This is a genomic window from Methanoregula sp., from assembly GCF_028712425.1.
Taxonomy (GTDB): Archaea; Halobacteriota; Methanomicrobia; order Methanomicrobiales; family Methanospirillaceae; genus Methanoregula.
On record NZ_JAQTQD010000020.1, the window covers coordinates 1 to 46,219 of the forward strand.

A 46,219-nucleotide genomic window follows, 5' to 3' on the forward strand; every position below is an offset into this window, starting at 1 on the left:
CCCTCATCCTCTTTCTTGTTATCAGCGGGATGCTCCTTGGCCTCCTCTTCTACTCTCCGCTCTCCACGCTTCTTTCGAGCCTTGCAAGCCCCGAGATCCAGTTTGCGATCCTGCTCAGTCTTGTAACGAGCGTGGCATCGACCATCATCTGCATAGCCATCGCCGTCCCGGTTGCCTATGCGCTTGCCCGGTATACGTTCCCGGGAAAGCGGATCGCAAGCCTTGTCCTGACACTCCCCCTGACGCTCCCCCCGCTGGTTGCCGGCATTGCGCTCCTCCTCTTTTTCGGTACAACCCCGTGGGGAAAGGCGCTCGACAGTGCCGGCTTTGCGGTTATCTTCACACCGCTGGGGATCATCGTTGCGGAAGTCTTCGTCAATCTCCCCTACATGGTCCGCATCATGCGCTCGACATTTGCATCCATCAATCCGCGGTTCGAGCACGTGGCAAAGACGCTCGGGTGCACGGAGACCGGTGCATTCTTCCGGGTCTCGCTTCCCATGGCACGGCACGGACTGATAGCCGGTACCGTGATCACGTGGTCCAAGGCAATGGGGGAGTTCGGCGCCGTGCTGATGCTTGCCGGCGCAACAACCATGCGGACCGAGACGCTGCCCATCGCCCTCTACCTCAATATCTCGACAGGAGACGTGGACCTTGCCATCGCGGCCGCTACCATCCTGATCCTGATCTCGCTTATCGCGCTCTGCACGGTCGAATACCTTGACAAGAACGTGAACGTCTTTTAGGAGGACCAGTCCATGCTTCGCATCGAATCCCTCTCCATCACGCTGGGTGAATTCTCCGTTCATGACGTTTCGCTTGAGATTCGTTCCGATGAGTACTTCATCGTCCTGGGCCCGACCGGCGCAGGAAAGACCGTTCTCCTGGAGACCATTGCCGGGATCCATACTCCCAAGACCGGAAGGATCATTCTCGATACGGTTGACATTACGGACCGCGAGCCCCGCGAGCGGAACATCGGCATGGTGTACCAGGACTACATGCTCTTCCCCCATCTCACGGTCGAAGAGAACATCGCGTTCGGGCTGCGCCAGAAAAAAGTCCCTGTACATGAACAGCGGGATCGCGTGCTGGAAATGTACGACCTGATGGAGATCGGGCATCTGAAAAAACGCTACCCCGGCACGCTCTCCGGGGGAGAACAACAGCGGGTAGCCCTTGCCCGGGCCCTCGTGCTCCGGCCTGAGGTCCTGCTTCTCGATGAGCCGATGAGCGCACTCGACAGCCGGAGCCGGGAGCGGATGCGCCGGGAACTCTCCCGGATCCGGAGCGTCACCGGGACAACCATCGTCCAGATCACCCACCATTTCGACGATGTCTTTGCCCTTGCCGACCGGATCGCCATCATGCGGGAGGGGCGGATTGTTCAGGTAGGGGAAACCTCAGAAGTATTTCTCCACCCCTCCGACACCTTCGTTGCCGAGTTCCTGGGGATCGGCAACATCATCCGGGGGAGATCGGATCGCGAGGGCAATATCACCCGCATCACACCCGCCCGCGGCCCGACCTTTACTGCGGCCTCACCAGTCACGGGAGACGTGGTCGCCACCCTGCATGCCGAGGACGTTATCCTCTCAAAAGCCCCGTTCGAGTCCAGTGCCCGAAACTGCCTGCCGGGGACCGTTACCGGGATCGTTTCTTCGGGAAGCACAGTGCGGGTGAGCCTGGATGCGGGGTTCCCGCTTACGGCACTCCTCACCCGCGAGAGCTGCCGTGACCTTGATCTGAAAGAGGGGAGCGGAGTATTTGCAACGTTCAAGGCAACAGCGGTGCATGTGATCCCCATGAATGGGAATGGACGCCCGGAGTGAGAGCCCGCGGGGTAATACTTTCACCATTCCCTGCCACGCTTTTATCGTGCTCCTTAAGAAACAATACCGACAACCATGATACCTGATTGCAGGCTTACGGCATTTGTTCTCTTTGTCAGCAACATTGAACAATCGAAACGGTTTTACCAGGATCTCCTTGGCCTTGAGATCGAGATGGACATCGGGGTGAATGTGGGATTTAAAAACGGCCTTGCACTCTGGCAGAAGGATTATGCCCTGAATGTGATCCACGGAAAGCAGACACCGCCTGTCAGGGGAAACGATATCGAGATCTATTTCGAGACCGGGTCCATCGAAGGTGCCTGGGAAACCGTTTGTTCGCAGGGTGTCGAAATCGTCCACGAGCCCCGCGAGCAGCCATGGGGCCAGAGAGTGTTCCGGGTCTATGATCCGGACCGGTTTATTGTCGAATTCGGGGAACCGATGCAGGCAGTCATCCTTCGGATGCATCGCGAGGGGATGACAGAAGAGGAGATCGCAAAGAAAACAACAATGCCAGAGGAGATCGTGCACCAGATAATGACAGGGTGAAGGCCGGGGATTCACGGGATACCAAGACGATAATAGCAGGACATCCCTGCGATAATTGCAGGACATCCCTTCAGGAGCTGGAAATCTCCCTGTTTATAGTGGGAAAAAACGCCCGGGTGATTCCAATGAGGTGAAGCGGTCAGCTGGCTCTGCCACTAAAAAACACCGGTCGCCTCTAAAACACCAGCACGCGCTGGTGCTCGGCCTGCACGTTCCCGGGCGGGTAAAAAAGGATCTTGCCAAATCCGGGATACCCGATGTCGAGGACAGCATTCAGGTCCTTGATCTTCGCAAGGCCCCGCTTCTGCAGGGAGGGCACGAGAACGAAGAAGTGGAGGTTCTCGCTGCCGGCGACAGTGTTGATGACCTCCTGGATATTGAACGGCACGGAGTCCGGGGGTACCCGGTGGCCACCGGCAACCGTGTGGACTCCGTCCTCAATAAAGACCACCCGGGTCAGGATGCCCTGGTGGGCGCAGGCAACGGCAAACGAGAGGGCGCCAAATGCGTGCTCCGTGCTGTACGGGTTGCTTGTGACAAGGACAGTGACCGGAGGAGCCGTGCTGCTCTTCTCGGCCCGGTCGAATGAGACTGCAGCTCCTTTCTTCGGGAACTGGATCGAACCGGAATTCGCGGAAAGGATAATGTGGGATCGCTCGAACCGGTCAATGATTGCGTTCATGTCCCGTATATGAAAAGGCTTAATGGTACAGGTTGAGATTACCGACCCGTTCCCGTCGTCCCAGGTGCTGTAGCCCCGGGCTGTTGCGCACCGGTTGCAGGCAAGGAACGTGCTGGGGAGACCCTGCCGCACCGCACGGTCGTGTATTTCCATGAGGCCCGTGCCGATATTCTCGGCCTCCGTTGGTTTCTGGCCGTTGTGGGCAATGTGGATCCCGTCAAGATTGGCATAGAGTTCGGGAGAGAGCCGGGCCGCAAGGCCGGCTGAGAGGCAGTTGACGCCATACCATGCTGACAGGTGCATGTAGGGGGACTCGTTCTGGAGCCAGCCGACAGCGTCCGGGAGCGGCGGCCGGTTCTGCCGGACGAGCCCGATCACGTCATTCCAGAACGAGGGGCGGTTGTCAGCAGAAAGGCTGTTGTTGTCGATCACCTGGTCGGGGTATTTCATCTTCAGGCGCTGGACCGTGATCCCGCGGAGCTCCAGTTCCTGCCGGTCGCAGACAAGACGGACCGAGGCAAGGGAGAGGATCACTTCCCAGGCCTGCCGGGTCTCGGTGTCTTCAAGGCTGTACAGCGCATCGCCGGTGAGGAGGAGCACCACCCCCGGGCTCCCGGCCGGGGCCCGGTGCATCAGGGTCTCCGGGTAGAGCTGGACAAAGAAGAACTTGAGGCACTCCTCGAGCCAGGAGAGCCGTTCCAGGGACACGTGCCCGGACAGGAGGAAAAAATGCGTTGTCATGGTCGGATGGCAATGGGGAACAATATCTTATTTTCTTGCAAGCCGGATCTCCCAGTGCCCGTCCGGTGATCTCACGGTTTCCATCGAGAGTCCCTCCTCCCGTGCGATCCGCGGAATAGAGGTCGTAACGGCGGGGAAATTATCGCAGGTAATGAATAATTCCCCGGACGGGGATAAAGCCTTTGCTTCCTTCTCAACCACCGAAAGGCAGTACGGGCTCGTCTTACCGGAGATATCGAGTTTCTTTGCTGCCATAAGAACCCTTGTCCGGGGGACCTCATTGAGTATTCTCCCTTCCGCGAAGATAATCCCTTGGCCGGGGATGCAATGAAAACAGGTAAACCCAATGAAGAAGTACACCAAAGGTGATCAACCATGAGTGACGCGAAGATCAAAAAAGCACTGCAGGAAGCGGGAATAACAGAGAAGATCACCTGTGCCCAGGCATTTGATATAGCACAGAAAGTAAAAGTCTCCCGGATGGCAGTCGGGGAGTACTGCACGAAGAACCGGATCAAGATCCGGGAGTGCCAGCTGGGCTGCTTCAAATGAGCAGGTTCTTCTCTGTCATCTCAGTGACCGATGCAGTGAAGGTTGCAGAGAAGATCGCCCCGTTACCCGGGAAGGAGACCGTCCCGGTCGAAATCTCCGCAGGGCGCGTACTGGCCTCCGACATTTCTGCTGACACGGACGTCCCGGGCTTCGACCGGTCCGTGGTGGACGGGTACGCCGTGCGGTCGGCCGATACGGCGGGCGCGGGGAACTCTGCCCCTGCCCTCATCCGGTGTGCAGGAAGAGTAGCGATGGGAAAGCACGATGCGACCCTCGCGGTTGGAAACGCCGGGTGTGCCTATATCCCGACCGGGGGCATCCTCCCGCCGGGAGCCGACGCTGCGGTCATGATTGAGTACACGGAGGTTGCCGGGGACACGGTCCTTTTGAAGAAGGCTGCATCCTATGGCGAGAACATCATCCGGAAAGACGAGGACTTCCAGGCCGGCGAGACAGTCTTTTTGGCCGGAAGACGGCTCAGCCCGCAGGACACAGGGGTGCTTGCGGCCTGCGGGTGTATGGACGTCCCCGTTGCAAAGAAGCCGGTGGTCGCTATCATCTCGACAGGCAACGAGCTCGTGCCGGGAGGGGTCGTGCCCGGGCCAGGGCAGGTACGGGACGCCAATGGCCCGATGCTCTCTTCGTGGCTCCGCGAGTACGGGTGCGAACCCCGCCTCTATGGGATCGTCAAGGACGAGCGCGAAGCGTTCGAGGCAGTGATCGCCAGGGCAGTATCAGAATGTGACGTGGTGCTCCTCTCCGGGGGAAGCTCCAAGGATGACCGGGACATGACCGCACGGGTTATTGCAGACAAGGGAACGGTGCTTGTCCACGGGATCGCCCTTGCGCCGGGCAAGCCGACCATTATCGGAACGATCGATAGTAAACCGGTCTTCGGGCTCCCCGGCCACCCGGCCTCGGCCTTTGTTGTCCTGATCGCGATCGTCCGCCCGCTGCTCGACCGGATGCTTGGGCAGACTGATCCTCTCATCAATACCGTGCAGGCAACCCTTTCTGAGAACATCCCCTCGCAGCGGGGGAGGGAGGAGTATGTCCGCGTGAAGCTCAGGGACGGGGTCGCGACCCCGCTCTTTGGCAAGTCCGGACTCCTCAACACGCTTGTCCGGAGCCACGGATTGATCCGGATCCCGGCAGGGTTCGAGGGATTGGAGAAGGGGAGCACCGTTGATGTAATCCTGTGGTGACCCGGACCTTCGATGAGGCCACCCTGCTCCAGATGGAGCCGATTCTTTTTTTACAGCCGCTCACGCAGTATCCTTCTTCTGGACGGCAATACCGAACAGTGCCCGCACAACCGGAATTCTCCTGACGATCTCGTAACAGGCAAACGTCACAAAGAGACTGATGAGAACGATCAGCGTGAATTGAACCACCGGCGGGACAGGAACGGCGATAAGGTAGTACGCAGCAGCCACCAGGACGGCATGGTGGATGATGTATACCGGGTACGATGCCCCTGCAAGATATTCTGTGATGGTGTTGGAGAAGTTCAGCAGGTGCCTGCCGGTTCCCAGGAGGGCGAGGACACCGGCCCAGCCGGTGAGGACATAGAGCGGGGAAGAACCCCAGAAGAATCCCCAGTTGCCGAGCATGATGCCGCCAATCCACATGACGCCGGCAGTGAGCGCAATCCATAGTGCAACGAGAAGAGCCCAATTCTTGTCCAGAGACACCTGTGCCTCATCGGACGCAACCAGGGCATACCCGATGAGGAAGAACAACAAGTACGAGGGCAACGAATACCCGCCCACGTTCGGGCCGGCAGCGTTCAGGAGCCAGGCCGGAATAAAAAGGAGGAGGAGAACCGGAAGGGGCATGACGATGGAGGTAAACCGGGACCCGATCAGCCGCCGCGAGAGCTGGATAAGGCAGAGTGCTGCAAGGGAGACGAGAAAGAGGAACAGGAGGAACCAGAGGTGGTCTACGCTGAATTCACCGGTCATCCCGTTGGTGTACGGGAAGGCGGAAAAAGAGCTGAAGAAGTGCACGACCGCGCCGGCATAACTCCCGTCATAGCCGGTGTGGAATTTCAGGGCAAAATAGGCAATAACAGGGCAGACAATAACCACCCCGGCAAAGAAGGGGACGAGGAGCCGCCCTGCACGTTCCTTCAGGTACGCGAGGGGCGTGCGTTTCTGCAACGCGAACGTTGTGCTGATACCGGCAATGCAGAAAAGGAGCGGCATGATCCAGGGCTCGATGGCAACCGTGAGACAATGCGCTGCCACGGAGGGGTACGGGGACATGACATAGTAGCTGTACCACCCGGCACAGAAGACGAAAGCGGCGTGGGTCGGGAAGAGCAAAAGAATAGCTATCCACCGCAGGTTGTCGATGAAATGCAGCCGGACCATGAGATGATCTGATATTCGATACCGGGAAAGAAGACGGTTACGCTATGAACTGCCCCCGCCCAACTGTTTCAGCTCGCCAATGCTGCTCTCTTCGCGTGCCATGCCAGCAGGTACGCAAGGGCCATCCCCGCGATGAAGGCAAGCGTGATCGAGCTGACGAGTGCAAGGAACCCGATGACCACAGTCACGGTAAGCGAATCGGTTTTCAGGCTGTGGCGCCCCATCTCGATCCCGACAAAGACAAGCAACGCGCCGAGCACGCCCACCGCAATGAGGGAGAGGACCTGCGGGGAGGTGAAGAACAGGGCAAGCACAATGAAGATCAGGCCGGCATAGATGTTTGCCCCGCCGGTACGGGCGCCGTACCGGTACTGCCCCGCAAGCCCACCGGCGCCATGGCACATCGGGAAGCCGCCGAACGGGACTGATGTCAGGTTCATCAGGCCGATGGTGGTGGAGAATTTCTTTGGCGGGACATCCCGTCCAAACAGGTCCTTTGTCAGGAGCGAGGTGGCAAGGATGGCATTTGCGATGGTGAGGACAAGTTGCGGGAGAACGAGTTCTGTGAGCGCAGGGACGATATCCGTGGGCAGGGGGATCACCAGCCGGGGTGCAGGGATCAGGCTGATCGGGGGCAGGCCAAAGAGCACGATACCCCCGAGAAGGCCCACGGCAATGACGCAGATCGAAGAGATGTCAGGGATCCCCCGGAACCGGACCAGGAGGAGGAAGCCGACAATGACCGCGATCCCGATCCCGAAGAAGAGGGGATCTTCGATGATGAACCCGGCTGACGAGCGGAAGAGGAGGAGGGCAAGACCGAGCTGGATGCCCCGGACAACGCACTGGGGCACGTACTGTTCAATGATCTCGAAGAAACGGCCATAGCCAAGGATGAGGAAGATGATACCGAGGACCAGGCCGGCAACAGCGATCTCCCCGGCCGAGATCCCACCGGTTGCACCCGCGGCAATGACCACGACTGCGATAGCCTTCATCGGCTCCAGCGGGATGGGCAGACGGTAATACAGGCCGGTGAGGATGAACCAGATCCCAAAAAAGAGGAGGATGTAGCGGGGGTCCACATCAGAGACGAGCGCAACGGCAAGGATGAGCGGGATGATCGTCCCGAAGTCCCCGAGCGATCCTGCAAGCTCCGTGAGAGAGAACGAGAACGGGATCGGGGAGGATATTTCTGTCGCCTGGGTCACGGGATAGTATCCTTTTGCGTTTACTACAATAAAGGGGATGAACGGGATTAACCTTTCCAGCCGCCCCGCCACCTGCCGTCGGGCACGTATTCAATAAATTTATCTGCTTGTTTACTGTAACAGTCACTAAGGTATGCTATGGCGGATATGTTCACGGACCTTTTAATCTATATCGGTATAGGGGTCATCACGTTTGCCATCGGGATGGTACTCGGTTACCAGCTGCTGGTCATGCACTACACGAAACGGTTCCTCGTGGTTGCAAAGGAGTGTTCGGATGCTGATTCGGTAGTCCCGCTCGTGGACGAACTTGCGAGGGAGTCGTAACGGAGGAACCATGGTAGACCTACTGAGTTATTCCCTGGTCATAATCACCTGCTTCTGTTTTGGCCTGATTGTCAGTTTCCAGATTGCACATATCCACTATGTGAGAAAACTTACGGCGCTGGTACGCCGCTCCGTATCCACGAAGACCATCGCGCCGGTGCTTGCCGAATACGAGACGCTCAAGCCCCGGAAATAATCCTCTTTTCTTCTTTGTTTCACCCGTCCCTGTTCCCTTCGCGGGCGCTTGTTCCGCGAGCGGTCCCGGCCTGCCGCAAATCAAATCTCTAATACAAAGAAGGCCAATATTAGGGTAATGCGTTGTACTGTGCTTGCCAGCGGGAGCAAGGGCAACTGTGCCATCATCGAAGGCTCATCCGCCACCCTTTTGATCGACGCGGGCCTCAGTGCGAAGGAGTTGTTCCGTCGCATGGCCGCGGCCGGTCTCGACCCGGAAGCGATCAGCGCGATCCTCGTCACCCACGAGCACGGCGACCATATCCGCGGGCTTGACGTGACCGCCCGGAAACTCGATGTTCCGGTCTACGCAACCGAGGGAACGCTCAGCGATTTCCTCGGGTATCGGAAACTCTCGAAGAAGCCGCTCGTCCACCATACCTGCCAGTATCATGAACGGTTCACGGTCGGGGACATATCCGTGGAGCCATTCGCTACCTCCCATGACGCGGCAGAGCCCTGCGGCTTCATCATGACCGAAGGCGACTGCCGGATCGGGTACTGTACCGACACCGGGATCATGACTCCCCGAATGCTCTCCCTCCTCCGGCCCTGCGACGGGATCGTGCTTGAAAGCAACCACTGCCCGGAGATGCTGGCAAACGGGCCGTATCCCGAATCGCTCAAGCGGCGGATCCGGTCAAAACACGGCCACCTCTCAAACCAGGCCGCAGCCGAATGCCTCCACGGCTTTGGAAAGGACGTGCCCCACATCATCCTCGCCCACTTGAGCGAGATCAACAACACGCCTGAGAGGGCGCGGAGCACGGCCCGCGACGGCCTCGGCCTCTTTTTCATGGAGGAGCACGTTGTCGTGGCAACGCAATGCGGGAGCTGCCCCGCATCGCCGCAGGAGATCCGGCTCTGACCGGGCCCACCCGGGTAAGAAATGATTATGTTCATCCCCCAACCCATGTAAGATCAGCAGGGAACACCGCCATGCGCTTCCAGGATTTTGCACAGACCTGCGGGCAGCTGGAGAAGACATCCGGCCGACTCGATATGATCGCGATCATCAGCCAGATGCTCCCCGGCCTGAGCGAAGAGGAACTGCCGGTCTTTGTCCGGTTCGTGATGGGCCGGATCTTCCCTGACTGGAGCAGCAGGAAACTCGGCATCGGGCCAAACCTCCTGTACGAGGCGGCCGGGTACGTTGCCGGGGTGAGAAAAGAGCAGGTGATCGACAAGATCAATGCAACCGGGGACGTCGGAACGGCAGTCGAGGAACTCCTTGAACTCAAGTCCCAGACTACCTTCTTCCACGAGGACCTCGAACTCGTGCAGGTGTACAACGAGCTGATCGCCATTGCCGATACGGAAGGGAAGAAGTCCCAGCGGGAGAAAGGGCTTTTAGTGCGGCGCCTGCTCGCAAACGCCCGCCCGATCGAGGGGCGGTACCTTGCCCGGATCATGCTCGAAGAACTCCGTATCGGCGTCGGGGAAGGGAGCGTGCGGGAAGCGGTGGCAAAAGCCTTCGGGGTTGATTCCTCTCTTGTGGAGCATGCCCAGCAGGCGCTCAACGACATGGGTGAGGTGGCTCGGCTTGCAAAGACCGGACCCGCTGCGCTCGAAGACGTGAAGATCACGCTCTTCCACCCGGTGCGGATGATGCTTGCTCAAGCAGGGAGCATTGCCGGCATGACCGAAGAGCATGGCGAGATTGCGGCGGAGTTCAAGTACGATGGCTCCCGCTTCCAGTTCCATAAAAAAGGCAACTGGGCCCGGCTCTACTCGCGGAGGCTCGAGGACGTGACCGCGGCACTGCCGGATGTCATCGGACAGCTGATGGGCGCAACCGACCACGACGTGATCCTGGACGGCGAGGTGATCGCTATCAAAGACGGCAAGCCGATGCCGTTCCAGTCCGTGCTCCGCAGGTTCCGGCGCCGGCACGATGTTGCAGAGGCACAGGAGAAGATCGAGATGGTGCCAAACATCTTCGATATCCTGTACCTCGACGGAGAGACCCTCATCGATCTCCCGTTCACCGAGCGCCGGAAGAAACTGGAGAGCGTAGTGAAGCTGTTTATCGCCCCGCAGACTGTCAGCAGCAGCCGGGAAATGATAGAAAAGACATACAACGATGCCCTTGCCGCAGGCCACGAGGGGATCATGATCAAGGTACCGTCCTCACCGTACACGCCGGGCCAGCGGGGAAAGAACTGGATCAAGATCAAACCCGAAGTGGACACCCTCGACCTTGCGGTGATTGGCGCCGAGTGGGGTGAGGGGAAGCGCGCCCATGTCTTCGGCTCGTTCCTTGTCGCCTGCCAGGACCAGGGAAAACTCCTCCCCTTAAGCAGGGTCGCAACCGGATTCTCGGACGAGCAGCTCGCCGAAGTGTACGACCTCCTCAAGGACACTGTCGAGCGGAAGGCGGGAAAGGAGGTCACGTTCGAGCCCACGCTTGTCTTCGAGGTCGGGTACGCTGAACTGCAGGCGAGCGTGAATTACGAGGCAGGGTTTGCCCTCCGCTTCCCCCGGTTCATCCGGATCCGGGACGACAAGGACATCGCCGACATCGAGACCATCGAGAGCATCCGGGCCCGGTACCAGCAGCAGGCGAACACGGCGCAGGCGTATCAGGATAAGTGAAACCTGCCAGTGTCTTTTCTTTGTCTCATGGTAGATGGAATACATTTGCAGATTGTTCTGCCCTGTTGAAACCATCATTTGTACGATGGGGGCTGATGCCCCCATACCCCCGGTTGTGATGACGGGCCGCCGACTCGAAGAACCGAATGGTTCTTCTCGATTTCGTGGTTCTGATGAACCACTCAATCCCCAAAGGGCGAGTCGAAGTTATCACTTCTCCACAGCCTGCGGCTGTCCCCGTGGCGGCATCAATTACTTGATCGGGTCATATTTTTTGTACGGGTAATTCAGAGGCATCATCTGCGCCCCCGCCCCTCGGGGCGGGCTGGCGCAAGGGGGGCGATCTCAACAGGAAAATGATACTCTTCAGAGTAAAAAAAAGTGCGATTTGAATATCATTGAGAACTTTATCCACAGATGACTATGGATTTCCTTACGACTTCTTCTCCCCACTTATCTCTGAGGGAATCAAAAGAACTGCCCCAGCGTCCGCTGCGTCCGCAGTTCGGGGATCAGCGTGCTGTGGTGCACCCAGCTGTCAGAGCCGATCACCAAAACCGTGTGGGCAACCGCGGCATCGAGCGTAGGGAACACCAGAGGGGGGGCAGCCATCGCTTTCCTTGTTGCCTCCCGGATCACCCATGTCCCAAGCGGTGCCCAGTACTCGTTCGAGACACTCCGGACAACGATGACGCGGGCACACCGCCGGATGCGGTCCAGGTACTCGCAGACCGCGAGCCGTGCGGAGTAGTACGCGCCTGTGATAGGGGAATAGCCCTGCTTTTTCATTCCCTCCCGGTCCTGAACAATCATCTCCTCTTCCCCGCCCCAGAGCGTGTGCGCCCCCCAGACCTCGACCATTTCGTACCGCCAGTCGCCCGGCACGAGAATGCAGGCAATGCGGTTGCCGAAGACCTCTCCGGAGAAGACGAGGATCTCCTCGATCGGGGCGTTACGGGCGATCTCCTTTTTCAGGTTCGTCGAGACCGTGTCGTCAACCGCCGTGATGGCCCAGCGCGTGGGAACGAACTTCCGCCGCTTGCCCAGAAGCCCTGCGGTCATCAGCTTCGAGACCTGGTATACATCAACGGATTCGTGTGCCAGCGCAACGCAGGCCTCGGTTGCGGGGAGGTCCGTGTCGGAGGTGATCCGATCCACCACCCGCTCCACCCGTGCGCTGCCGATCACGTCCAGGGTTTTCACGGAGCCAGTCATTCCGACCGGCGCCATGGTCCCGTCAAAGGTGAGCGAGAACGAGACCGGGCGTTCAAAGGAAACGTCCACGTCCAGCGGCACGGAGGAGAGCGCGATCTCCTGCAGGTCCCCGGCAACAGAGGTGAGGGCCGAGCTCCCGCGGAGAGTGCGTGCCCGGATACCAACGATCTCGTCCATGCCGAGGTTTCTCTTCAGCCAGTCGGGAGGATTGTCCGAATCATTGACCATCAGCGGGCCGCCCCGTACATCGGGATACCCGAAGCTCCCGATGAAGACCGATGGGGAGCTGCCCTGGTAGCTTGCCGAGGGCTTTGCCAGCGCAGCTGCCTGTGCGTGGAAACGGCTCACAATGGGGCAGCGGGGGAGCCCGCAGAGCCCCTTTCCCTTGCACTCGACACACCGGATCATCGCTGTACTCTCACCACCTGCTGAAGGGCCGGACACGAAGGAGAATCAGTCCGGGTTTTTCGGGTCATGGGACGGGAGAGCGGGGGGACTTGTGATGATCGTGACCTGCGGGGAAGTGGCCGGTGCCTGTACAGCCTTGACCGGCGCTTTGACGAACTTGCTCTCCAGCTCCGAGAACGAGACACGCCAACCGACATCATAGCGGGCGCCGCACTCCGGGCAGATGAGGATGACGCGAAACACCTCGCGGGTGGACTTGACGGGGTTGTCCTTGTCGGCGTTCGTGCCAAGGAACGAGGTGTGGAACCCCAGCTCGTACCCGCAGGACGGGCAGACGCGGAACTCGCCCGCTGCTTTGACCGTGGTGATGGGCCCGGGAACTGTCATAGGACTAAAGAATGAATTAGGATCTTTTGCAGAATTAACATTGCCTGCGCCCGGCAACCGCAAGGATGATCTCCATCGCATTCTCCCGTCCGTTGGCAGAGCCCGTTGTTGCCCGGATGGGGTGCGGTGGGATCTTCATGGTCTCGGCAAGTTTTTCCTCGAGCGTTTTTGACGTGAACGTCCTCCCGTCGATGGCGACTCCCGCCCCCATCTCCACGATCTTCTGGGCATTGTTCTGTTGTTCGGGGTGTTTTGGGTCAAGGATGATCAGGACCGGTTTTCCAAAACTCAGGGTCTCGTGGAGCGTTGTCAGGCCGCCGTGGACGATCGCGACCTTTGCCTGTGCCATATGCTCGTACAGGTTTTTGACATAGCCGTGAGTGAGGAAATTGCCGGACGATGCCGGAAGCCCCGGGGTTGTGGAGAAGACAGCAAAGGTCTCGTCCGGGTGCCGGCCGGCAACCTCGCGGAGCATCAGGTACATCGGGAGCTTGTAGGGTTCCCCGCCGAAACTGGCAAAGATGGTCTTCTGTTCATGGACGTACTGGCCCGGGTCCAGCATGTAGAACGGGCCGGTGTACCGGTACCGCTTCTCTTCGGCCCGGGGGATCCGGATATTGTACTGGCTGACCGTATTAGGCGGGGCAAAATCGGGAATGATGACCTTCTTTGCAAGACGGAGGTACCCGCGGACGAGGCGGGAGAGGAGCCGCCAGAGCGGATTCTTCTTCCCGTTCGGCCCGCAGAACTGGTTCTGGTTGGTGATGAAGACCACCGGCACACCCTGCAGCCGTGCAGCAAGCACGCCGCCGTACATCGTGTCGCAGACAACGCAGTCGTACTGGTGCTCATGGATGAGGAGGGCGACCCTCCCGGCTGAACGGATCAGGTCGAGAAGGAGGAATTTCGAGTGCCAGAGAGTCCTCTTCATGCTGAAGAACCCGCCCTTGCCCTGGAGGCAGACTTCGCGCCGGACGCGGTGGAGTACCCGGCACCCGTGCTGTTTCATGAAGTCATAGGACTTACCGTAGCCGGCGAAGTGGACGTTATGCCCCTGTTCTTCCATAAAATGCCCGAGGTGGAGGCACCGGGACGAGTGTCCCAGCCCTTCGCCGCAGACTACAAAGAGGATCTTCATTCCAGCGCTTCAGCACATTTTTGTCCTGATGGCTGATGAATTATGGGGTTTCGCCGCCCGGCTCTTCGGGAATGAGGATCCAGGCAGCGAGATAAACGATGATACCGGTGCCAAGGGAAAAGAGCGTGAGCACGACCCAGATCAGGCGGATGACCGTGGGATCGATGTCAACATGGTTTCCGATCCCGGCGCAGATCCCGGCGATCATGCGGCCTTTCTGCGGGCGGACAAGCTGTTTCATACCGGATGAATGGAGATCCCCGGGTATTAATCCTCGCTTCTGCATCCCGGGCGATTACAACCGAGGGATTTATCTGCCGGACGCAAAGAAAGAGAATAGACCGGTATGGCTGGGACAGGAAGTACCCGCAAGCTTGCTACCTTCGGGGCGGGCTGTTTCTGGGGCGTGGAGGAGGCATTCCGCACGATTGACGGCGTGATCAGTACCGCTGCCGGGTACATGGGCGGATTTGTTGAAAACCCGACCTATGAGCAGGTCTGCACCGGGGAGACCGGCCATGCCGAGGTCGTGCAGGTCACGTATGATCCCGCCCGCGTCAGCTACGAAAAACTGCTGGACGTCTTCTGGTCTGTCCACGACCCGACCCAGCTCAACCGGCAGGGACCGGACATCGGGCCGAACTACCGCTCGGTGATCTTCTTCCACGATACAGAGCAGGGAATCCTTGCGAGGAAATTTAAACTCGACATCGAGCTTTCCGGGAGGTTTGGATCCCGGAACATCATGACAGCAATCCAGCCGGCCGGCCCGTTCTGGCGGGCCGAGGAGTACCACCAGCAGTTCTTCAAAAAGAGGGGCAGCGGGCGCTGCCATCTCTGATCCTTCGCGTTTTCCCGGTTTTTTTCGCATGATTTATCAGCAGGGCTGGAAATACCAACGTACCATGGACATCTCCGGAACCATCCAGATTGTCGCAACGCTTGCAGAAGTGGCTGTTGCCCTGATTGCATTCCTGATCGCCGTACAGAAGAAGAAACTTTACGGCTGGTTTATCGGCATTACATTTGCACTCTTCGTTGTCTTCGACCTTGCCCGTATCTTCTCGCTGGAGATGTCGGCCGAGCTGCACGCGCTGGTGCTCCTCATCGCCTGCATCTCGATGGTCGGCGGCGTGTGGCTCCTCTGGAAATCGCAGTAGACGGGACTGCAATTCACAGGATATATCAGGGGTACCGCACCACCTCCATATCATGGACATCTCAGGGGTCATCCAGCTCATTGCATCCGCTGCCGAGGCATTCGTTGCACTGACAGCGGTGTGGATTGCTGTACAGAAGAAGAAAGCGTACGGCTGGTTCATTGCCATCACGTTCACCCTTTTTGTCCTCTTCAACTGTACCCGAGTCTTCGGGCTCGCGATACCAGAAGAACTGGACGCGCTGGTATTCCTCGCGGCTGGCGCCTCGATGCTCTGGGCAATGGTGCTGATCCATAAAGACTCCTGAACCAGTTTTCCCTCCCCCCGCACACGGAACGCAGACTTATAAGCCAGTGCGGATACCATTAGCTGATCATATTCTCCGGCCCGACCCGGGCAGGGGGTGGCGATGCGATGATACAGATCTACCGTTCAAGGAAGGATATCGAACCGGCTATTACCGATCTCATCGACGCTCCCTGCGAGGGCGCATGGGTGCGCATGACTGCCCCCACTGACGCGGAACTGACAGAGATAGCCTCCTCATGCTGCCTCCCGCCGGAGTTCCTCCGCGCAGCGCTCGATGAGGAGGAGCGGCCGCGCATCGATGCCGAGGACGGCGTGGTCCTCGTGGTGCTCGATGTGCCCATGGTCACGGAGGTAGCAGGGATCCAGACCCTGACTACCCTCCCGCTCGGCATTGTCATTTCTGAAAAGATGGTCGTCACGGTCTGCAACCGCCAAACCCCGGTCCTCGATGACTTCATCGCAGGCAAGGTCCGTCACTTCCACACGGTCAAGAAGACCCGGTTCCTCTTCCAGATCTTCTACCGCAATGCTTCCGCTTACCTGCACCACCTGCGCCAGATCGAGCGTTCAATCTCCCGGATTGAAATGGAGCTCCACCGCTCGATGAAGAACGAGGAACTCTTCCAGATGATGGAACAGGAAAAGAGCCTCATCTACTTCTCAACCTCGCTCAAATCCAACGAGGCAGTGCTGGAACGGATCCTGCGGACAAAGCCCCTGAAGATGTACGAGGACGACGCCGAGTTCCTCGAAGACGTCATCATCGAGAACAAGCAGGCCATGGAGATGTCGCAAATCTACCTGCACATCTTAAACGGCATGACCCAGGCCTTTGCCACCATCATCTCGAACAACCTCAACATCGTGATGAAGTTCCTCGCCTCCATCACGATCATCATCGCCGTCCCGACGATGATTGCGAGCTTCTATGGCATGAACGTCGAAGATATCCCCATCTCCAAGACCCCTCTCGCATTTGAGACCATCTTCCTCATCTCCTTTATGATCTCGGTCCTCCTTGGCCTCTTCATGTGGAGGAAGAGGTTCTTTTGAAAGACTGCCGTTCCATCAGGAAGGGCAGGCTGGAGAAGGGAGGCATCAGCCGACCTTCGACTTGGTGAGTGTTGTGAGACCCGAACCGCGAGAAGAATCCGAAGTGTTCTTCGAGTTCCGACTGGTTCATCAGAACCAGGAGGACGAGAAGAACGCCTCTGCGTTCTTCGAAGAGACTGTCACATTTTCCCGGACCGGCTGCTCATTTACCGGCTGCTCCCTTTAAAGCGCTCCCGCTCTCTGTAAAAAAAACCGTAAAAGGAAAGAAGATGGGCCCGCTGAGATTCGAACTCAGGACCTCCGCCATGTCAAGGCGACGTCATAGCCAACTAGACCACGAGCCCTCGATTGGTCTGATGCTCTATAACATCTGCTCTGGTATTATTAAAAATTAGTGTAACCGATCGCAGGACCGCGGTAGTTTGTCCCGGATCAGTTTCGTGTGCTTTATCTTCTGTACGCCCCCACAAAAAAATGATCTACCATGTCTGGACAAACACAACTCTTTACCTTCGAGCATGACGCAGGCCGGCTCGAACTGCTCATCCGTATCGTATACTGGATCCTGATAGGCATTGTCCTGTGGATCTACGGAATTATTACAGGCATCTGCCTCATCATCCAGTGGATCCACATCCTGATTCTCGGGCGCAGGAACGAGAGCCTCTCGAATTTCGTGAAGGGATACCTGGAATACTACGTGCACGTGATCGGCTACGTGTACTTCATGACCGACAAGCGGCCGGATATTCTGCCGGTGCCGGTGAAAATCTACGAGGAACTCTGAAGAGTTACTCTCGCGGTTCGGGTCTGATGACTGGTCGGAACTCGAAGAGTGCTGACGCACTCTTCTCATCCTCCAGACCTGATGGCCTGTCGGACTTCAAAGACCCCTGAAGATCATTTCACCCTCATTTTTTAAATCCAAGTAATTCATGGGTCACGATGGCTCCTCCGGCATCTTCTTTGTGATGTACCATGCATGCATGCCCAGGATAATGTACAGCGGGAAGAGGATGCCGTAGGTATTCGCCTCGCCATAGTACTTGAAGATCCAGACCGTTGCGGTGATGTCGATCTGGAAGATCATGATCCCCCACCATTTGCCGAGATACCCGTAGCCCAGTCCGGGTAACAGGAAATTGAGGACCCCGGCAACAAGAGGATTTTTCCTGAGCCGCGGGCGCCGGCAGAGTCCCCGCGGGAGGAGCATTGAGGGGACTTCACACTTCTGCGAGGCGAGCATTGCCTCCCATCTCACCTGCCGGTCCTCATCCCCCAGCGCATGGAGGAGGGCGGGCCCCGCATCGCTGCTCCCGATTGCGCCAAGCGCCCGGACTGCTTTGCGCCGCAGGTCTGCATCCGGGTCGGAGAGGAGGCTCGTGAGCACGGGAACCGCAGCGTTTCGGAGTGCGGTAAGCCGTTCCCAGTCCTGCATGCCGGCAGCGAACCACGCCCGGTCATCATCCGTTTCCGGGACATACCCTGCCTTGTTCAGGGAGACTGCCGACGCGTGCCGGACATACTTGTCCCGGTCGCGGAGCGAGGTGAGGAGGACCGGGACTGCCCCGCCTCCTTCAATCTGCCCGAGCGCAATGCAGGCCTGGTACCGGATCTCGCTGCTCTTGTCCTTTGTCAGGCCTGCCAGCGCATCCAGTGCCTGCACATCCCCGATCTGCCCGAGTGCGGCGATGATCCCGAGGCGACGGGCCCGGTTCCGGGTCGTGAGGGCTGCGATAAGGGGGCCGGTTGCAGGCGAGCCCATCCGTGCCAGCGCTTCCGCTGCCGACACCTGGTCTGCCGGATTCGCTGATGCGAGGTGGCGGATGAGCGCGGAGATGTCGCGTTGCTCCTCCAGCACTGCGATATCCGGCGCCGGTCTCGAAAACAGGTCCTGTGGCACCATCGGTATCACTGCTGATCAGAGATCCTCCGTGCAAGATAGTACGTGTGCAGGCCGAGTACTGCCGTGACGGGATAGGCAACGAAATAGGGCAGGAACGGGCCGGTTGCGAGCTGGGCAAGGACAATCACCGACATGTAGGCCATGAAGACCGGAAATCCCCACCACTTCCCGATGTAGTTGTACCCGAGGCCAAGGAAGAGGAAGTTTAAGATACCGGCGGCGACAGGGTTGGGGCCGGTGCGTTCGCGGGATGCGAGAAAGAGGGGCATGCGGGCAGGAGTGATCCCGCAGTTCATTGCAGCAAGGACTGATGCCCAGCGGACACCCGGGTCACGGTCCCGGATACCGTCCTCGCAGGCACGGCACCCTTCGCCCGCACCGATCTCCCCGATCAGCGAGACAACCCGTGACCGGATTGCCGGGTCGGGATCGTGAGAGATATCGCAGAGCAGCGGGACTGAAGCGGGCCCAGCCATTCGGACTGCATCCCAGTCGCACCGGGCGATACGGTACCGGAGGCGATCGTTTTCATGCTCCGGTTCCCACCCGAGCCGGTCAAGCGAGACGGCGGCTGCATACCTGAGGTATTTTGTATTGTCAGAGAGCAGCCGGACCAGGCAGGGGACGGCCTCAGGCAATCCGATCTCCCCGAGGGCGAAGACTACAGCGCAGAGAATCTCGCTGTGCTTCTCTTTCTGGAGGCGGGCGATGAGGGGACGGGCCGATGCCGGGTCCCTGATGCCGGCGAGTGCTTCGATGGCGCCAAGGCGCATGAGGGCCCGGGGAGATTGCAGGGCAGAAAGGAGATATGGCACTGCCGGAGTGCCGATGCCAATAAGGCCATCAGCAGCACGCTTCCTCATCGCCGGATCCGGGTCCGCAAGGCACCGGACAAGCGCCGGAACATCCCGTACGGCAATCAGGTTCCCGATATCCGCAGGGGGCCGGAAGAGAAGGTCGGCGGGCGGCATATGACTGGTGCCTTGTTCTGGATGGGTGAGTATGATGCCGGCACGATAATCAAGGTTATGCCCGGAAACCGGGACCTTCCCCCATAGTTCCTCCAGCAGCAGGAAGTACACCGTCCGACCCCCCTACGCCCACCAGCGGGATTCCTGTGCCTGCTTCGGGAGAGATCCGGCTTGTTTTGTTGAAGATTTGTGATCCCCTGTGGGGGGTCGGGCGGTGTACTAAATAAAAAAATGTGCGGCGGGAATGAGAAAAAAACGCATTTCACGGAGAGAACCATTCGACACTGTACCAGGATACTGTAGCTGATGTACACCGCCCGACCCCCTGTTATGGAAAGTCAGCACAGATTCCCGGATGATCTCTGATCAGGCTTCGCGAAGTCGGGATTGCAGATGCCAGGACAATGTCCGGGCTGAGAGAGAATTTTCCAAAAAAAAGAGTATCAGATCTTCTCATCCGATATCTTGGCAAACGTCATGGATGAGATTCCGGGCAGGCCGCGGAGTTCTTCGATCACGGGCTGCGGTACAGGGCTGTCCACGTTTAAGACCATCAGCGCCGGTTCCTTCGGGTTGAACCGGCCGACCTGCATGCCCGCGATGTTTATGTTGTTCTTGCCGAGCACGGTTGCTGCCCGCCCGATAACACCGGGCTGGTCCACATGCTTGGAGACCAGCAGGTAGCCCTCGGGGATCAGGTCCATCGTGTAGCTGCCGACTGCAACGATCCGGCTCCGGCCCTTCTGGAACACCGTGCCGCTGACCGACTCCTCGCCCTTGTCGGTCCGGATCTTTATGGTGATGAGGTTTTTTAATCCCCGTGCCTCTTCCGTCACGGTCTCGCTGACCTGGATGCCGCGCTCCTTTGCTACGAACTCTGCGTTCACGATATTGACCGGCTGCTGGAGGATCGGGTCGAGGAGCCCTTTGAGGGCAAGCCGGGTGACGAACTTCATGCTGCCGGCATAGGCCGAAAGCTCCCCACCGTAGATGCACTCGACCGAGGCAAGCCTGCCGCCTGCCACCTGGACCGCGAACCGGCCCATCTTCTCGGCAAGCTGGGCAAAGGGCTGGAGGGCTTCCGTGTGTTCGGAGGGGATCATGGGGGCGTTCACCACGTACTTAGCCGATCCGCCCTTTAAGACATCGATGCACTGCTTTGCCACCGAGACTGCCACGTTCAGCTGGGCCTCGACCGTGCTTGCCCCGAGGTGCGGGGTGACGATGACCTGGTCAAGGGTGAGGAGCGGGGACTCGGTTGGCGGTTCCTGCTCGAAGACATCGAGGGCAGCTCCCGCAACCTTGCCCGACTTGATTGCATCGTAGAGCGCCTTCTCGTCGATGATGCCACCGCGGGCGCAGTTGATGATCCGCACGCCGTCCTTCATCGTGGCAATGCTCTTCTCGTTGATGACATGCGTTGTCTCGGGGATGAGCGGGGTGTGGACGGTGATGATGTCAGCGATCTTGAAGAGGTCGGCCATCGACATCATCTCCACGCCGAGCTGGGCAGCCCGTTCCTGCGTGATGAACGGGTCGTAGGCCACGCACTTCATGTCCATGGCCTTTGCCCGCTTTGCCACCTCGCGGCCGATCCGCCCGAAGCCGACGATACCCAGCGTCTTCTCGTTCAGTTCCACGCCCATGAACTTCGAGCGCTTCCACTCCTTCTTCTTTAAGCTCGCGTTCGCCTGCGGGATGTTCCGGGCGAGCGCCTGCATCATCGCCATCGTGTGCTCGGTTGCCGCAAGGGTATTTCCCTCGGGAGCATTCGCAACAATGATCCCCATTCGGGTTGCCGCGTCAACGTCGATATTGTCGACTCCCACGCCGGCACGCCCGATGAACTTCATCTTCTTTGCGGCCCCGATAACGTTTGCATTGACATCGGTGCCGCTCCGCACCAGCAGGGCATCATAATCCCCGATAATCCTGCAGAGCTCGTCCTCTTTTAAGTCTGTCCTGACGTCTACGTCAACGGCAGCCCGGAGGATGGCGAGCCCCTCTTCCGCCAGCGGATCGCTGACGAGCACTCTCGCGTTTGCCATAAAAACCCATACAATATCAGCACCGTACTTAAAGAGGATTATTCTTTTTTTGACTGGTGCCGGGAAAGAAGAAGGTTTTCCCAATAGCGGGGTGAGGGGAGAACTGCCAAAGAAGAGTGCCTGCACAGCATACACCGGATATCATAATCCTTAAACAGGACGCCGGCAAGATCATAAGTGGTGCGAGCAATGAAAGATGTGCCCAATATACTCTGGCTCGAGGAGATCCGGAAGGAGGATATCATATCCGTCGGGGGCAAGGGTGCCTCCCTGGGGGAGATGGCCTCCATCGGCCTTCCGGTCCCCAGGGCCTTCGTGGTCACTGCCCAGGCTTTCCGCAGGTTTTTAGTCGAGACCGGTCTTGAGAAGAAGATTTTTTCATCTTTAGAGAACCTCGACGTGGAAGACAATGTGGCGCTGGAGAAGGCTGCCGACAATGCAAAGAACCTGGTCTTAAAAGCGAAGATGCCGGCAGCGATCCGCGACGATATCAAAAAGTCCTACAAGAAGATGGGCGACGAGCTGATCGTTGCGGTCCGTTCGAGCGCAACGGCCGAGGACCTGCCGGACGCAAGTTTCGCCGGCCAGCAGGAGACGTTCCTCAATATCAAAGGCGAGGCGGCACTCGTCTCGTCGGTCCAGAAGTGCTGGGCCTCGCTCTACGGCGCCCGGGCCATCTATTACCGGGCAAAGCAGGGATTCGACGACCATACCGTGAACATCGCGGTCGTTGTCCAGCAGCTGGTCCACTCGGAGAAGGCCGGTGTCATGTTCACGTCCCACCCCATCACGGGGGAGCCCGAGACCATCATCGAAGGCTCATGGGGCCTGGGGGAGGCTGTTGTCTCGGGAACAGTCTCACCGGACAAGTATGTCTTCGACCAGCGGAAGGAGACGGTCACAGACACCTACATTGCAAACAAGAAAGTGGAGATCATTGCCGACGGTGACCATGGCACGAAGATTGCCGAGGTTTCAAAGGACCGCCAGGACGCACAGGTCCTCTCAGACGCTGAAGTTGCCAAGCTTGCCATGTACGGGAAGATCGCGGAGAACCACTACGGGGTGCCGCAGGACGTTGAATGGGGCGTTGTGGCAGGGACGATCTATATCCTCCAGTCCCGACCGATCACGACGATAGGAAAGAAGGAAGGAAAGGGCATGTCACAGAAATCGGATGCAAAAGTCATCCTGAAAGGACAGGGTGCGGCCCCGGGGATCGCCTCCGGAAAGGTCATCATCATCAGGGACGTGAAGGACACCGGGGCAGTCAAGGAGGGCGATATCCTTGTTACCCGGATGACGAACCCGGACATGGTCCCGGCCATGCGCAAGGTTGCCGCGATCATCACGGACGAGGGCGGTATGACCTGTCACGCGGCCATCGTGAGCCGCGAGCTTGGCACCCCGGCCATTGTCGGGACGAGAAACGCGACCAACCAGCTCAAGAACGGGCAGGTCATCACGGTCGACGGCGAGATGGGGTTCGTGTACGAGGGCGAGATCGCACCCAAACCTTCCGCACAGGCCCCAGCGGCAGGGCAGGTTGTGGCCGTCAGCGCCCCAATCATCACCGCAACGAGCGTGAAAGTCAACGTCTCCATTCCGGAGGCAGCGGCACGGGCAGCGGCAACCGGCGCAGACGGCGTTGGCCTCCTCCGGATCGAGCACCTGATCCTCGGCCTCAACAAGACCCCCTCCTGGTACATTGTCAACAACCGCGAGGAGGAGTTCATAAAAGAGCTCCATGACGGGATCAAGATCGTGCTCGACGCATTCCCGGGCAAGCCGGTCTGGGTCCGTACCCTCGACGCCCCGACCGACGAGTTCCGGAACATGGCCGGTGGCGAGAACGAGCCGCACGAGCACAACCCGATGCTTGGCTGGAGAGGCATCCGCCGCGACCTCCAGAGCCCTGACCAGTTCCGTCTCCAGATCGAGGCCTTCAAGCGCCTCTGGAAAGACGGTTACGAGAACCTCGGTATCATGTTCCCGATGGTCTCCCACCCCGAGGAGTTCATCGTGGGAAAAGAGATGATGCGGGCCAGCGGCGTCGACGTGGAGAACGTAGCGCTCGGCATCATGATCGAGATCCCGGCAAGCGCCCTCATGATCGAGGATTTTATCCGGGCCGGGATAAAATTCGCATCGTTTGGGACCAATGACCTCATCCAGTACACGCTCGCCATCGACCGCAACAACGAGAACGTGGCGGACATGTACAACCCGAAGCACCCGGCAGTCCTCACCCTTATCCACAACGCCATCCAGGTCTGCCGGGCCTACAATGTCGAGTGTTCCATCTGCGGGCAGGCCGGTTCCGACCCGAAGATGGCCACCTGGCTCGTGGAGCACGGCATCACGAGCATCTCGGCAAACATCGACGCCATCCCGAAGATCCGCGAAGCCGTGGCAAAGACGGAAAAGCGCATTATCCTTGAAGCCGCGAGAACCAAAGATGCTGAATAAGGGTCAGTCCGAAGAAGAACTCTTCACCTTCCTTGCACAGAAGCGGCAGGAAGACCTTGACCATGATTTTATTTTAAGTTCCATGTGCACGATCCCGCACTCCGTTGCGGTCCGGGCACACTGCCTTTTCATGGAGACGAACCTCGGAGACCCGGGGCTCTTCCCCGGCACCTTCTCCTTAGAAAAACTCCTCGTGCAGCGGTTCGGCACGCTATTCCACTGCGAAAACGCCGGTGGCTATGCAACGAGCGGGGGGACCGAGTCCAATATCCAGGCGCTCCGGCTGGCAAAGGCGCAGTGCAGCGATATTGCGGTGCCCAACGTGGTTGTCCCGGAGTCCGCCCACTTCTCGTTCAAGAAGGCCTGCGACATGCTGGGACTCGAGGCGCGGCCGGTCCCCCTTGGCAGCGACTTCCGGATGGACGCCGATGCTGCCGCAGGGCTTGTCGACAAAAACACCATCTGCCTTGTCGGCATTGCCGGGACCACGGAGTACGGGATGATCGATCCTATTGCCGCACTCGGGAAGATCGCAGTGCAGCACGACCTCTTCTTCCATGTAGACGCTGCCTTTGGCGGCATGGTCATCCCGTTCCTGGACAGGCCCTCGCCGTTTGACTTCGCTGTCGGGGGGGTCACGACCATTGCGGTTGATCCCCACAAGATGGGTATGAGCACCATCCCCTGCGGTTGCCTCCTGACACGGGATCCCGACCTGCTGAACTCGCTGAACATCGATACGCCGTACCTCACCGTGAAGCAGGAATACACCCTTGCCGGCACACGGCCCGGGGCCCCGGTGGCCGGTGCACTCGCGGTCCTCGACTACCTCGGTGTTGATGGGATGAAAGCGGTCGTTACCGGGTGCATGAAGAACACGGAGCGTCTGATCGCGGGTATGGAGACACTCGGGTGCCCGCGGGCAGCGACCCCGGACCTCAATGTCGCGACCTTTTCCTGTGCAAAGGAGGCGATACCGTCCCCGTGGCGCGTCTCGTGGACCCGTAAGGGCCACCTCCGGATCGTCTGCATGCCGCACGTACACGCCGGCAGGGTCGAGGCGTTCTTCCGTGCCATGCAGGAACACAAAAAACGGTAAAGACTATGCTTGACAGACTCGTTGAATCGCTTGAAACCTGCCCCATGGTGAAACGCGGGGAGTACAACTACTTCATCCACCCGATCACCGATGGCGTACCGATTGTCGACCCCGCCCTGCTCCGCGACGTGGCTGCTGCCATGATCAAGGTGATGGACTTAAACAACGTGGACAAGATCGTGGTTGTCGAGGCTATGGGCATCCACATCGGGTCCGTCCTCTCCACCATGACTGACATCCCGATGACCGTGATGCGGAAGCGGGTGTACAACCTCCCGCACGAGGTCCCGGTCCACCAGGCCACCGGCTATTCAAAGGGCGAACTGTACCTGAATGGCGTGTACAAGGGAGACCGCGTTGTCATCATCGACGATGTCGTGAGCACGGGCGGCACCATGAAGGCGCTCTTGAAAGCCCTGGAGATTGCGGGCGCCGAAGTCGTGGATGTCTGTATCGCGATCCAGCGGGGCGAACCCGACATCGGCCGGCCCTACAAGTCCCTCGTGAAGATTGAGGTGGACGAGCGGGTCCATGTTGTCCGGCGATATATCTGAACTCACCCGGGAACTGAAGAGACGGGGGGCCCGCCGGGTCGCCCTCCAGTTCCCGGAAGGGCTGAAGCGGAAGGCTTCAGGGTACGCAGCAGGGCTCAGGGAGGCCGGGTTCGATGTCATGGTCAGTGGCGACCCGTGCTACGGTGCCTGCGACCTTGCACTCGATACCCTTGCGGATGCTGACGTGCTCGTCCATCTCGGGCACACCCCGGTCGATAACCAGGACCGGGTCATCTTCATCCCGTATTCTGTTGACTTCGATGTCACGATCCTGAAGAAGGCCCTCCCGCTCCTGAAGGAAAAGACTGTCGGCCTTGTCACTACCGTCCAGCACGTCCACCTTGTCCCGGCCATGGAGGAGTTTCTCCGTTCGCAGGGGATCGATGCCCGGGTCGCTGAGGGAAGGGGCAGGACCCCCTGCCGGGGCCAGGTGCTTGGTTGCTCGTTTACCGCTGCAAAAGACACGGGGGCGGATGAGATCCTCTACGTGGGCACCGGGCTCTTCCACCCCATCGGGATCGCGCTCTCGACAAAGAAACGGGTTGTAGCCCTTGACCCGCTCTCGGGGATTGCATCGGAAGTGAGCGGCGAGACCCTGCTCCGCCGGCGGTTTGCCGTCATCGAGAAGGCAAAGGCAGCGACGAGCACCGGAATCATCCTCAGCACCAAGTCCGGGCAGGCAAGAAAGGAACTTGCAGAGAGGCTTGCTGCCCTCTCCCCTGGTGCCGTCATCGTCACGATGAAGGAGGTCAGCCCGGACGAGCTCACGAACCTCGGCTTTGGCTGTTACGTGAACACCGCCTGCCCCCGGCTCGCGTACGATGACCAGGTCCGATTCCCGGTCCCCGTCCTCTCCCCGCAGGAGTTCGAGATCGTCTGCGGGAAACGGAGCTGGGACGACTACACCGTCGACGAGATCCCATGAAGCTCAAACAGCTCGAGATGTCCCTCCAGCGCCTTTCAGGCTTCCATCGCCCGAAGGCTGCTCTTGAGCAGTACCAGACACCGGCACCCCTTGCTGCCCGGCTCCTCTACCACGCCCTGATGAAAGGGGATATTGAGGGGAAACGGGTCGTGGACCTCGGGTGCGGCACCGGGATGCTGGCCATCGGGGCCGCCCTGCTCGGGGCCGGATCTGTTACGGGAGTGGATATTGACGAGCGAGCCCTTGTCGTTGCACAAGAGAACGCCCGGCTCCTCGATGCTGAAGTCACGTTCCTCTCATCTGACCTGCGGGAGGGGGGCTGCGGGGAACGGATCGGCGCCTGCGATACGATTGTCATGAACCCGCCGTTCGGTGCCCAGAAGGCGCACGCGGACCGGCCCTTCATTGACTGCGCTCTCTCGGTTGCAGATGTTACCTACAGCATCTTTAATGCAGGGTCTATCCCATTTGTTGAAGCATATACTGCACAGAAGGCAGAGGTCACCGAGAAGATCGGCGGAGCGTTTCCCATCAAACGCACCTTTGCCTTCCACACAAAAGACGTGCAGGAGATCGAGGTCGAGATCCTACGGCTGAAACGGACTGTGTAACCCCACCCCGCAGCGTGAAGAACACTATCACGGGACTTGCCGCTGCCCACATGATCACCGACATCTACATGCCGGTGCTCCCCGCGATCCTGCCGCTCCTGATCGCCCAGAACGGCTACTCCTACCTCACTGCCGGGCTGCTCGTGACGGCCTACAACGTCACGTCATCGTTCACCCAGCCGGTCGTCGGCTGGCTCTCCGACAAGCGCGGCCTGACCATCAGCGTGAGTATCAGCCTCTTCATCAGCGCTATTTTTGTTGCCCTCATGGGAGTGGTGCAGAACTATTACCTGGTGATGGCCTTTGCAGTCCTTGCCGCCCTTGGCCATGCCTGTTTCCACCCGACTGCCTTAAGCCTCGTCAGCCGGCTCTGCTCCGCCGAGAACCGGGGCAGGATCACCTCGTACTTCGTGGTCGGGGGAAACCTCGGCTACGCCATCGGTCCGGTCCTGGCCGGGGTCCTTGTCTGGTGGCTGGGGCTGCCCGGGCTGGTGTTCCTCATCATCCCCGCCCTTGTCATGCTCGTTGTCCTCCGTCGCCTCCTGCCGGGGGGGATGGCAGCGGTACGCGAAGCCCATGCCACCCCTCTTCACGAAGTTGCCGACGTGTCGTCAAAATGGCCGTTTGTCGTCCTGATGATCGCGTCCATCCTCCGGGCATGGGCAGTCTTTGCGGCCATCACCTACCTCCCGATGTACCTTGTCTCGCAGGGATACAGCCTTGTGATGGCAAGCATTGCCCTGACGCTGATGCTCCTGACCGGTGTTGCCGGACAGGTTGCCGGTGGGCACATCTCCGACCGTGTCGGGAGAAAGGAGTTCATGGTCTTTGCCCTTGCAGGAGCGGTGCCGCTCTTCTACCTCTTCTTTGCAACATCGGGCATCCTGCAGCTGGTCACCCTCCTCTGCTTCGGCTTCTGCCTCTGGTCGACCTTTGCCGTGGCCGTTGCGATGTCCCACGAGCTCCTGCCGGGTAATGTCGGCCTTGCCTCCGGCATGATGCTCGGGCTTGCCATCGGCTTTGGAGGTCTTGGCGTTGCCGTCAACGGTATGATCGCCGACACGTACTCGCTTGCAGCAGCGATCGGGACCATCCCGCTGCCGATCATTGGGGCGGTGATCCTGATGGCGCTCCTGCCCTACCCGTGGAAGACGCTGGGTAAAAGTTGGGGACACCAGGCAGGGAACTGATGCAACAGGCTTATATCATCACGGAAAAAACGTGATGTGAGGAATAATCATGGACAAAGTTGGAGTCATTGCACTGATCATCGGGATCATCCTGTGTGCTCTTGGCGTGTATGGAATCTGGGTATTCCTGCCTGAAGTCATCTTCGTGATCAAGGGGCTGGGAGGCATCGTCGTGCTGCTCTTTGGCCTGATGCTTGCCATCTTCGGCATCCTGATCGTAAAAGACTGAGCACCGGATTAAAACGCCTTTTTTTCAGACCTTTACCACAAGGCACTGCGACCCGGCGGTTTCCAGCACGGGTTCGGTTTTGCTTTCGAAGAAGTCATCGAACGCCTTCTTCACGCCGGGCGCCGTGATGTAGTCGTGGGAGATGATGATGCCGCCCCGGTTCATGCGGGGATAGAAGAACTCGAGGCTCTGTTTTGTGCTCTCGTAACAGTCCACGTCAAGGTTCACGAGCGAGAACTTCTTGTCTTTCACCGGCCCCGCGGTTTCCGGGAAGATCCCCTTGTAGAAGTGGACGTTCCTGCTCTCCTTGAGGTAATCCCTTACGCTCTCGTAGGAAGCGGCAAACTTGCCCTCGTAGAACGGCCAGACCATATCGATCTCGTCAACCTGCGGCAGGCCTTCGAACGTATCAAAGAGGTGGAGGGCCTTGTCTCCCTTGGCCGAGCAGATGATCTTTGCCGAACCCCCGCGGTAGACACCGACCTCGGCAATGTCGCCGGGGACCTTCTGGGTGGTCTTCACTGCCATGTAGATGTGGTAGGCCTCGATGTCTTCGAGGAGGAGCTCGGTCTCCTTGCGGATCTTCCGGAGGTTCTTTGCAAACTCCTTTCTCCGATCGCAGCCATAGTGGGAGAGCCGGCCGCGGTTGGCGATATCGTTTCCCATGAATGGCTCGAAAAAGACGGCTTTCCGGAATTTTAAAAGATACCTGCTGGGGATGACAGAATCAACAACCGAGTAGATCTGTTTCTTCTGGGGCAGGCGCATGTCTTATACAATACGTCGTTCTGCAATTTATATATCTCTGGTTGAAAAAGAGGCGGAAGAGGGAGCGGTGTGGGAATCAGGGCTTTTTTGGGATCTCCACAAGACCGGGGTTCGGGCTTTCGGCTTCCAGGTCCAGCTCGTCTAAGAATGGCATCAGGCAGGTGACATATGGTTCAGGACTGCCGCTTCCATCCCCACGGCGTTCCCCGGTTGTTACGACCTCGACCATGAGCGGGCACTCTTCCATGGTCTGCTCGAACGAGGGGTCGTTCTCGCGGGTGAACCGGAGGAAACTGTCAACCAGGATCACCGGGCGCTCGTACTCGGGGACGCCTGCGAACTCGGTAAGGACGGATTCAAGCGGTTGCCCGCGGGCCAGGTCCTCCTCGAAGAAGAGCCAGATGGAGATCCCATAGTTGTCTGTTATGCTTGCGCACTTGCGGATATCAACAGTTGTTCCGGGGATGAGACCGAGGCGCCCGAGTTTTTCTGTCGGTGTCGTTCCCGGAACCTTGGCCCATGCAGCGGGTTTCAGCATTGCAGTACATGGAGCGGCCGGAGGTGTAAAGATAACGATAAGCACACAGGGGAACGGAGATGTAGTATTCGAGTGGAGCCGGATCTGTAGAACGCTGGTGCATTCTCCTCTTCGGCTTCACTGGCGCAACAGAGTTAGTCCCGACCAAACTTATTCAGGAGGGTGAACCCAACGCCAAAGAACAGCACCCCCGCGATCGGCCAGACCGACCAGGTGATCCTGCCGTTGTGACAGACATCGATCCCCAGGACGAAAACGCAGATCATGACGGCAACTGCAATGCCGTACCACCATTTCGGCTGGCCTTTGCTGCCACCCATTGCATCTCTCATCATGCTCATGATATCACGAACATGTACACCCTGGTATCGGAAAAATGCAGTGGTACTTTTTCGGGAGAGGATTTGGTCGGAGAAGGCAAAAGAGGGGGTGTTGGGATTCGCCGGGGGATTATTACCAGCGGCGCAGCCGGAAGATGCCTGCAATGCTGCCCCCGAGGATCGCGAATGCAAAAGCGAACCCGGGCGATTGTGCTACAGGAGTTGCCGTGGGAACAACCTGGTGTGTCCGGGTGGGGAGGGAAGAGACTTCCGGGACCACAAGTACCCCGGCAACCGGTTGGGTGATGACGACCTGGCTTTTGGGAACAACCGCGTTGGTATTGCCGATCTCGACCATGTCAAGGACGGTGACAGCGCTGGTTGCTCCCCGGGGCACGGTGCCGGTTACCGTGACAGTAAACCGGACATCGCGGTTCGCGGAATAGGAGAGGAGCATGCCGTTGATGAATGCGGCAGAACCCGATGCAGTCTGCCGGGCGGAATCGTGCCCGTCGACAACAACCTGGATCACCCACGCGGGGTTCTCAAGCCCGGTCTGGAGCTGGAGCTCGTGCTCCCTTGGGAAGGTCGTCCCGCTCGGGATGGCAAAGCTTGCGACTACCTCCTGCGGGCCGCCGGCGACAAGGGGCGGGTTGGGAGTAAACGACACGGTGGTCAGGACGGGACTGGCTGCAACGGGAAGCACAAGGAGCAGCAGGCACCCGCAGATCAGAGCAGGAAAAACAGGCTTCATGGTATACCGGAAAAGAGGGTGTACCCTGCCCATGATAGCCATGTCGGTCTGGTTTGCGGGCGCACAACAGGGAGAATCAGCGGCCCTGGATGCTGCAGATGAACAATCCGGCATGATCGACAGCTTCCTGGCCCTCCGGAAGCTGGCCGGCAAATACCTGCCAGCAGTGGTACATGCCCTCCCATATCTCCACCTGGACGGGTGCACCTGCCCACCGTGCTTTCTCAACAAATGTCCCGATGTCGGAGAGGAGGAGTTCATACGTGCCTACCTGGATATAGAGGCGGGGGAGGTTTTTGAGCGCCCCGCGGACAGGAGAGGCAAGGGCATCCGATGCATTGCGGCCGGAGAGATAAGCGGTCCGGATCGCGTGGAGGCGGTCGGCCGTTATCGCGTCCCGCTGCCCGTTTTTCGTCACCGATTCCCCGGCAAACTGCATATCGGTGATTGGCGACATGCAGACTGCGGCCGGGGGGAGGGTATACCCCCGCTCCTTCATAGAGAGGAGCGAGGCAAGGACAATATTTCCCCCGGAAGATATCCCCAGCGGGACGATGCGGTGGGGCGGGTAACCCTTTGCCTGGAGGAAGCGGTATGCGGCGATGGCATCCTCGACAGGCGCAGGAAAGGAGTGCTCGGGGGCGAGCCGGTAATCAACGGAAAAGACACGGGCCCGGGCGGCACGGGAGAGCCGGATGCAGAGGCCCAGGTGGTCGGCCGTTGATCCCATTGTGAACATGCCGCCATGGAAGAAGAGGACTGCATAGTCCGGTTCGGCTTCGGGAACCGAGATCCAGTACCCGGAGAGGTTGTCCCGGATTGCCACCTGCTCAACAGTATGGACTTCCTCGCTGACAATCTCGTCCTGCATCTCGCGGTAAAACTCAGAAAAATCTTTCCGGGCGGCAATAAGGGGCTTGTCCGGGCCGGGCGCATGAGACCGGATGATCGAGAGAAGTTCTTCCGGGGACTCGCGGATCATTGTGTTCTGTGTTAGAGAGGCCGGGTAATAAAGGATGAGGGTACGACCGGCAGTTCCGGGCGCAGTACGGCGCGGGGATGCAAAACCGAACGCATATCAGGCACCGTGCAGGCAGGCACACAATCATGGGCGGCCGGATCCCAATCCGGAAACCCGGTCGAAAAAGGAGGTTGTTCTTATCAGAAGTAATATATCAGGACGGTCTGCTGGTACCCGTCCTTCCACGTTCCTATGATGTTTGCCGTTACCGGATTGGCAAGCCCCTGGTACGTAAAGATGATTGACTCGCCGGGTACTGGTGTGAGGACGGTGCGTTCGAAATCGTCAATGTCCTGGTTGTCGATCCGCACCTTCAGGGCAACAAGGCCTTCTGCATCGGGGCCGCCGGTGTAGGTGATGTTCACGGTCTTTTGCGTTTTGGACACGTCAAACGTCAGGCTTTTTTCGGCTATGCCAGTGGTCGTGACAGGAACGGGGGTGGCCGGGGGTGGGATCGGTGTTGTGGCAGATGAAGTCTGGGGTGCCGGCTGGGTGCAGCCGCTCGCAAACACGAGGAGCAGGACAAGGAAAAAACAGGAACAGAATGCACGTCTCATGAATGGATGGTGGGGTATGATGGGAAATAAAGGTTGGGAGGTGATGTTACCGGGCCGGAGCCGGATTGTTGCCACTCACGATATACCGCGACCATACAATCCCGTTTTTCAGGACTTCCGTGGTTTTATGGACAAGGGGGACCTGCAGCCCCGTGATGCCCGCCTGCTCCGGGTCACAGAGCGTGGGGGTCGGTCTCCCGCCGGCGATGACGGGGTGGATGAGGACGCTCACCTCATGAATGAGTCCCTCGTGAAGAAGGACACTGTTGAGCGTGCCCCCGCTGTCCACCCGGACGGTCTTTGTGCCATAGTCACGGTTCAGCACTTCCAGTGCTTCCCGCATATTGACACGTTCATCCCCGGCGACAATCGTTTTGATGTGGTGTTCTTTGAGGAACTCCAGGTAATCCCCGGGAGTTGCACGGGAGCAGAGCGCGAGGACGTCCCGCATATAGGGCCATTTCCGGATCGCGTCCCAGCAGCGCACCTGCCCACGGCTGTCGGCGATTACCAGCAGCGGGCGCGGATCCGGCTGCCCTGCCGGTGGCACAAACATCTCCTCGTGTTCCGGCGGGACCTCGAGCGCGGGATTGTCGCGGACTGCCGCAAGGACCGTCCCGCTGCCGAACAGGATTGCGTCGGGATTCCATTGCGCGGCAAGGGAATAATACAGCTCAAGGTCTGCGGGGAAGTTCGTGATGCGGCCGTCAAGGCTCATCGCCGTATGAATAATGACTCGGGGTTTCATGGATGATTCCTGATTACGCGTTGGACTGGCAGGAGATAAGGTGGTGGTGCAGGGAGTGAAACTAAAAATGCCTCTGCCCGTTCCATGGCCATCCCGCAACATATATATTGTCAACATTCAAATGTTGACGCATGTTCCTGGCAACGGACGACCGGCAGTTCGGGTTCTGGGCACTACGGCGGGGTGGCGAATCTAATATCGGGATTGCCCACCGGTTTGGCATCTCCCGCCAGGCCGTATCGCGGGCCCTCCATCTCATGGACGAGAAGATCGAGAGCACGCTCCGCGGGATGGCGGAGGCCAACCAGATCTCTGTCGAGAAGATCAATGCTGAACGCGGAGTCCTCCTCGGGAAGTCGGTACCGTTCCAGACCGCCGCGATCATTTTTGTGTCGGCAAAGCACGGGGTGCAGGTCTGGTACGAGCATGACGGCGACTGCGGCGCGTGCCAGCGGTATACCGAGTGCATCGAGCTCCTCTGGGACTATGCCACCGAACTGGGCGTCCGGATCGAAAAGACCGCCGACCCCACAAAGATGGCGGATGAACTGTTCACGAGGGTAAAGGCGCTGATGAAATGATGCGGGTTTCCGAAGTTATCCGGGGCTGGCTGGGCTGGTGTCCGAACGCACAACAGCGCACTTTCCGCAGGGATAGTGCGACGGATACAACACATATATTACCCGCTGGCAGCGGTGGGGACGTGCGCACACTTTCCTTTGGCTGGAAGAACCGGTACCGAACCCGCGCGCTTGCATTCGCGCTCTGCATGACCGTTGTCGGGATCTCCCTCTTTGCCACCGCAACCGGTGACCGGATCGCCATGTTCGGTCTCGGGGTTGTGCTTGCCACGATCCTGTATTGTGCCGACGCTATCAGGTATTGGGAGGTATTCCGTGACGTGGAGAGGAATGGTGTTGCTGACCAGAAGAACTGGAAGGAGGTCTCGGTTGTCCGCGTCCTCCCGATCATCGGGGCTGCTCTCATCCTCGCGTTCGCGGGAGCCGTCCTTCTCGGTCTTATCCCCGGTCTCTCGATGCTCATGGTGAACGGGTTCCTTGCCGGCTTTTCTGCCTGTGGCTGGTACCATGTGGCTACGATCCTTGCATGGGAAAGCCGTTCGGGCATAGCGCTGTTCTCTGACGGGACCCGGATCTACCGGAGGGATATATCATGACCCTGGCAGGTACCCTATGGGACGCCATGGGCTGGTGCCCGATGGAGGCTTCCGCCCGGTACCCGGTGAAGAGTGCAACCGGGGATACACTGAAGAAGGATACCGCAGATGATGGTGGGCCGGTTGCCCGCAGGTCTGCCCGGTTCATGCGCCTGACCTGGGGCGTTGTCGTCCTCTCGTGGATCATTGCGGTTTTAGCCCTGCCCCACCTGCCGGATATTGTCCCAATTCACTGGGGACTTCATGGCGAAGCAAACGGGTTTGCCGACAAGTTCTCCGGCATTCTCGGGCTGCCGGTGGTCATCACGCTCGTCATGATCCTTTTGATCGTCATACCCCGGTTCCGCTCCGTGGAGTTCTCCCTGGAGGCATTCCGGGACATCTATGCAATGATCATCTTTGCTACGATTGCCATGATCTTCTCCATCGAGGTGATGGTGATTGCCTCCGCGATAGGTGTCGACCTGCCAATCGTTACCATCATCTCACTCCTGATAGGCTTCCTCTTCATCGCGATGGGAGGCCTGATGCCCCAAATCAAGCGGAATACTGTCATGGGGATCCGCCTGCCGTGGACGCTTGCCAGCGAGGAGGTCTGGAACAGGACCCACGAATACGGCGGCAGGGTGTTCATGGCCGCTGGTGTGCTGGTCGTGCTCGGGAGCCTGATAGCAGGCATCTGGGCAATGGCCCTGATGCTGATCATCATACTCGGGTCAACGCTGTATATCTCCATCTGGTCGTTCCGGCTGGCAAAGAGCATGCCGGAGTGTGAGGGAAAAATATGTTCATGAGATTTTCTGAGATTGTCCGGCACCACCTTGGCTGGTGCCCGAATGCACGGAGTGTTGGAACCATACCGGCTGCACGGACGAACGCGCCGGTTTCGATCGATCTCCCGTCACCGGACGGGGGGGAAGGGGGGCCGGGACGGATAGACAAAGGATTCCGTCTCGCCATAGGGAGTATAAAGATCCTGTTGCGGAACCTGCGCCTGCTCTGGTTCTCATTTTTAACTGGTCTTGTGATGATTTTCAGCCTCGCAACAAACCTGTACATTCAGGTTGTTTCCGGGGCCAATCCGCTCCCGGGGACCGGCCTTATCATGAATTCGCCGGCGGTCCTGGTCGCGAAGGGATCGCTCCTGTGGCTGGCACTGACGTTTGTTACCACGTTCATCAGCACATTCCTCAATTATTTCCTCATTGGCGGGCTGATCATATGCGTCTCGTTCATCCTGTCCGGAAAGACGATCTCCCTGAAAGAGGGACTTGCCCGGGCCTGGGATCGCCGGGTATCCCTTGCAGGCTGGGCTGCTGTCGGAGCATTTGTCGGGACCGCGAGTGCATTCATCATATCCAATGAGACAGGAAATATCCTGGTAACGCTCCTCGCCATGGGGGCAATATTCCTCTTCTTCGTCCTGACGATGTTCGTTCTCCCGGCCATTGTCATCGATAACCGGGGACTGGTGCCTGCGATTGAGGATTCGGTATCGCTGTTCGGGAAGATGTGGGGGGAAGTTATCGTCTGTTTCGGGTTTTTTTTCCTGATCCTGTTTGTAGTCTACGTAATCTTCCTGATTCCCATAATCCTGATTGGGTTTTCTTCCGGGGTTACATCGTCGGCAGGGTTCGCAGTCATCCTGACCATACTGGTCCTGATGGTTCTCATGTTCATCGGTTCAACTATCCTGAGTATTGCCACCCTCGGGCTCTATACGACTGGCAGGAGCGGAGCTCTGCCGCAGGCATTCGGGGATGCGAAGGAGAATTTCCCGGTATGATCCTATACGTGTCTGAGGTAATCCACGACGGGCTTGGCTGGTGCCCGAAATAAAAGGTTGTTGCCGGAAACCAAAACCATAATTTTATATTGTAAATGTCAATACATTTACACATGTCAAAACCAGCCAGCAACAACCCGCAAGGGTTCTGGAAGATGGCCCTGCTGCTCATCTTAGCAGGTGCAGTTGTATTGTCATTGTCTCCCGTATCGGCGGAGAAGCCGCTCGTCACGATCGTTGCAGAAGGCGATCAGTCCTATTATATGGGGGAAAGAGTGGTTTTTTCCGGGATGAACACCGATTCGGATTCCACCTACCTCTTCATAAACGGGCCCAACCTCCCCGATAACGGGGGAAACCTTGCTTCCCCGGATCAGGATACCGTCAGCGGGAATCCTGGTTCGTTCACCCGGGTAATGACAAAGCCGGATAAGACCTGGGAATATACCTGGTATACGTCTGATCTCAGACTGGATGCCGGGTCGTATACGGTGTATGCCGTGACAAAACCGGAAACAAAAGACCAGCTCAATAATCTGACACCGTATGGTACGGTCAGTATCATCTACAAAAAGCCCTTCCTCATGACCTCGATCTCCCCGAAGCCTCTCCTGAAAGGTCAGCCGTTCACGGTCAACGGCATTGCGGAAGGTAATCCGCCCGCAGTCCAGCTCTGGATCCTCGGCAATAACTTCTTCTCCCTCATAACCGTCCCGGTCGACAAAGAGGCGCTCTACACGTTCACTGCCGATGCAGAGTTCTCCAAAAAGCTCGCCGCAGGAGACTACTACCTCATAGCGGAGCATTCGATGGCGGACAACCGGTTTGACTTCACCTTTAACGGAGAATATGTCACCGGCATGGAGGACAATACCACGATAAACCTCTTCAAGGTCAGGGGCCCGGGCAGCCTGCAGGGAAAGGATGCAGCAGAGGCGCTTGTCTCTGAACTGAGTGAGAACGAACACCGGAATGAGACCTATGCACGGGATACCCATGCAATCGTAGCATTCAGCGTGGGTGAAACTGACACTACCCTGCGGGCACAACCGATTGTAACCACCCCGGCATAACAGCAGGCCCCGCCAGCCCGTCACGGTTCGCCGCATCCGGCATCCGGGCTTGAATCCACAGGTCGCATACCACCGGTGGCGGGCAGTCCATTCCTTCTTTTTTCCTCCTGCCGGAAAACCCCGGCCACAAATTCCCAATGTTTTTATATTGTAAATGTCAATACATTTACGTATGTTCCTGCCCACGAATGAGAAACAGTTCGGGTTCTGGAAGATGCGCCGTTCCGGGATGCAGAATATCTCGATTGCAAACGCACTCGGCATCACCCGACAGGGGGTCTCCCAGGCTCTCCGTGCCATGGACGAGAAGATCGAGTCCTCGCTCGTGGAGATGGCAAAGGCAAACCGGATCCAGGTCGAGAAAGTCGATGTAGAGAAAGGGGTGCTCTTTGGCAAATCCATCCCGCTCCAGACCAATGCCTACATCTTCGTCTCGGAGAAGCACGGCATGCAGGTCTGGTACGAGCATGACGGCGACTGCAAGGCCTGCGATGAATTCACCCAATGTATTGAATTCATCTGGGATTTCGCGTCCGAACTCGGGATAAAAATCGAGAAGACTGCCGACCCGACGAAGATGGCCGAGGAGCTGCTCTCAAAGATCCGGGAGATGAGCGGATGATTCTCATTTCCGCTATCGCAGAATGGTGGCTGGGCCTGTGCCCGAAAACACCGGCCTTTCATACAACACCGGCAGTTCTCATGGCCTCGCCAGAAACAATGCAGCCCTCGCAGCCGGATGATGGCGAACCCTCTGGTCGTTCCGGCCGGGTCCGGCTGGGTATCAGCATTGCTGCAGGAAGCTTAAAGACGATGGTGAGGGAGCGACAAATGCTCTGGTTCTCACTCATCTCCGGGCTCCTGATGTCCTTCCTTTTTGCCCTGATGTACTGGACCAGAGGCAACGTGTATTACGATCCCTTCCTTATCAGGATCCCCCTTGGGGGTTTTACCCTGTGGTTTGACCCAAGACTCATCCCGATCCTGGCGTTCTGCCTCTTCTGTTTCACATTCCTGATGGCAGGTCTCATCAGGTACCGGAACCTGATTCATACTGACCACCCGATCACCATCAGCGAGGGATTATCCGGGGCCCGCGCCCATGCAGTCCCGCTTGCAGCCCTGTCCTTTGCAATGGCTCTTGCCGGCACAATCCTGATTGCGTTTGTTACGAGTGATGGTCTGGCCGATATTTCCATCCAGATGGAGGATTTTTTCATGCCCTATATCTGGTTCCTCCCTGATTCGCTCGGGTTATCGATTACCTTTTGGCTCATGAGTGTTATCCTGTGCATTACCATCATCCTGTTCCTGGCGATACCCTATGTAGTGCCAGTCATCGTACTGGAGAATAAGGGACTGGTTTCCGCTCTGGCAGGATCGATAACACTCATACGGAAAACCCGGCGGGAAATACTTGGCTGCATCCTTGTTTATGGGACAATCGTCCTCATGGCCGGGGCCACATCGCTGGTAATGAACCAGTTCCTTATACACTACAACTACGATCCTGTATTCTGGTACACCCATAACCTGATTCCCATCGCAGCACTGGTTTATGACACCGTCCTGTTCTGCTTCGCGGTCCTGATAGCGGTATGCTCAATGGCTGTAGGTGTTGCAATCGGGGATCTCTACCGGATTGGAAAGAGCGGGAAGGTATCCGGGATACCGGAAGGGAACAGGAAACAACCGGAGCCTGCCTCATGACCCGGTTATCGGAAATTGCAGAGAGCTGGTTCGGCCTGTGTCGGAAACCACCGGTAGTCCGGACATTGCAGGCAGATTTTGTTCACCTGCCCACAACCGCCCATGAGGGCCTCCCGGATGGCGGAAGCGGAGGAACGGGCGCAATCCGCCGGGGGATCGGGGCAGCGTTCTCCGGGATGAGGACGCTGAACCGGAACCGGCAGCTCCTCTGGTTCGGGCTCCTTGCCGGGCTGGTGCTGGCCGGAAATGCTGTTGGCGAAGGGGCACTCCGGTATATCAACAGAACCCTGCAACCGGATATCATCGGATTATATGCACAGGACTTTTTCCTCGGCTTTGCAACACTGTTCTGCCTGGTGCTTCTGCTGGCGGGTCTTTTCTTAAGCCTCTCTTCAATGAAAGAAGGGGCTGCACCGTTTTTTGAGGGGTTCGCTGGAGCAAAAAAATACTGGAAACCACTCTTCCTGTGGTCGATAATTCTGGCACTCGCAGGCATACTGCTCCTTAAAATTTTCTTTAATGTGATCCTCGTCTGGTTCCCGCAGGAACTCGGCTTCCTCTATCATTTCGGGCCCGGGTTTATTACCAGCACCATCACCCAGTTCCCCTTCAACTGGACCCTCGACTGGGCCATGTTAACCGAGATCCCGGGCTATGGAGGACGATCGCTGCTGTTGTGGATATACCCATTCGGGCTCCTGCAAACTCTGGATTTCCTGATGATCGCCCTGTTCCTCGTCATCCTGACCCCGTTTGTCGTGCCCCTCATCGTACTTGAACAGAAAACTCTCAGGGAAGCAGTCGCGGGATCATTTGCCCTGATAAAAAAGATCGGGGCGGAGGCCGTCACCTGTGCCGCATTCCTGGGGATTGTCCTCTTCGGTGTCTTCCTGACGCACCTGATCGTCCAGGCTGCGTCCGGGATTGTAAATCCCTATGTGACCGTGATGTTCCATCCCACCACCACATGGATTGCTATCGCCATTCTCTACAATCTTGCACTCGTGGCGTTTGTATTTGTCGTGGCAACCGTTGGTGGGATCGCTGCGCTGGACCTTTACCGGCATGCAAAGAGCGAGGGGAGTGCAGGATGACTTTCACTTCCACCCTTGCCGACTGCTGGCTGGGCCTCTGCCGGAAAGCTCCTGTCCTGCATACTACGGCAGCGGTTGTGCTTGGGGATTCGGGGGAGACTCCATCCATCCAGCCGGATGCCGGAGGCGCAGCCGGCAGACAAGGCCGGATCCGGAACGGGATCGGCATCGCAACGGCAAGCATCAGGGCCCTCTTCAGCGAGAAGCGGCTGCTTGGGTTCTCGTTTCTTTCAGGTCTCGTGATCCTATTCCTGGTACTGGCAGAACAGTGGAACCTGTCTCACATCGGTACATCCTACGCCATATCTAACCTCATCACCATCCAGATCAGCGACACCCACCTGATCGCCTTTGACCTGCGGCTTTTCCTGATCGAAGCGGTCTGCCTGTCGGGCTTCACCCTCCTGCTGGCAGCCCTTGTCCGTTACCGGAATGCAAGGAATACTGCCATGCCAATTACCGTTCACCGTGCATTCCGTGAGGCCGGAAGGCACGCCGGTACGCTTGCGGCTCTTTCGATCACGATGGCATTCGTAGCAACAATACTCCTGGAGATCGCATCCCAGAATCCGTTCACCGGAACTATCGTCTCTGCCATATCGCACGCAATGTTCTGGCTGCCGTATGCCTATTACTTTACCCCGAACGGGATTTTCACGACATTATTCTTCTCGTTCCAGATGGTTGTCGCAAATGCTGTCCTGTTCCTGCTGGCCCTGTACGTTGTTCCGGCCATCGTGCTGGAAGACAAGGGGCTCATTTCAGCAATCGCAGGATCGTTCCGGCTCGTGAAGAAGACCTGGCGCGAGCTTCTGGGCTGTGCCCTTGTCTTTGGGGCGATCATCCTCGGAGTTGCACTCATCGGGCTTATCATCGGCCAGTCACCGGCGCTGCTCAACAACGACTACGACTTCTTCCTCCAGGAGTCCCGCGGGCAGGTGCTGATGATGGCGGCCTGCTACGTGTTCCTCCTTGCCTGCGGGATGCTGATGGCACTCGGCACAACAGTACCGGGAATAGCAATAACAGACCTGTACACATGCGGGAAGAAAGGGAGTGTTTCCCGAGCAATGGCGAAGGTTGTCACTCCAGTATCGGAGCCGCACCAATGACTTCGGAACCGGTTGCAGTTATCCCTGTTACCGGGGTCCAGACAGCAAAACAACCCGTCTACCAGGAGAATATCCTCCTTATCCTCCTGCTCCTGGCAGGCCTCTTCTGCCTCGTCGACCTGAAGATGCTCGCCATTGCCGGGGTCTTCTCTGCGCTGCTCGTCTATTACGATGCCCAGGCATTGCATGCTGGGGAGAAGTCCGAAAAGGAATCCATCCTTGGCGATATTGTCACGTGGCGCCCGCTGACCTGGGGGGTCGCGGTGCTTATCATCCCGCTCATCTTCCTTGCCATCTACGTCTTCTCGCGAAAGGAGATCTTCGACGCGAACACCTGATCGATAACAGGGGATTTATTAGCGGCCACACCCCATTTTTATAACCAGAATGCCCCCTGTCCGCAACACTTCCGGCCGCCGGCTCCATAAGCAGGAGAGCAACCACAACGGCGACACCCGGTTCGAGGACCTTGCCGAACTCCTCCCCCAGATCGTCTTCGAGCTTGACGAGGACCTGAAGTTCACCTTCTTCAACTGGAGCGCCATCGATATCATCGGGCATGCCTACGATGAGCAGGCAGAGGGCCGGACCGGCATCTTCGATATCGTCCGCGAATCCGAGCGGGAAAAGATCCGATCCTTTTTTGCCCGCATCCAGCAGGACGTGACAAGCGACCACATCGCGTGCAGCATCATTGCCCACGACGGCCGGGAGATCCCGGCCATCATCTACGCCTCGCCCATCATCGGGGAGAAGCGGATCGCGGGTGTCCACGGGGTCATCGTCGACATCTCGGAACAGGTCCGGCTCGAAAAGGCGCTTGCACTGACGAACCAGAAACTGAACATGATGAACAGCGTGACCCGTCACGATGTGTTGAACAGCATCACGGGAGTTCTCGGGCTCTGCGATATGCTGGCCGCGACGACAACGGACAGCGATGCAAAGGAACTCGCCTCCGGTATCCGCGACCAGGTGGTCAGGATCAAGGAGCAGATCCTTTTCACGAAAGATTACCAGAGTGTCGGCGTGAAAGCACCACAATGGCAGGGGCTCATCCAGAACATCCGGGATGCAGCATCCGCTGTCGGTCACGAGACAATCCAAATCCGCCTGCCGGAAGCGGATTACGAGATCTATGCGGACCCGCTCTTTGGCCGGGCCTTCTACAACCTGATCGACAACAGCATCCGGCACGGGGGACCGGTCCGGCACATCTCGGTGGATACAGAGACTGTCCCTGACGGGGGCCTCGTGATCCGGTACCGCGATGACGGTTGCGGTATCCCGGCGGGGGAGAAACAGAAGATCTTCGATCAGGGATACGGGAAGAATACCGGTTTCGGGCTGTTTTTTATCCGGGAGGTGCTGGCTATCACCGGCCTGATTATCCGGGAGACGGGTGAGGTCGGAAAGGGGGTTGTGTTCGAGATCACGGTGCCGAAAGCAGCGTGGAGAGCCGAGCCGGCTCAGTGATGTATATGTCACGCGAGGCCTGCGGACCTGCAGACATACAGAGAAATAGAGAAATGATGCCCTGCCGATAATCACGACCTCATTCTTTATTACATCTCAACGGAAATGATACTCTAACATGACAATGGTTCATGGTAAGCACGAAACGGAATGGATCACAATTTCCGTAGATGAATATGAGTCCATGAAGAGGACTATTGATGTTCTTACTGACAAGGATCTTATGGCCCAGATTAAGAGAGGGCAGCAGAAGAATGTCAAATCCCGCGATTTCAATGAAGTCGCAAAGGAACTCGGTATCTAAAACTCGTCCTTGTGTTTAATCGCTTCTATATACACAACAGAATTTTTAAAATCGATTGTATAGATAATCCTGAAACTTTTCTCAAAATAGAGCTCCCAATATCCATGAAGTGGAGTTCTCAATGGTTTCCCGTGGAGTTCCGGGTTTTCGGATAATTTTTGGATCTTCTTTACAAAATCGCGCTGGATGTTCTTGTCGTATTTCTTCAGCCATTCCTCCGCGGGTTCTTTGATGAGGATGGTATATGTGGCCATTACTTATAATTATCAAATTTCAGATATAAAACAGATGAGTATCTGTCACGCGAGGCCTGCGGACCTGCCGGTATCCGGGTAAAACGAGGCCTCTCCATCCAGGAGACCGGGACGTTCGGGAGCGGGGTCCTGTTCGAGATCATGGTGCCGGAAGGGGCATAGCGTTTCACGAGTGATGGGATGAGCTGCGGGTGAAGGACCGCTGGCCGGGATCTCAACGTTTCAGGAAATTATGTCTCTTCTTTTGGATGCCGGGGAGCTTCCTGTTTTTTGCCATAGAGATAACTGGCAATACAGACAACGACGAGGATCACGACGGCGATGCTGATCCGCATAAATTCCTGCGATTTTCTCGCGGCGGCCTGAGCCAGCATCTCGGGCGGGGCATACATGGCAGTGGACAGCAGGAAGGCGTAAAAACCGGAGAGCAGGATGCCCAGAAAACTAAGGATACAAACAGATTTCGCTATCCGGGCTTTGTTAACCATACATTAATATGAAAATACTTAGTATAAAAATGTAATGAGCCGTTCTTTTTTCCGGAGACTGCAGGTCAAAGCCCTTACTGCGGGGTTCAGCACCATGCGAAGATGGGGGAAAACCCCGCCACCAAAGACGGTGATGTGGGAGTGCACCCGGGATTGCACGATGGCATGCATCCACTGTGGGGCGTCGTCAGGGGGTGATACTGTTGGGGAAGAACTGTCAACGGCGGCAATATCGGGAATTGTCCGGGACCTTGCAGGTCTTGGGGTGAGGCGGTTCCTCGTTACCGGGGGAGAACCGCTCTTACGGGCAGATCTCCTCGAAGTCCTGGAGCGGGCAAAAGAAGGGGGCATGGAGACGGGATTTTCCACAAACGGGCTGGCAGTATCGGAGGCAAACATCGGGAGAATTGTCCGGGTTGCCGATTCGGTACAGGTCAGCGTGGATGGGACTGAAAAGACACACGATGCCCTGCGAAAAACTCCCGGTGCTTTTTCCGGGGCGTTAAACGCCCTGCACCTCTTACGGTCGAACGGCTGCCGCCAGGCCTGCATGACCTCGGTTATTTCGCCCCTGAATATTCACGAGCGGGAAGACCTGTACGAGCTTGCACGGGGGAATGCAGATCTCTGGAGGGTCGGGACGGTCATGCCGGTGGGCAGGGCATCCGCAGACGATACCCTCTTCTTATCGGACGGGCAGTTGAGACTGCTCCTGGACTTTATTGCGGAGAAGATGCAGGGGGATTTCCCGGTCCTTATCGGAGAGAACCTGGGGTATCTCGGGGACCTCTACGAAAAGAGAATTCGCGGTGATGATCTCTTCTTCTGCGGGGCCGGTATTATCTCATGCTGTATCGGGGTTGACGGCCGGGTCCGGGGGTGTCCCGAACTGCCGCCGGAACCCCGTTTCCTTGCCGGGGACCTCCGGACAGATAGCTTTTCTGAGATCTGGGAGCGGGGCTTTGACCAGTACCGCGATGAGGGCATCAGCCATGCCTCCACCGAATGCAGGGACTGTTCTGACTTGGATTTATGCAGGGGCGGATGCCGGGTGATGAGCCTGAAGGGGATGAACTGCACAAAGAAACGGGTGGGATCCTGCAGCGAATCCTGTCTCCCGCTCAGGGAACAATGAAAATCGGGGATTTGTCACGCGAGGCCTGCGGACCTGCCGGTATCCATAAAAACGATATGATGACATAACGAGAGCATTCGCTCGTGAGTAAAAACGTTCTGGAAGACGATGAAAGAAGGAAAGTGATAGCAGCTTGGTATGGTTCCCGGGGACTCGCGTACCTCAGTACAGCATACTACGTGTGTCAGCTTAACTGCTGGATTCGGAATGAGACCAGGTGTTTCCTAAACAGCTATGGCCGCTATCACCACGATGTTTTTTCATTGAGGTTTCTGTTGTAACCTCTTTGACGTGTCATTCGGGTCGTGAACCTGATGCTGCCCGTCAGGCAGTATGACAATTGATGGAAAGACTTCGCTCTTTAGTATAACATTACAAGAAGACCGTGTAAGAAGGAAAGGTGATTGCAGCTTGGTATGGTTCCCGGGGACTCGCGTACCTCAGTACAGCATACTACGTGTGTCAGCTTAACTGCTGGGTTCGGAATGAGACCAGGTGTTTCCCGACAGCTATGGCCGCAATCACCACTGATTGCTTTAGATGCTTTGGTTTACAACGAAGAGCGCGTTACATTGCTTCCGAGTTCGAAGAACGCTGATGCGTTCTTCTCGTCTCAGAAGTGCTTCGCACTTCTTCGAAAGCCAAGGTCCGGATTTGAACCGGAGTGTAGTTGATCTGCAGTCAACCGCGTGGCCGCTCCGCCACCTTGGCAGCCGTGTAGGATGATACCCTATCCTGTATGTCAGGATAGAATATAAGGTTTGCACTCAGAATTTCGTCTGGGTTTAACGTGGTGAGCACTAGTGTTTGGACGTTAGTACTTGCGGACTGAACACGTCGTTGCCTTCGTGCTTACATCCCAAGCCTATCAAACGAGTCTTTTACTCGTGTCCTTGACGGAGTCTCTTTTTAGGCCGGGTTTCAAGCTTAGATGCTTTCAGCTTTTATCCCTTGGCGCGTAGCTGCTCGGCACTGCCTTGTCAGACAACCGATCGACCAGTGGCGCCGAATGAAAGTTCCTCTCGTACTATTTCATTCTTACCCTCAGACTCCAAACACTCCTGATAGATAGTAACCGACCTGTCTCACGACGGTCTAAACCCAGCTCACGATCCCCTTTAATAGGCG

At 57.8% G+C, this 46,219-nt stretch carries 54 protein-coding genes, 2 tRNA genes and 3 rRNA genes; 34 read left to right on the top strand and 25 right to left on the bottom strand.

Annotation, left to right across the window (positions count from 1 at the left end):
• From PHF39_RS10620 to PHF39_RS10630, 3 genes are all read left to right on the top strand, one after another.
• Nucleotides 1-749, top strand: a 749-nt coding sequence (locus PHF39_RS10620) for an ABC transporter permease (RefSeq protein WP_300223745.1), incomplete at its 5' end; no start/stop codon positions are given.
• A gap of 12 nt (nucleotides 750-761) precedes the next feature.
• Nucleotides 762-1,835, top strand: coding sequence for a TOBE-like domain-containing protein (locus PHF39_RS10625; RefSeq protein ID WP_300223747.1), 1,074 nt, complete (start codon nucleotides 762-764; stop codon nucleotides 1,833-1,835).
• A 75-nt stretch (nucleotides 1,836-1,910) separates the two neighbouring features.
• Nucleotides 1,911-2,387 (top strand): VOC family protein, encoded by a 477-nt coding sequence (locus PHF39_RS10630; RefSeq protein WP_300223749.1) that lies wholly within the window; start codon nucleotides 1,911-1,913, stop codon nucleotides 2,385-2,387.
• 175 nt (nucleotides 2,388-2,562) lie between these two features.
• Here the strand turns inward: PHF39_RS10630 and PHF39_RS10635 are convergent, their stop codons facing one another.
• Together PHF39_RS10635 and PHF39_RS10640 are read right to left on the bottom strand one after the other, a co-directional pair.
• Nucleotides 2,563-3,810, bottom strand: coding sequence for a DsrE family protein (locus tag PHF39_RS10635; protein WP_300223751.1), 1,248 nt, complete (start codon nucleotides 3,808-3,810; stop codon nucleotides 2,563-2,565).
• Nucleotides 3,811-3,837: 27 nt separating this feature from the next.
• Complete coding sequence (locus PHF39_RS10640; RefSeq protein ID WP_300223753.1) at nucleotides 3,838-4,065, bottom strand: sulfurtransferase TusA family protein; 228 nt, start codon at nucleotides 4,063-4,065, stop codon at nucleotides 3,838-3,840.
• A gap of 120 nt (nucleotides 4,066-4,185) precedes the next feature.
• Here PHF39_RS10640 and PHF39_RS10645 point away from each other — a divergent pair, with 120 nt between their 5' ends.
• Nucleotides 4,186-4,362: a hypothetical protein gene (locus PHF39_RS10645; RefSeq protein ID WP_300223755.1), complete on the top strand. Its 177-nt coding sequence runs from the start codon at nucleotides 4,186-4,188 to the stop codon at nucleotides 4,360-4,362.
• A complete protein-coding gene (glp, locus tag PHF39_RS10650; RefSeq protein WP_300223757.1) occupies nucleotides 4,359-5,567 on the top strand; it encodes a gephyrin-like molybdotransferase Glp in 1,209 nt (402 codons plus the stop codon). Before PHF39_RS10645 ends, glp begins: the two co-directional genes overlap by 4 nt.
• A gap of 60 nt (nucleotides 5,568-5,627) precedes the next feature.
• On the opposite strand, the gene PHF39_RS10655 is transcribed toward glp, so the two are convergent.
• Entirely contained in the window at nucleotides 5,628-6,737 is a 1,110-nt protein-coding gene (locus PHF39_RS10655) for an acyltransferase family protein (RefSeq protein WP_300223759.1), read from the bottom strand.
• A 68-nt stretch (nucleotides 6,738-6,805) separates the two neighbouring features.
• Nucleotides 6,806-7,948: a putative sulfate/molybdate transporter gene (locus tag PHF39_RS10660; RefSeq protein WP_300223761.1), complete on the bottom strand. Its 1,143-nt coding sequence runs from the start codon at nucleotides 7,946-7,948 to the stop codon at nucleotides 6,806-6,808.
• Nucleotides 7,949-8,086: 138 nt separating this feature from the next.
• Between PHF39_RS10660 and PHF39_RS10665 the strand changes: the two genes are divergently transcribed.
• From PHF39_RS10665 to PHF39_RS10680, 4 genes are all read left to right on the top strand, one after another.
• A complete protein-coding gene (locus PHF39_RS10665; protein ID WP_300223763.1) occupies nucleotides 8,087-8,275 on the top strand; it encodes a hypothetical protein in 189 nt (62 codons plus the stop codon).
• A gap of 10 nt (nucleotides 8,276-8,285) precedes the next feature.
• Nucleotides 8,286-8,471 (top strand): hypothetical protein, encoded by a 186-nt coding sequence (locus PHF39_RS10670; RefSeq protein WP_300223765.1) that lies wholly within the window; start codon nucleotides 8,286-8,288, stop codon nucleotides 8,469-8,471.
• A gap of 117 nt (nucleotides 8,472-8,588) precedes the next feature.
• Nucleotides 8,589-9,377, top strand: coding sequence for an MBL fold metallo-hydrolase (locus tag PHF39_RS10675; protein ID WP_300223767.1), 789 nt, complete (start codon nucleotides 8,589-8,591; stop codon nucleotides 9,375-9,377).
• Between the two features lie 71 nt (nucleotides 9,378-9,448).
• A complete protein-coding gene (locus PHF39_RS10680) occupies nucleotides 9,449-11,104 on the top strand; it encodes an ATP-dependent DNA ligase (protein WP_300223769.1) in 1,656 nt (551 codons plus the stop codon).
• 468 nt (nucleotides 11,105-11,572) lie between these two features.
• On the opposite strand, the gene PHF39_RS10685 is transcribed toward PHF39_RS10680, so the two are convergent.
• Genes PHF39_RS10685 through PHF39_RS10700 form a run of 4 tightly spaced genes read right to left on the bottom strand, consistent with a single transcriptional unit; the run spans nucleotide 11,573 to nucleotide 14,493 of the window.
• Complete coding sequence (locus PHF39_RS10685) at nucleotides 11,573-12,727, bottom strand: hypothetical protein (RefSeq protein WP_300223771.1); 1,155 nt, start codon at nucleotides 12,725-12,727, stop codon at nucleotides 11,573-11,575.
• Nucleotides 12,728-12,772: 45 nt separating this feature from the next.
• Nucleotides 12,773-13,114 (bottom strand): hypothetical protein, encoded by a 342-nt coding sequence (locus PHF39_RS10690; protein ID WP_300223773.1) that lies wholly within the window; start codon nucleotides 13,112-13,114, stop codon nucleotides 12,773-12,775.
• A gap of 34 nt (nucleotides 13,115-13,148) precedes the next feature.
• A complete protein-coding gene (locus PHF39_RS10695) occupies nucleotides 13,149-14,252 on the bottom strand; it encodes a glycosyltransferase (RefSeq protein WP_300223775.1) in 1,104 nt (367 codons plus the stop codon).
• A 40-nt stretch (nucleotides 14,253-14,292) separates the two neighbouring features.
• Nucleotides 14,293-14,493: a PspC domain-containing protein gene (locus PHF39_RS10700; RefSeq protein ID WP_300223777.1), complete on the bottom strand. Its 201-nt coding sequence runs from the start codon at nucleotides 14,491-14,493 to the stop codon at nucleotides 14,293-14,295.
• Between the two features lie 105 nt (nucleotides 14,494-14,598).
• On the opposite strand from PHF39_RS10700, the gene msrA reads away from it, so the two are divergent.
• The 5 genes from msrA (at nucleotide 14,599) to PHF39_RS10725 (ending at nucleotide 17,000) form a co-directional block, all read left to right on the top strand.
• Nucleotides 14,599-15,093: a peptide-methionine (S)-S-oxide reductase MsrA gene (gene msrA, locus PHF39_RS10705; RefSeq protein ID WP_300223779.1), complete on the top strand. Its 495-nt coding sequence runs from the start codon at nucleotides 14,599-14,601 to the stop codon at nucleotides 15,091-15,093.
• A 64-nt stretch (nucleotides 15,094-15,157) separates the two neighbouring features.
• Nucleotides 15,158-15,412, top strand: coding sequence for a hypothetical protein (locus tag PHF39_RS10710; protein WP_300223781.1), 255 nt, complete (start codon nucleotides 15,158-15,160; stop codon nucleotides 15,410-15,412).
• Between the two features lie 52 nt (nucleotides 15,413-15,464).
• On the top strand, nucleotides 15,465-15,719 hold the full coding sequence (locus PHF39_RS10715) for a hypothetical protein (protein ID WP_300223783.1): 255 nt from the start codon (nucleotides 15,465-15,467) through the stop codon (nucleotides 15,717-15,719).
• Nucleotides 15,720-15,826: 107 nt separating this feature from the next.
• Nucleotides 15,827-16,774, top strand: coding sequence for a magnesium transporter CorA family protein (locus tag PHF39_RS10720; RefSeq protein ID WP_300223784.1), 948 nt, complete (start codon nucleotides 15,827-15,829; stop codon nucleotides 16,772-16,774).
• 73 nt (nucleotides 16,775-16,847) lie between these two features.
• The gene (locus tag PHF39_RS10725) at nucleotides 16,848-17,000 is read left to right on the top strand and encodes a hypothetical protein (RefSeq protein ID WP_300223786.1); all 153 of its coding nucleotides are present in this window, start codon (nucleotides 16,848-16,850) and stop codon (nucleotides 16,998-17,000) included.
• Between the two features lie 44 nt (nucleotides 17,001-17,044).
• On the opposite strand, the gene PHF39_RS10730 is transcribed toward PHF39_RS10725, so the two are convergent.
• Nucleotides 17,045-17,118, bottom strand: a tRNA-Val gene (locus PHF39_RS10730).
• Between the two features lie 140 nt (nucleotides 17,119-17,258).
• Here PHF39_RS10730 and PHF39_RS10735 point away from each other — a divergent pair.
• A complete protein-coding gene (locus PHF39_RS10735; RefSeq protein WP_300223788.1) occupies nucleotides 17,259-17,561 on the top strand; it encodes a DUF4389 domain-containing protein in 303 nt (100 codons plus the stop codon).
• Between the two features lie 153 nt (nucleotides 17,562-17,714).
• On the opposite strand, the gene PHF39_RS10740 is transcribed toward PHF39_RS10735, so the two are convergent.
• The 3 genes from PHF39_RS10740 to serA all read right to left on the bottom strand — a co-directional run bounded on the left by PHF39_RS10740 (nucleotide 17,715) and on the right by serA (nucleotide 21,699).
• Nucleotides 17,715-18,680 carry a HEAT repeat domain-containing protein gene (locus tag PHF39_RS10740; protein WP_300223790.1) on the bottom strand — a complete coding sequence of 322 codons (966 nt, stop codon included), beginning with the start codon at nucleotides 18,678-18,680 and terminating at the stop codon, nucleotides 17,715-17,717.
• A gap of 5 nt (nucleotides 18,681-18,685) precedes the next feature.
• Entirely contained in the window at nucleotides 18,686-19,651 is a 966-nt protein-coding gene (locus PHF39_RS10745; RefSeq protein ID WP_300223792.1) for a HEAT repeat domain-containing protein, read from the bottom strand.
• 443 nt (nucleotides 19,652-20,094) lie between these two features.
• Entirely contained in the window at nucleotides 20,095-21,699 is a 1,605-nt protein-coding gene (gene serA, locus PHF39_RS10750) for a phosphoglycerate dehydrogenase (RefSeq protein WP_300223794.1), read from the bottom strand.
• 189 nt (nucleotides 21,700-21,888) lie between these two features.
• Between serA and ppsA the strand changes: the two genes are divergently transcribed.
• Genes ppsA through PHF39_RS10785 form a run of 7 tightly spaced genes read left to right on the top strand, consistent with a single transcriptional unit; the run spans nucleotide 21,889 to nucleotide 28,776 of the window.
• Entirely contained in the window at nucleotides 21,889-24,168 is a 2,280-nt protein-coding gene (gene ppsA / locus PHF39_RS10755; RefSeq protein WP_300223796.1) for a phosphoenolpyruvate synthase, read from the top strand.
• Nucleotides 24,158-25,267 carry a tyrosine decarboxylase MfnA gene (gene mfnA, locus PHF39_RS10760; RefSeq protein WP_300223798.1) on the top strand — a complete coding sequence of 370 codons (1,110 nt, stop codon included), beginning with the start codon at nucleotides 24,158-24,160 and terminating at the stop codon, nucleotides 25,265-25,267. The genes ppsA and mfnA overlap by 11 nt, the downstream gene beginning before the upstream one ends.
• Nucleotides 25,268-25,272: 5 nt before the next feature.
• Entirely contained in the window at nucleotides 25,273-25,821 is a 549-nt protein-coding gene (gene hpt / locus PHF39_RS10765; protein WP_300223800.1) for a hypoxanthine/guanine phosphoribosyltransferase, read from the top strand.
• Nucleotides 25,799-26,746, top strand: a complete 948-nt coding sequence (gene dph2 / locus PHF39_RS10770) for a diphthamide biosynthesis enzyme Dph2 (protein WP_300223802.1) — start codon at nucleotides 25,799-25,801, stop codon at nucleotides 26,744-26,746. Before hpt ends, dph2 begins: the two co-directional genes overlap by 23 nt.
• Nucleotides 26,743-27,357, top strand: a complete 615-nt coding sequence (locus tag PHF39_RS10775; protein WP_300223804.1) for an METTL5 family protein — start codon at nucleotides 26,743-26,745, stop codon at nucleotides 27,355-27,357. Before dph2 ends, PHF39_RS10775 begins: the two co-directional genes overlap by 4 nt.
• 14 nt (nucleotides 27,358-27,371) lie before the next feature.
• Nucleotides 27,372-28,547 carry an MFS transporter gene (locus tag PHF39_RS10780; RefSeq protein ID WP_300223805.1) on the top strand — a complete coding sequence of 392 codons (1,176 nt, stop codon included), beginning with the start codon at nucleotides 27,372-27,374 and terminating at the stop codon, nucleotides 28,545-28,547.
• A 49-nt stretch (nucleotides 28,548-28,596) separates the two neighbouring features.
• Nucleotides 28,597-28,776 (top strand): hypothetical protein, encoded by a 180-nt coding sequence (locus tag PHF39_RS10785; RefSeq protein ID WP_300223807.1) that lies wholly within the window; start codon nucleotides 28,597-28,599, stop codon nucleotides 28,774-28,776.
• Between the two features lie 24 nt (nucleotides 28,777-28,800).
• Here the strand turns inward: PHF39_RS10785 and PHF39_RS10790 are convergent, their stop codons facing one another.
• The 7 genes from PHF39_RS10790 to PHF39_RS10820 all read right to left on the bottom strand — a co-directional run bounded on the left by PHF39_RS10790 (nucleotide 28,801) and on the right by PHF39_RS10820 (nucleotide 33,482).
• Entirely contained in the window at nucleotides 28,801-29,544 is a 744-nt protein-coding gene (locus tag PHF39_RS10790; protein ID WP_300223809.1) for a TylF/MycF/NovP-related O-methyltransferase, read from the bottom strand.
• Between the two features lie 76 nt (nucleotides 29,545-29,620).
• Entirely contained in the window at nucleotides 29,621-30,082 is a 462-nt protein-coding gene (locus PHF39_RS10795; protein ID WP_300223811.1) for a hypothetical protein, read from the bottom strand.
• Nucleotides 30,083-30,216: 134 nt separating this feature from the next.
• Nucleotides 30,217-30,423, bottom strand: coding sequence for a hypothetical protein (locus PHF39_RS10800; RefSeq protein WP_300223813.1), 207 nt, complete (start codon nucleotides 30,421-30,423; stop codon nucleotides 30,217-30,219).
• Nucleotides 30,424-30,535: 112 nt separating this feature from the next.
• The gene (locus PHF39_RS10805; RefSeq protein WP_300223815.1) at nucleotides 30,536-31,156 is read right to left on the bottom strand and encodes a hypothetical protein; all 621 of its coding nucleotides are present in this window, start codon (nucleotides 31,154-31,156) and stop codon (nucleotides 30,536-30,538) included.
• Between the two features lie 76 nt (nucleotides 31,157-31,232).
• Nucleotides 31,233-32,138 carry an alpha/beta hydrolase gene (locus tag PHF39_RS10810; protein WP_300223817.1) on the bottom strand — a complete coding sequence of 302 codons (906 nt, stop codon included), beginning with the start codon at nucleotides 32,136-32,138 and terminating at the stop codon, nucleotides 31,233-31,235.
• Between the two features lie 179 nt (nucleotides 32,139-32,317).
• Nucleotides 32,318-32,734: a hypothetical protein gene (locus PHF39_RS10815; RefSeq protein ID WP_300223819.1), complete on the bottom strand. Its 417-nt coding sequence runs from the start codon at nucleotides 32,732-32,734 to the stop codon at nucleotides 32,318-32,320.
• 46 nt (nucleotides 32,735-32,780) lie between these two features.
• On the bottom strand, nucleotides 32,781-33,482 hold the full coding sequence (locus PHF39_RS10820; protein WP_300223822.1) for a dihydrofolate reductase family protein: 702 nt from the start codon (nucleotides 33,480-33,482) through the stop codon (nucleotides 32,781-32,783).
• Between the two features lie 131 nt (nucleotides 33,483-33,613).
• Between PHF39_RS10820 and PHF39_RS10825 the strand changes: the two genes are divergently transcribed.
• The 11 genes from PHF39_RS10825 to PHF39_RS10875 all read left to right on the top strand — a co-directional run bounded on the left by PHF39_RS10825 (nucleotide 33,614) and on the right by PHF39_RS10875 (nucleotide 42,910).
• Nucleotides 33,614-34,063 (top strand): hypothetical protein, encoded by a 450-nt coding sequence (locus PHF39_RS10825; protein ID WP_300223825.1) that lies wholly within the window; start codon nucleotides 33,614-33,616, stop codon nucleotides 34,061-34,063.
• Nucleotides 34,063-34,659 carry a DUF1673 family protein gene (locus PHF39_RS10830; RefSeq protein ID WP_300223864.1) on the top strand — a complete coding sequence of 199 codons (597 nt, stop codon included), beginning with the start codon at nucleotides 34,063-34,065 and terminating at the stop codon, nucleotides 34,657-34,659. Before PHF39_RS10825 ends, PHF39_RS10830 begins: the two co-directional genes overlap by 1 nt.
• The gene (locus tag PHF39_RS10835) at nucleotides 34,656-35,453 is read left to right on the top strand and encodes an SdpI family protein (RefSeq protein ID WP_300223828.1); all 798 of its coding nucleotides are present in this window, start codon (nucleotides 34,656-34,658) and stop codon (nucleotides 35,451-35,453) included. The genes PHF39_RS10830 and PHF39_RS10835 overlap by 4 nt, the downstream gene beginning before the upstream one ends.
• A complete protein-coding gene (locus PHF39_RS10840) occupies nucleotides 35,450-36,445 on the top strand; it encodes a DUF6159 family protein (RefSeq protein WP_300223832.1) in 996 nt (331 codons plus the stop codon). Before PHF39_RS10835 ends, PHF39_RS10840 begins: the two co-directional genes overlap by 4 nt.
• Before the next feature lie 113 nt (nucleotides 36,446-36,558).
• Complete coding sequence (locus PHF39_RS10845) at nucleotides 36,559-37,518, top strand: hypothetical protein (RefSeq protein ID WP_300223835.1); 960 nt, start codon at nucleotides 36,559-36,561, stop codon at nucleotides 37,516-37,518.
• Between the two features lie 172 nt (nucleotides 37,519-37,690).
• Nucleotides 37,691-38,140, top strand: coding sequence for a hypothetical protein (locus PHF39_RS10850; RefSeq protein WP_300223838.1), 450 nt, complete (start codon nucleotides 37,691-37,693; stop codon nucleotides 38,138-38,140).
• Nucleotides 38,137-39,228 carry a hypothetical protein gene (locus tag PHF39_RS10855; protein WP_300223841.1) on the top strand — a complete coding sequence of 364 codons (1,092 nt, stop codon included), beginning with the start codon at nucleotides 38,137-38,139 and terminating at the stop codon, nucleotides 39,226-39,228. The genes PHF39_RS10850 and PHF39_RS10855 overlap by 4 nt, the downstream gene beginning before the upstream one ends.
• Complete coding sequence (locus PHF39_RS10860) at nucleotides 39,225-40,322, top strand: hypothetical protein (RefSeq protein ID WP_300223843.1); 1,098 nt, start codon at nucleotides 39,225-39,227, stop codon at nucleotides 40,320-40,322. Before PHF39_RS10855 ends, PHF39_RS10860 begins: the two co-directional genes overlap by 4 nt.
• Complete coding sequence (locus PHF39_RS10865) at nucleotides 40,319-41,434, top strand: hypothetical protein (RefSeq protein WP_300223846.1); 1,116 nt, start codon at nucleotides 40,319-40,321, stop codon at nucleotides 41,432-41,434. Before PHF39_RS10860 ends, PHF39_RS10865 begins: the two co-directional genes overlap by 4 nt.
• Nucleotides 41,431-41,772 (top strand): hypothetical protein, encoded by a 342-nt coding sequence (locus tag PHF39_RS10870; RefSeq protein ID WP_300223849.1) that lies wholly within the window; start codon nucleotides 41,431-41,433, stop codon nucleotides 41,770-41,772. The genes PHF39_RS10865 and PHF39_RS10870 overlap by 4 nt, the downstream gene beginning before the upstream one ends.
• Before the next feature lie 49 nt (nucleotides 41,773-41,821).
• A complete protein-coding gene (locus tag PHF39_RS10875) occupies nucleotides 41,822-42,910 on the top strand; it encodes a PAS domain-containing sensor histidine kinase (protein WP_300223852.1) in 1,089 nt (362 codons plus the stop codon).
• Between the two features lie 300 nt (nucleotides 42,911-43,210).
• On the opposite strand, the gene PHF39_RS10880 is transcribed toward PHF39_RS10875, so the two are convergent.
• Both PHF39_RS10880 and PHF39_RS10885 read right to left on the bottom strand, forming a co-directional pair.
• Nucleotides 43,211-43,468 carry a type II toxin-antitoxin system RelE/ParE family toxin gene (locus PHF39_RS10880; protein WP_300223855.1) on the bottom strand — a complete coding sequence of 86 codons (258 nt, stop codon included), beginning with the start codon at nucleotides 43,466-43,468 and terminating at the stop codon, nucleotides 43,211-43,213.
• 230 nt (nucleotides 43,469-43,698) lie between these two features.
• Entirely contained in the window at nucleotides 43,699-43,956 is a 258-nt protein-coding gene (locus PHF39_RS10885) for a hypothetical protein (protein WP_300223858.1), read from the bottom strand.
• A gap of 34 nt (nucleotides 43,957-43,990) precedes the next feature.
• On the opposite strand from PHF39_RS10885, the gene PHF39_RS10890 reads away from it, so the two are divergent.
• Entirely contained in the window at nucleotides 43,991-45,091 is a 1,101-nt protein-coding gene (locus PHF39_RS10890; protein ID WP_300223861.1) for a radical SAM protein, read from the top strand.
• A gap of 123 nt (nucleotides 45,092-45,214) precedes the next feature.
• Here the strand turns inward: PHF39_RS10890 and rrf (PHF39_RS10895) are convergent.
• The 4 genes from rrf (PHF39_RS10895) to PHF39_RS10910 all read right to left on the bottom strand — a co-directional run.
• Nucleotides 45,215-45,337 (bottom strand): 5S ribosomal RNA (gene rrf / locus PHF39_RS10895).
• A gap of 155 nt (nucleotides 45,338-45,492) precedes the next feature.
• Nucleotides 45,493-45,614, bottom strand: a 5S ribosomal RNA gene (rrf, locus tag PHF39_RS10900).
• Between the two features lie 116 nt (nucleotides 45,615-45,730).
• Nucleotides 45,731-45,802: transfer RNA gene (locus PHF39_RS10905), tRNA-Cys, on the bottom strand.
• Between the two features lie 84 nt (nucleotides 45,803-45,886).
• Nucleotides 45,887-46,219 (bottom strand): 23S ribosomal RNA (locus PHF39_RS10910); the annotation flags it as partial.

What these genes read in the sequence shown, in the direction of transcription:
- PHF39_RS10740 (WP_300223790.1), bottom strand. Translation starts at nt 18,680, where the DNA reads ATGGTGCCACAGGACCTGTTTTCGAGACCGGCGCCGGATATCGCAGTG.
- PHF39_RS10790 (WP_300223809.1), bottom strand. Translation starts at nt 29,544, where the DNA reads ATGCGCCTGCCCCAGAAGAAACAGATCTACTCGGTTGTTGATTCTGTC.
- PHF39_RS10685 (WP_300223771.1), bottom strand. Translation starts at nt 12,727, where the DNA reads ATGATCCGGTGTGTCGAGTGCAAGGGAAAGGGGCTCTGCGGGCTCCCC.
- PHF39_RS10835 (WP_300223828.1), top strand. Translation starts at nt 34,656, where the DNA reads ATGACCCTGGCAGGTACCCTATGGGACGCCATGGGCTGGTGCCCGATG.
- PHF39_RS10625 (WP_300223747.1), top strand. Translation starts at nt 762, where the DNA reads ATGCTTCGCATCGAATCCCTCTCCATCACGCTGGGTGAATTCTCCGTT.
- PHF39_RS10645 (WP_300223755.1), top strand. Translation starts at nt 4,186, where the DNA reads ATGAGTGACGCGAAGATCAAAAAAGCACTGCAGGAAGCGGGAATAACA.
- PHF39_RS10695 (WP_300223775.1), bottom strand. Translation starts at nt 14,252, where the DNA reads ATGAAGATCCTCTTTGTAGTCTGCGGCGAAGGGCTGGGACACTCGTCC.
- serA (WP_300223794.1), bottom strand. Translation starts at nt 21,699, where the DNA reads ATGGCAAACGCGAGAGTGCTCGTCAGCGATCCGCTGGCGGAAGAGGGG.
- PHF39_RS10735 (WP_300223788.1), top strand. Translation starts at nt 17,259, where the DNA reads ATGTCTGGACAAACACAACTCTTTACCTTCGAGCATGACGCAGGCCGG.
- PHF39_RS10710 (WP_300223781.1), top strand. Translation starts at nt 15,158, where the DNA reads ATGGACATCTCCGGAACCATCCAGATTGTCGCAACGCTTGCAGAAGTG.
- PHF39_RS10855 (WP_300223841.1), top strand. Translation starts at nt 38,137, where the DNA reads ATGATTCTCATTTCCGCTATCGCAGAATGGTGGCTGGGCCTGTGCCCG.
- ppsA (WP_300223796.1), top strand. Translation starts at nt 21,889, where the DNA reads ATGAAAGATGTGCCCAATATACTCTGGCTCGAGGAGATCCGGAAGGAG.
- PHF39_RS10690 (WP_300223773.1), bottom strand. Translation starts at nt 13,114, where the DNA reads ATGACAGTTCCCGGGCCCATCACCACGGTCAAAGCAGCGGGCGAGTTC.
- PHF39_RS10670 (WP_300223765.1), top strand. Translation starts at nt 8,286, where the DNA reads ATGGTAGACCTACTGAGTTATTCCCTGGTCATAATCACCTGCTTCTGT.
- PHF39_RS10665 (WP_300223763.1), top strand. Translation starts at nt 8,087, where the DNA reads ATGGCGGATATGTTCACGGACCTTTTAATCTATATCGGTATAGGGGTC.
- PHF39_RS10830 (WP_300223864.1), top strand. Translation starts at nt 34,063, where the DNA reads ATGCGGGTTTCCGAAGTTATCCGGGGCTGGCTGGGCTGGTGTCCGAAC.
- PHF39_RS10675 (WP_300223767.1), top strand. Translation starts at nt 8,589, where the DNA reads ATGCGTTGTACTGTGCTTGCCAGCGGGAGCAAGGGCAACTGTGCCATC.
- PHF39_RS10840 (WP_300223832.1), top strand. Translation starts at nt 35,450, where the DNA reads ATGAGATTTTCTGAGATTGTCCGGCACCACCTTGGCTGGTGCCCGAAT.
- PHF39_RS10885 (WP_300223858.1), bottom strand. Translation starts at nt 43,956, where the DNA reads ATGGTTAACAAAGCCCGGATAGCGAAATCTGTTTGTATCCTTAGTTTT.
- PHF39_RS10820 (WP_300223822.1), bottom strand. Translation starts at nt 33,482, where the DNA reads ATGAAACCCCGAGTCATTATTCATACGGCGATGAGCCTTGACGGCCGC.
- PHF39_RS10805 (WP_300223815.1), bottom strand. Translation starts at nt 31,156, where the DNA reads ATGAAGCCTGTTTTTCCTGCTCTGATCTGCGGGTGCCTGCTGCTCCTT.
- PHF39_RS10785 (WP_300223807.1), top strand. Translation starts at nt 28,597, where the DNA reads ATGGACAAAGTTGGAGTCATTGCACTGATCATCGGGATCATCCTGTGT.
- PHF39_RS10680 (WP_300223769.1), top strand. Translation starts at nt 9,449, where the DNA reads ATGCGCTTCCAGGATTTTGCACAGACCTGCGGGCAGCTGGAGAAGACA.
- PHF39_RS10795 (WP_300223811.1), bottom strand. Translation starts at nt 30,082, where the DNA reads ATGCTGAAACCCGCTGCATGGGCCAAGGTTCCGGGAACGACACCGACA.
- PHF39_RS10860 (WP_300223843.1), top strand. Translation starts at nt 39,225, where the DNA reads ATGACCCGGTTATCGGAAATTGCAGAGAGCTGGTTCGGCCTGTGTCGG.
- PHF39_RS10845 (WP_300223835.1), top strand. Translation starts at nt 36,559, where the DNA reads ATGTCAAAACCAGCCAGCAACAACCCGCAAGGGTTCTGGAAGATGGCC.
- PHF39_RS10825 (WP_300223825.1), top strand. Translation starts at nt 33,614, where the DNA reads ATGTTCCTGGCAACGGACGACCGGCAGTTCGGGTTCTGGGCACTACGG.
- PHF39_RS10720 (WP_300223784.1), top strand. Translation starts at nt 15,827, where the DNA reads ATGATACAGATCTACCGTTCAAGGAAGGATATCGAACCGGCTATTACC.
- msrA (WP_300223779.1), top strand. Translation starts at nt 14,599, where the DNA reads ATGGCTGGGACAGGAAGTACCCGCAAGCTTGCTACCTTCGGGGCGGGC.
- dph2 (WP_300223802.1), top strand. Translation starts at nt 25,799, where the DNA reads ATGTTGTCCGGCGATATATCTGAACTCACCCGGGAACTGAAGAGACGG.
- PHF39_RS10810 (WP_300223817.1), bottom strand. Translation starts at nt 32,138, where the DNA reads ATGATCCGCGAGTCCCCGGAAGAACTTCTCTCGATCATCCGGTCTCAT.
- PHF39_RS10745 (WP_300223792.1), bottom strand. Translation starts at nt 19,651, where the DNA reads ATGCCGCCCGCCGACCTTCTCTTCCGGCCCCCTGCGGATATCGGGAAC.
- mfnA (WP_300223798.1), top strand. Translation starts at nt 24,158, where the DNA reads ATGCTGAATAAGGGTCAGTCCGAAGAAGAACTCTTCACCTTCCTTGCA.
- PHF39_RS10880 (WP_300223855.1), bottom strand. Translation starts at nt 43,468, where the DNA reads ATGGCCACATATACCATCCTCATCAAAGAACCCGCGGAGGAATGGCTG.
- PHF39_RS10630 (WP_300223749.1), top strand. Translation starts at nt 1,911, where the DNA reads ATGATACCTGATTGCAGGCTTACGGCATTTGTTCTCTTTGTCAGCAAC.
- PHF39_RS10865 (WP_300223846.1), top strand. Translation starts at nt 40,319, where the DNA reads ATGACTTTCACTTCCACCCTTGCCGACTGCTGGCTGGGCCTCTGCCGG.
- PHF39_RS10890 (WP_300223861.1), top strand. Translation starts at nt 43,991, where the DNA reads ATGAGCCGTTCTTTTTTCCGGAGACTGCAGGTCAAAGCCCTTACTGCG.
- hpt (WP_300223800.1), top strand. Translation starts at nt 25,273, where the DNA reads ATGCTTGACAGACTCGTTGAATCGCTTGAAACCTGCCCCATGGTGAAA.
- PHF39_RS10850 (WP_300223838.1), top strand. Translation starts at nt 37,691, where the DNA reads ATGTTCCTGCCCACGAATGAGAAACAGTTCGGGTTCTGGAAGATGCGC.
- PHF39_RS10640 (WP_300223753.1), bottom strand. Translation starts at nt 4,065, where the DNA reads ATGGCAGCAAAGAAACTCGATATCTCCGGTAAGACGAGCCCGTACTGC.
- PHF39_RS10800 (WP_300223813.1), bottom strand. Translation starts at nt 30,423, where the DNA reads ATGAGCATGATGAGAGATGCAATGGGTGGCAGCAAAGGCCAGCCGAAA.
- PHF39_RS10635 (WP_300223751.1), bottom strand. Translation starts at nt 3,810, where the DNA reads ATGACAACGCATTTTTTCCTCCTGTCCGGGCACGTGTCCCTGGAACGG.
- PHF39_RS10815 (WP_300223819.1), bottom strand. Translation starts at nt 32,734, where the DNA reads ATGAGACGTGCATTCTGTTCCTGTTTTTTCCTTGTCCTGCTCCTCGTG.
- PHF39_RS10655 (WP_300223759.1), bottom strand. Translation starts at nt 6,737, where the DNA reads ATGGTCCGGCTGCATTTCATCGACAACCTGCGGTGGATAGCTATTCTT.
- glp (WP_300223757.1), top strand. Translation starts at nt 4,359, where the DNA reads ATGAGCAGGTTCTTCTCTGTCATCTCAGTGACCGATGCAGTGAAGGTT.
- PHF39_RS10875 (WP_300223852.1), top strand. Translation starts at nt 41,822, where the DNA reads ATGCCCCCTGTCCGCAACACTTCCGGCCGCCGGCTCCATAAGCAGGAG.
- PHF39_RS10775 (WP_300223804.1), top strand. Translation starts at nt 26,743, where the DNA reads ATGAAGCTCAAACAGCTCGAGATGTCCCTCCAGCGCCTTTCAGGCTTC.
- PHF39_RS10715 (WP_300223783.1), top strand. Translation starts at nt 15,465, where the DNA reads ATGGACATCTCAGGGGTCATCCAGCTCATTGCATCCGCTGCCGAGGCA.
- PHF39_RS10700 (WP_300223777.1), bottom strand. Translation starts at nt 14,493, where the DNA reads ATGAAACAGCTTGTCCGCCCGCAGAAAGGCCGCATGATCGCCGGGATC.
- PHF39_RS10870 (WP_300223849.1), top strand. Translation starts at nt 41,431, where the DNA reads ATGACTTCGGAACCGGTTGCAGTTATCCCTGTTACCGGGGTCCAGACA.